Origin of the sequence: Blautia caccae (genome assembly GCF_040095955.1) — a bacterium.
In the GTDB taxonomy this organism is placed as follows: domain Bacteria; phylum Bacillota; class Clostridia; order Lachnospirales; family Lachnospiraceae; genus Blautia; species Blautia celeris.
In genome coordinates, this window is sequence record NZ_JBBMFP010000002.1 from 1 (window position 1) to 57,388 (window position 57,388).

58 protein-coding genes, 1 tRNA gene, 3 pseudogenes and 1 other annotated feature (1 of these 63 cut by a window edge) are annotated in these 57,388 nt (G+C 45.7%); of the genes and pseudogenes, 45 read left to right on the top strand and 17 right to left on the bottom strand.

All coding sequences use genetic code 11. The features are described 5' to 3' along the window. Positions 1-164: 164 nt before the first annotated feature. The 7 genes and pseudogenes from WMO65_RS01875 to WMO65_RS01905 all read left to right on the top strand — a co-directional run. Positions 165-392, top strand: a pseudogene (locus tag WMO65_RS01875) (tyrosine-type recombinase/integrase); the annotation flags it as partial. Between the two features lie 160 nt (positions 393-552). Next, positions 553-1,017 carry a low molecular weight protein-tyrosine-phosphatase gene (locus tag WMO65_RS01880; protein ID WP_148391527.1) on the top strand — a complete coding sequence of 155 codons (465 nt, stop codon included), beginning with the start codon at positions 553-555 and terminating at the stop codon, positions 1,015-1,017. 327 nt (positions 1,018-1,344) lie between these two features. Next, positions 1,345-2,289 (top strand): helix-turn-helix transcriptional regulator, encoded by a 945-nt coding sequence (locus tag WMO65_RS01885; protein WP_187370519.1) that lies wholly within the window; start codon positions 1,345-1,347, stop codon positions 2,287-2,289. A 380-nt stretch (positions 2,290-2,669) separates the two neighbouring features. Continuing rightward, positions 2,670-4,985 (top strand): alpha-L-rhamnosidase-related protein, encoded by a 2,316-nt coding sequence (locus WMO65_RS01890; protein ID WP_148391525.1) that lies wholly within the window; start codon positions 2,670-2,672, stop codon positions 4,983-4,985. A gap of 429 nt (positions 4,986-5,414) precedes the next feature. Continuing rightward, a complete protein-coding gene (locus WMO65_RS01895) occupies positions 5,415-6,629 on the top strand; it encodes a hypothetical protein (RefSeq protein WP_148391524.1) in 1,215 nt (404 codons plus the stop codon). Positions 6,630-6,639: 10 nt separating this feature from the next. Then, on the top strand, positions 6,640-8,169 hold the full coding sequence (locus WMO65_RS01900; protein ID WP_148391523.1) for a carboxylesterase/lipase family protein: 1,530 nt from the start codon (positions 6,640-6,642) through the stop codon (positions 8,167-8,169). 71 nt (positions 8,170-8,240) lie between these two features. Further along, positions 8,241-9,659 (top strand): MFS transporter, encoded by a 1,419-nt coding sequence (locus WMO65_RS01905; protein ID WP_148391522.1) that lies wholly within the window; start codon positions 8,241-8,243, stop codon positions 9,657-9,659. A 104-nt stretch (positions 9,660-9,763) separates the two neighbouring features. Here WMO65_RS01905 and WMO65_RS01910 read toward each other — a convergent pair whose 3' ends face one another. Beyond that, positions 9,764-10,456, bottom strand: coding sequence for a GDSL-type esterase/lipase family protein (locus WMO65_RS01910; protein WP_052099238.1), 693 nt, complete (start codon positions 10,454-10,456; stop codon positions 9,764-9,766). Between the two features lie 86 nt (positions 10,457-10,542). Here WMO65_RS01910 and WMO65_RS01915 point away from each other — a divergent pair, with 86 nt between their 5' ends. After that, on the top strand, positions 10,543-11,214 hold the full coding sequence (locus WMO65_RS01915; protein ID WP_033140434.1) for a Crp/Fnr family transcriptional regulator: 672 nt from the start codon (positions 10,543-10,545) through the stop codon (positions 11,212-11,214). Positions 11,215-11,277: 63 nt separating this feature from the next. Here WMO65_RS01915 and trxA read toward each other — a convergent pair whose 3' ends face one another. Both trxA and WMO65_RS01925 read right to left on the bottom strand, forming a co-directional pair. Beyond that, positions 11,278-11,586: a thioredoxin gene (gene trxA, locus WMO65_RS01920; protein ID WP_033140433.1), complete on the bottom strand. Its 309-nt coding sequence runs from the start codon at positions 11,584-11,586 to the stop codon at positions 11,278-11,280. Between the two features lie 93 nt (positions 11,587-11,679). Further along, a complete protein-coding gene (locus WMO65_RS01925) occupies positions 11,680-12,555 on the bottom strand; it encodes an NAD(P)/FAD-dependent oxidoreductase (RefSeq protein ID WP_148391521.1) in 876 nt (291 codons plus the stop codon). Positions 12,556-12,718: 163 nt separating this feature from the next. Here WMO65_RS01925 and WMO65_RS01930 point away from each other — a divergent pair, with 163 nt between their 5' ends. The 9 genes from WMO65_RS01930 (at position 12,719) to atpC (ending at position 20,060) form a co-directional block, all read left to right on the top strand. Further along, positions 12,719-13,456 carry an SIR2 family NAD-dependent protein deacylase gene (locus WMO65_RS01930; protein WP_033140431.1) on the top strand — a complete coding sequence of 246 codons (738 nt, stop codon included), beginning with the start codon at positions 12,719-12,721 and terminating at the stop codon, positions 13,454-13,456. Positions 13,457-13,846: 390 nt separating this feature from the next. Next, a complete protein-coding gene (locus WMO65_RS01935; protein WP_033140430.1) occupies positions 13,847-14,515 on the top strand; it encodes a F0F1 ATP synthase subunit A in 669 nt (222 codons plus the stop codon). A 36-nt stretch (positions 14,516-14,551) separates the two neighbouring features. Beyond that, entirely contained in the window at positions 14,552-14,767 is a 216-nt protein-coding gene (gene atpE, locus WMO65_RS01940) for an ATP synthase F0 subunit C (protein ID WP_018594308.1), read from the top strand. 19 nt (positions 14,768-14,786) lie between these two features. Beyond that, a complete protein-coding gene (atpF, locus tag WMO65_RS01945; RefSeq protein WP_033140429.1) occupies positions 14,787-15,284 on the top strand; it encodes a F0F1 ATP synthase subunit B in 498 nt (165 codons plus the stop codon). Continuing rightward, on the top strand, positions 15,259-15,768 hold the full coding sequence (atpH, locus tag WMO65_RS01950) for an ATP synthase F1 subunit delta (protein ID WP_181014445.1): 510 nt from the start codon (positions 15,259-15,261) through the stop codon (positions 15,766-15,768). The genes atpF and atpH overlap by 26 nt, the downstream gene beginning before the upstream one ends. 5 nt (positions 15,769-15,773) lie before the next feature. Then, complete coding sequence (gene atpA / locus WMO65_RS01955) at positions 15,774-17,282, top strand: F0F1 ATP synthase subunit alpha (protein ID WP_033140428.1); 1,509 nt, start codon at positions 15,774-15,776, stop codon at positions 17,280-17,282. A 4-nt stretch (positions 17,283-17,286) separates the two neighbouring features. Next, positions 17,287-18,186 carry an ATP synthase F1 subunit gamma gene (gene atpG / locus WMO65_RS01960; protein WP_033140427.1) on the top strand — a complete coding sequence of 300 codons (900 nt, stop codon included), beginning with the start codon at positions 17,287-17,289 and terminating at the stop codon, positions 18,184-18,186. Positions 18,187-18,230: 44 nt separating this feature from the next. Beyond that, a complete protein-coding gene (gene atpD / locus WMO65_RS01965; protein WP_148391520.1) occupies positions 18,231-19,619 on the top strand; it encodes a F0F1 ATP synthase subunit beta in 1,389 nt (462 codons plus the stop codon). Positions 19,620-19,646: 27 nt separating this feature from the next. Beyond that, positions 19,647-20,060 (top strand): ATP synthase F1 subunit epsilon, encoded by a 414-nt coding sequence (gene atpC, locus WMO65_RS01970; protein WP_033140425.1) that lies wholly within the window; start codon positions 19,647-19,649, stop codon positions 20,058-20,060. Positions 20,061-20,124: 64 nt separating this feature from the next. On the opposite strand, the gene WMO65_RS01975 is transcribed toward atpC, so the two are convergent. The 4 genes from WMO65_RS01975 to WMO65_RS01990 are packed head-to-tail and all read right to left on the bottom strand — an operon-like array spanning position 20,125 to position 23,119. Next, positions 20,125-20,895 (bottom strand): ABC transporter permease, encoded by a 771-nt coding sequence (locus WMO65_RS01975; RefSeq protein WP_148391519.1) that lies wholly within the window; start codon positions 20,893-20,895, stop codon positions 20,125-20,127. Then, a complete protein-coding gene (locus WMO65_RS01980) occupies positions 20,892-21,794 on the bottom strand; it encodes an ABC transporter ATP-binding protein (protein ID WP_033140423.1) in 903 nt (300 codons plus the stop codon). Before WMO65_RS01980 ends, WMO65_RS01975 begins: the two co-directional genes overlap by 4 nt. Next, positions 21,795-21,995: a PLDc N-terminal domain-containing protein gene (locus WMO65_RS01985; RefSeq protein ID WP_033140422.1), complete on the bottom strand. Its 201-nt coding sequence runs from the start codon at positions 21,993-21,995 to the stop codon at positions 21,795-21,797. Then, the gene (locus WMO65_RS01990) at positions 21,992-23,119 is read right to left on the bottom strand and encodes a helix-turn-helix domain-containing protein (protein ID WP_033140421.1); all 1,128 of its coding nucleotides are present in this window, start codon (positions 23,117-23,119) and stop codon (positions 21,992-21,994) included. The genes WMO65_RS01985 and WMO65_RS01990 overlap by 4 nt, the downstream gene beginning before the upstream one ends. Before the next feature lie 231 nt (positions 23,120-23,350). Between WMO65_RS01990 and WMO65_RS01995 the strand changes: the two genes are divergently transcribed. The 13 genes from WMO65_RS01995 to ilvC all read left to right on the top strand — a co-directional run bounded on the left by WMO65_RS01995 (position 23,351) and on the right by ilvC (position 38,226). Continuing rightward, positions 23,351-24,082, top strand: a complete 732-nt coding sequence (locus WMO65_RS01995) for a DUF3784 domain-containing protein (RefSeq protein ID WP_148391518.1) — start codon at positions 23,351-23,353, stop codon at positions 24,080-24,082. A gap of 75 nt (positions 24,083-24,157) precedes the next feature. After that, the gene (locus WMO65_RS02000; protein ID WP_033140419.1) at positions 24,158-25,036 is read left to right on the top strand and encodes a LysR family transcriptional regulator; all 879 of its coding nucleotides are present in this window, start codon (positions 24,158-24,160) and stop codon (positions 25,034-25,036) included. 74 nt (positions 25,037-25,110) lie between these two features. After that, positions 25,111-27,102, top strand: coding sequence for an oxidoreductase (locus tag WMO65_RS02005; RefSeq protein ID WP_148391517.1), 1,992 nt, complete (start codon positions 25,111-25,113; stop codon positions 27,100-27,102). Between the two features lie 186 nt (positions 27,103-27,288). Beyond that, a complete protein-coding gene (locus WMO65_RS02010) occupies positions 27,289-28,281 on the top strand; it encodes an ABC transporter permease (RefSeq protein ID WP_103732084.1) in 993 nt (330 codons plus the stop codon). After that, complete coding sequence (locus tag WMO65_RS02015) at positions 28,278-29,096, top strand: ABC transporter permease (protein WP_054351169.1); 819 nt, start codon at positions 28,278-28,280, stop codon at positions 29,094-29,096. The genes WMO65_RS02010 and WMO65_RS02015 overlap by 4 nt, the downstream gene beginning before the upstream one ends. A gap of 70 nt (positions 29,097-29,166) precedes the next feature. Beyond that, positions 29,167-30,750: an ABC transporter substrate-binding protein gene (locus tag WMO65_RS02020; RefSeq protein ID WP_148391516.1), complete on the top strand. Its 1,584-nt coding sequence runs from the start codon at positions 29,167-29,169 to the stop codon at positions 30,748-30,750. 29 nt (positions 30,751-30,779) lie between these two features. Then, positions 30,780-32,390: an ATP-binding cassette domain-containing protein gene (locus WMO65_RS02025; protein WP_148391515.1), complete on the top strand. Its 1,611-nt coding sequence runs from the start codon at positions 30,780-30,782 to the stop codon at positions 32,388-32,390. Between the two features lie 173 nt (positions 32,391-32,563). Further along, entirely contained in the window at positions 32,564-33,343 is a 780-nt protein-coding gene (locus WMO65_RS02030; RefSeq protein WP_146051707.1) for a GDSL-type esterase/lipase family protein, read from the top strand. 1 nt (position 33,344) lies between these two features. Then, positions 33,345-33,815 (top strand): DUF4358 domain-containing protein, encoded by a 471-nt coding sequence (locus WMO65_RS02035; RefSeq protein WP_033140414.1) that lies wholly within the window; start codon positions 33,345-33,347, stop codon positions 33,813-33,815. Between the two features lie 48 nt (positions 33,816-33,863). After that, complete coding sequence (locus WMO65_RS02040) at positions 33,864-35,255, top strand: MBOAT family O-acyltransferase (RefSeq protein ID WP_148391514.1); 1,392 nt, start codon at positions 33,864-33,866, stop codon at positions 35,253-35,255. 39 nt (positions 35,256-35,294) lie between these two features. Beyond that, on the top strand, positions 35,295-36,455 hold the full coding sequence (locus tag WMO65_RS02045) for a DHHW family protein (protein WP_148391513.1): 1,161 nt from the start codon (positions 35,295-35,297) through the stop codon (positions 36,453-36,455). A gap of 173 nt (positions 36,456-36,628) precedes the next feature. Beyond that, complete coding sequence (ilvN, locus tag WMO65_RS02050) at positions 36,629-37,141, top strand: acetolactate synthase small subunit (protein ID WP_033140411.1); 513 nt, start codon at positions 36,629-36,631, stop codon at positions 37,139-37,141. 71 nt (positions 37,142-37,212) lie between these two features. Continuing rightward, positions 37,213-38,226 carry a ketol-acid reductoisomerase gene (ilvC, locus tag WMO65_RS02055; protein WP_033140410.1) on the top strand — a complete coding sequence of 338 codons (1,014 nt, stop codon included), beginning with the start codon at positions 37,213-37,215 and terminating at the stop codon, positions 38,224-38,226. A 97-nt stretch (positions 38,227-38,323) separates the two neighbouring features. Here ilvC and WMO65_RS02060 read toward each other — a convergent pair whose 3' ends face one another. Then, the gene (locus tag WMO65_RS02060) at positions 38,324-39,220 is read right to left on the bottom strand and encodes a LysR family transcriptional regulator (protein WP_033140409.1); all 897 of its coding nucleotides are present in this window, start codon (positions 39,218-39,220) and stop codon (positions 38,324-38,326) included. Between the two features lie 141 nt (positions 39,221-39,361). Between WMO65_RS02060 and leuC the strand changes: the two genes are divergently transcribed. From leuC to WMO65_RS02080, 4 genes are all read left to right on the top strand, one after another. Beyond that, a complete protein-coding gene (gene leuC, locus WMO65_RS02065) occupies positions 39,362-40,630 on the top strand; it encodes a 3-isopropylmalate dehydratase large subunit (RefSeq protein WP_103732976.1) in 1,269 nt (422 codons plus the stop codon). 12 nt (positions 40,631-40,642) lie between these two features. Continuing rightward, complete coding sequence (gene leuD / locus WMO65_RS02070; protein ID WP_033140407.1) at positions 40,643-41,131, top strand: 3-isopropylmalate dehydratase small subunit; 489 nt, start codon at positions 40,643-40,645, stop codon at positions 41,129-41,131. 174 nt (positions 41,132-41,305) lie between these two features. After that, positions 41,306-41,779: an NUDIX domain-containing protein gene (locus WMO65_RS02075; RefSeq protein ID WP_054351172.1), complete on the top strand. Its 474-nt coding sequence runs from the start codon at positions 41,306-41,308 to the stop codon at positions 41,777-41,779. A gap of 16 nt (positions 41,780-41,795) precedes the next feature. Continuing rightward, complete coding sequence (locus WMO65_RS02080) at positions 41,796-42,200, top strand: hypothetical protein (RefSeq protein ID WP_148391511.1); 405 nt, start codon at positions 41,796-41,798, stop codon at positions 42,198-42,200. 38 nt (positions 42,201-42,238) lie between these two features. Here WMO65_RS02080 and WMO65_RS02085 read toward each other — a convergent pair whose 3' ends face one another. From WMO65_RS02085 to WMO65_RS26510, 3 genes are all read right to left on the bottom strand, one after another. Then, a complete protein-coding gene (locus WMO65_RS02085; protein WP_148391510.1) occupies positions 42,239-42,880 on the bottom strand; it encodes a DUF3298 and DUF4163 domain-containing protein in 642 nt (213 codons plus the stop codon). 10 nt (positions 42,881-42,890) lie between these two features. Further along, positions 42,891-43,358, bottom strand: coding sequence for a TspO/MBR family protein (locus WMO65_RS02090; protein ID WP_033140404.1), 468 nt, complete (start codon positions 43,356-43,358; stop codon positions 42,891-42,893). Between the two features lie 78 nt (positions 43,359-43,436). After that, positions 43,437-43,586, bottom strand: a complete 150-nt coding sequence (locus WMO65_RS26510) for a DUF6774 domain-containing protein (RefSeq protein WP_353963992.1) — start codon at positions 43,584-43,586, stop codon at positions 43,437-43,439. A gap of 257 nt (positions 43,587-43,843) precedes the next feature. Between WMO65_RS26510 and WMO65_RS02095 the strand changes: the two genes are divergently transcribed. Further along, positions 43,844-44,104 (top strand): hypothetical protein, encoded by a 261-nt coding sequence (locus WMO65_RS02095; protein ID WP_147396166.1) that lies wholly within the window; start codon positions 43,844-43,846, stop codon positions 44,102-44,104. Positions 44,105-44,279: 175 nt separating this feature from the next. On the opposite strand, the pseudogene WMO65_RS02100 reads toward WMO65_RS02095, so the two are convergent. From WMO65_RS02100 to WMO65_RS02115, 4 genes and pseudogenes are all read right to left on the bottom strand, one after another. After that, positions 44,280-44,505, bottom strand: a pseudogene (locus tag WMO65_RS02100) (transposase); the annotation flags it as partial. Then, entirely contained in the window at positions 44,483-45,586 is a 1,104-nt protein-coding gene (locus tag WMO65_RS02105; protein WP_148391509.1) for a hypothetical protein, read from the bottom strand. The pseudogene WMO65_RS02100 and the gene WMO65_RS02105, both read right to left, overlap by 23 nt. An 81-nt stretch (positions 45,587-45,667) precedes the next feature. Then, entirely contained in the window at positions 45,668-46,141 is a 474-nt protein-coding gene (locus WMO65_RS02110) for a hypothetical protein (RefSeq protein ID WP_148391508.1), read from the bottom strand. Positions 46,142-46,611: 470 nt separating this feature from the next. Then, complete coding sequence (locus WMO65_RS02115; RefSeq protein ID WP_148391507.1) at positions 46,612-47,310, bottom strand: hypothetical protein; 699 nt, start codon at positions 47,308-47,310, stop codon at positions 46,612-46,614. A gap of 86 nt (positions 47,311-47,396) precedes the next feature. Here WMO65_RS02115 and WMO65_RS02120 point away from each other — a divergent pair, with 86 nt between their 5' ends. From WMO65_RS02120 to WMO65_RS02140, 5 genes and pseudogenes are all read left to right on the top strand, one after another. Next, positions 47,397-47,678 (top strand): ORF6C domain-containing protein, encoded by a 282-nt coding sequence (locus tag WMO65_RS02120; protein ID WP_225305330.1) that lies wholly within the window; start codon positions 47,397-47,399, stop codon positions 47,676-47,678. Between the two features lie 367 nt (positions 47,679-48,045). Next, the gene (locus WMO65_RS02125) at positions 48,046-48,588 is read left to right on the top strand and encodes a hypothetical protein (protein WP_052099228.1); all 543 of its coding nucleotides are present in this window, start codon (positions 48,046-48,048) and stop codon (positions 48,586-48,588) included. A gap of 200 nt (positions 48,589-48,788) precedes the next feature. Continuing rightward, complete coding sequence (locus WMO65_RS02130; protein WP_033140398.1) at positions 48,789-49,655, top strand: TraX family protein; 867 nt, start codon at positions 48,789-48,791, stop codon at positions 49,653-49,655. Between the two features lie 577 nt (positions 49,656-50,232). Beyond that, the gene (locus tag WMO65_RS02135) at positions 50,233-50,556 is read left to right on the top strand and encodes a site-specific integrase (RefSeq protein ID WP_243128770.1); all 324 of its coding nucleotides are present in this window, start codon (positions 50,233-50,235) and stop codon (positions 50,554-50,556) included. Positions 50,557-50,577: 21 nt separating this feature from the next. Continuing rightward, a pseudogene (locus WMO65_RS02140) lies at positions 50,578-50,892 on the top strand (site-specific integrase); the annotation flags it as partial. 57 nt (positions 50,893-50,949) lie between these two features. Here the strand turns inward: WMO65_RS02140 and WMO65_RS02145 are convergent. Both WMO65_RS02145 and WMO65_RS02150 read right to left on the bottom strand, forming a co-directional pair. After that, a tRNA-Pro gene (locus WMO65_RS02145) sits at positions 50,950-51,023 on the bottom strand. A gap of 222 nt (positions 51,024-51,245) precedes the next feature. Continuing rightward, positions 51,246-51,638 (bottom strand): pyridoxamine 5'-phosphate oxidase family protein, encoded by a 393-nt coding sequence (locus WMO65_RS02150; protein ID WP_033140396.1) that lies wholly within the window; start codon positions 51,636-51,638, stop codon positions 51,246-51,248. Positions 51,639-51,828: 190 nt separating this feature from the next. Here WMO65_RS02150 and WMO65_RS02155 point away from each other — a divergent pair, with 190 nt between their 5' ends. The 5 genes from WMO65_RS02155 to WMO65_RS02175 all read left to right on the top strand — a co-directional run. Continuing rightward, entirely contained in the window at positions 51,829-52,866 is a 1,038-nt protein-coding gene (locus WMO65_RS02155) for an SGNH/GDSL hydrolase family protein (RefSeq protein WP_148391506.1), read from the top strand. Between the two features lie 61 nt (positions 52,867-52,927). Then, positions 52,928-53,191, top strand: a binding site (T-box leader). 137 nt (positions 53,192-53,328) lie between these two features. Beyond that, positions 53,329-54,984 (top strand): 2-isopropylmalate synthase, encoded by a 1,656-nt coding sequence (locus WMO65_RS02160; protein ID WP_033140394.1) that lies wholly within the window; start codon positions 53,329-53,331, stop codon positions 54,982-54,984. 222 nt (positions 54,985-55,206) lie between these two features. Further along, positions 55,207-55,803, top strand: a complete 597-nt coding sequence (locus WMO65_RS02165; protein WP_148391505.1) for a hypothetical protein — start codon at positions 55,207-55,209, stop codon at positions 55,801-55,803. A gap of 144 nt (positions 55,804-55,947) precedes the next feature. Next, complete coding sequence (locus tag WMO65_RS02170) at positions 55,948-56,844, top strand: DED domain-containing protein (RefSeq protein WP_148391504.1); 897 nt, start codon at positions 55,948-55,950, stop codon at positions 56,842-56,844. 251 nt (positions 56,845-57,095) lie between these two features. Further along, positions 57,096-57,388: the start of a cell wall hydrolase gene (locus WMO65_RS02175; RefSeq protein ID WP_081960216.1), read on the top strand. Its footprint extends 538 nt past the window's final position; only the first 293 of its 831 coding nucleotides appear in the window; the start codon lies at positions 57,096-57,098; its stop codon lies off the right edge, out of view.

Consider the following 57,388-nt stretch of genomic DNA (forward strand, 5'->3'; position numbering starts at 1 on the left):
TAGCCAGGAGGAAATCGAAATTGAATGGAATTGTGATGATGTATTTTTAGGGCAGAGATAAAATGTTCTGGACAAGAGCGATTTTGTGGAAGATAATAAAAGTGTTGGGTACCTGATTGGAATGGTCAGGTACTTTCCGGCAAGAAAAAAGAATTATTTTTTTTGTCCCATACTTGACACGTCCTCATGTTTTCCGACATACGTTCTGTACGAATATGGCGAATGCCGGTATGGATGTGAAAACACTGCAATATCTGATGGGACATTCAGATGTGGGAGTTACACTGAACATTTATACTCATGCAAGCTATGACCGAGCCGCCGAGCAGATGGCGAAAATCGTAGACTTCAAGCAGGTTGACAAGCAGGAACAGAGAAGAAAATCGGGTTGATTGTATACCAGTTTACTACACCAATTACTACACCATTTGCCCGGTAATTTATGCAGATTTATGTAGATATGCGTAGAGAGAGGCAAAAACAGAAAATCAAGAAAACGCCAGAAAGCCAGTAACTACAGGCATTTGAAGGCTTATGAAGGGATATAAAATTATGATTAAGATACTATTTATCTGCCACGGCAACATCTGCCGTTCCCCCATGGCCGAATTTGTCCTAAAAGACATAACCCAAAAAGAAAACCTATCCAACAGTTTCTACATCGCATCCGCTGCCACCAGCACAGAAGAAATCGGCAATCCCGTACACCACGGAACCAGGAACAAACTTCGTGAAGTAGGCATTTCCACAGCGGGCAAATACGCGGTGCAGATGAAAAAATCAGATTACGCAAAATATGATTACCTCATAGGCATGGATGCGTGGAATATCCGTAACATGAACCGCATTGCAGGCCACGATCCGGAACATAAGATCTGCCGCCTGCTGGATTTTTCCGAGCATCCCAGAGACATCGCAGATCCATGGTATACAGGAAATTTCGAGACAACATATTCCGACATTGTAGAAGGCTGCCGGGCCTTTCTGGAGACTTTGCGTCGTCAGAAGAAAATCTGATCCGGCTGCAGGCAGCAGAAAAAGCCATCAGCCAAAAAACAGCAAAGAAGGTTTGAAACAATGCAGAAGAGCCAAACGCCACAATCCCGATACCTGTTAACGCACCTGTCAGAGCTGCAGAGCGTTGGTATATTTTCTTTAAAAGATAACAACGTCATTTCATATCAGAAAAATTCTGCTCACAATCCTTTACACCATTGCGCAGAACTGCAGTGTTACCTGGTAGAAAATGCAGAAAAACAAACAGTTCCATACATCTGTAAAGACGATTACCAGGCCTATTTTGTTTGTATCAAGGCACCAGATGCGTACTATCTGGCTGGCCCAATGTGCACGGTTTTCTTTAATAAAATCGAAAGACACAAGTTCTATCGCGCATATGGTATCCCGGAAGATGCAGAGAAGAACCTTCGCCAGTTTACGGTTACTGAAATACTTCAGACAGTCTGCATACTTGCAAAAATTGTGTGCGATGCAGAATACACGGATCAGCAGCTGTTGGATGCCAATCATCTGGTTCCGGTCACGAAAGAACAAGAAACGGAAGAGCAGATTTTGTTTACCTTAAAGTCTGAGGAAGAAGACTTTTACCGCCATTCCTATCAGGAAGAGAGGAAACTTCTGGATATGGTGCGTGAGGGGAATGTGGAAGAGGCAGTCCGTTTGTCAAAAGATATGGATGCGGAAGTCGGAAAACTGGGAGCCAGTGAGCTGACCCATTGGCGGAATATGCTGGTTGTAGGTGTGACTTTGTGTGCTCGCGCGGCGATTGAGGGCGGATTAATGCCATATGCGGCTTATCGCATGAGCGGGTATTACATTAATAAAGGGTCAGAATGTAAAGATATAATGCAGATTCTTGCCTATCGGAATCATGCCATAGAGGAACTTACAAAACGTGTCTGTGAGCTGAAGACTAAGCGCCATACTTCCAGTTATACAGAGCAGTGTAAGGATTATGTAAAGAAGCATTTCAAAGAAAAAGTATATCTGGATGATATTGCAGGTAAGCTGGGAATCAGCAGCAGTTATTTATCACGAATTTTCAAAAGAGAGACAGGCATATGTATCCAGGACTATGTGAACGATATAAGAATTGAACGTGCTGCAAACCTTTTGATTTATTCAGAGGAATCGATTCCGAGAATAGCAGAGTACGTCAATTTTCCGTCACAAAGTTACTTTGGAAAAATTTTCAAAGCGAAAAAGAACATGACACCAAGACAGTACCGGGAATCCTATAAACCAACGGAATTTCTGGAAGAAAAATAGACAAAACAAAAATGTATAAAATATGAGGAATGACGAAAGAACGTAGGAATAGCAAAAAGTAACAAAAGAAAGACAGCACCAATAAAATAAGAACAAAATAAAATCAAAAAGATCAAAATACAGATATATCCATTTGTAGATTCCTGTTAAGATATCTTCAACAAAATAACTGAAGATTCTCTGTCACTATAAGTGGAATGACAACCACGAGTGGAGCGACGAATCTTCAAAAACGGAACAGCAGTGGTGGGAACGGCAATCCATACATACCTATATTCCCCAATATTACAGACCCATTCCCATCAACAAAACAGGAAAAATCACAGGCAGAACGACATTGATCAAACTGCCAACGATCGCACTATCTAAAGGAGTTTGCCATGGAATATCTGAAAGATTCAAACTGGATCTGGAGCCCGTCTTGGAATCCGGAAGACAAGGAAAAGCCGCGAATCGTGTTTTTCCGCAAATCAATAGACATAGACGGAAAAATAAAGGAAGCAGCTCTGCACATATCCGCAGACACCCGCTATAAACTATATATCAATGGGAAATTCATAGAGGCAGGACCTTCCAGAGGCGATCTGCAGATATGGTTTTATGATACCATTGACATAATGCCATATCTGAAAGATGGTATAAATGTAATCGCAGTCTCTGTTCTCCGCTATCCCCAGGACCCGGAAAAAGGAAATCACGGAATGTTCCGTACACCGGTACCGGGCCTGTACGTGAAGGGGGAAATACGGACTGTCAGCGGAAAACAATATGTGTTGTCCGCCGACGCATCCTGGAAATGCAAAAAAGATGATTCCGTCTTATTTATTCGGGAAGAGGAACGTTTTGCTCCCCTGATCATACATGAAAATGCCATAGGAAATCCGGAACTCTTCGGCTGGAAGACAGATACCTATGATGACAGCCTATGGGATGCGGCAAGACCGTATATCAATAAACAGATTTCAAAAGCCATCAGCCCGGGTAATTTATATCCCCGGACTATCCCTTTTATGTACCGGAAAGAGCGTCAGTTTTCCGGTGTTATGGATGTTAAAAAATCCGGATATACCGGTCAGGATTGGGCAGATTTTATAAATGGGAAAAAAACTTTAAAATTCCCTGCAGAAACCGAAGAAATTATAGAACTTGACGCAGGAGAAGAAATGACAGGATATCTGAAAACAGAATTTTGTCACGGAAAAGGATCCAAAGTACAATTCCTCTATTCGGAAGCTTACGTTCAAAATGGTTTTACAGGGCCGGAAAAAATCCCGGTAAAAAGAGACCGAGCAGATAACATGAACGGCCATCTGCAGGGCTATGAAGACACATATTCTGTGGGGGGATTTGGCAGTCCGGATATGCCGGAAACCTATGAACCTTATTGGTTCCGTACCTTCCGTTTTATACGTCTGCACATCATTACAAGACAGGAACCGCTTACACTCTGCAGCATGCATTACGAAGAAACAGGATACCCTCTGCAGGTGCAGACAGAGGTTACAACCTCCGATAACACTTTAGCAGACATTTGGGATATCAGCGAAAGAACTCTGAGACGGTGTATGCATGAAAGCTACGAGGATTGTCCTTTTTATGAGCAGCTCCAGTATATAATGGATGCAAGGCAGCAGATTCTCTACACATATGCAGTCAGTGCGGATGACAGACTGGCCAGGAAATGTCTGGACGATTTAAAACGTTCCCAGCGGTATGACGGTCTGCTGAACTGCTGCTATCCGAACTGCAATCCCAATGTGATTCCGGGATTTTCCGTTTATTATATATTGATGGTCTATGACCACATGATGTATTTCGGTGACAAAAAGTTGATAGAGGAACACATGCCGGCAATTCATCAGATTTTAAACTTTTTTGATAGAAATCTGACCCCGCAGGGATATGTGGGGAAAATCGGCGGAATGAATATGGAGACTCCCTTCTGGTCTTTTATTGATTGGGCAGAGGAGTGGAACGACACCACAGGAATGCCTCCGGCCGGGGTGAATGGACCAATCACAATGGAAAGTCTATTATATATTTACGGCCTTCAGCACGCTGCAAAACTGGCGTTATTTTTGGACCGAAGGGAAGAGGCGCATAGATTTTCGGAAAAGGCGGAAAAAGTCAGGAATGCTGTCAGAACCTATTGTACAGGGAAAAATAGTATGCTTCAGGACGGCCCCGGAGTCGAGGAATACAGTCAGCACTGCCAGGTGTTTGCGGTTCTGACAGATACTGTAGATACACTTACCGGGACCGGGAATCTGTTGGAAACCATAAAAAATAAGAAGTATACCCAGTGTACCGTTGCCATGTGTTTTTATCTCTTCCGAGCTCTGGAAAAGACAGGACTGTATCAATATACAAACCAGTATTGGGAGATATGGAGAAACATGGTGAAAAATCATTGCACGACCTGTGTGGAAGCAGAGGCATATGCCAGGAGTGAATGCCACGGATGGGGTGCTCTTATTTTATATGAACTGCCCTGCGTTACGCTTGGGGTACGCCCCGCAAAACCCGGATTTCGAAAAGTCCGCATTGCTCCCACAGCGGGATATCTGACACATGCATCAGGGAAAGTAAAAACACCGGTGGGTGATATACAGGTGTCATGGAAATTGGAACATGGGAACTGTAAAGTGGAGTATACGGTACCGGAAGATATAGAGGTGCTGCCTGCGCCTGTGTGAAAATTTCCTCACCTTTATAGGCGGAGGCATAAATCGCCAAAACAAACTCAGCGGCAGTGACGGACAGGGAGAAACCGTATCCTCCACGGACATGAGAGCAAGCCTCGCATCCATATATGACGTAATCATACTCTATGAAATAACCGAATGTAGATTGAAACAAAAAATAACATTATTACATAACCCCTTTTACATACAGGCTGTAACACCAGAGCAGCAGTCTGTATGCAAAAGGGTTTTTATTATTTTACCAGATAATTATATATTTTCCGCCCATCCCCAAACGCTCCCTCCCTCCTTTCCCATCCCCACACAACACCATTATTACAACAAAATAATTACAAAAACAACAAAATAACAGTATATCAATTTCCCGTCCACTGCTATTATAAATACATCAAAACACAAGACAATTAAAGGAGAAAGCACATGATTTCAGAACGTTTTTACGGAATCGGGGAACCGCTGATCCAGCGGGAGCGGGATACCCATGTACCGGCAGCAGAATATCTGGATTTGGTAAAGGCATTGGGATGTATGGCATACCGTTCCTGGATGCATCTGACAGAGATTCTGAAGGACCCTCTTACACCTGATGAGGAGGCTGTTTCCGCTCATACAGAGCTTTTGGACAGGGCAGTGGAGCTGGATCTGGAAGTGACGGGCATGAGCCACGAGTGGTTTCTGCCGGAGGGATGTATTCAGCATACAGGGCATGCAGTTCCAAGGCGGGATTTGACAGAAGGCAGTCTTTACCGTCAGACACTTGAGATGCTGGAGCAGTCCTGGTTTACCATGGTATCCCTGTTTCCACAGGTGTCCCAGTGGGAGGTGGGGAACGAGTGGAACATCAATGCATTTCTGCAGCCTGACGGATTTCTTGACAGCGATATGTCAAAGCCGTTTAGCCCGGAGGAGAAGCTGGATATAGCGGTTGACCTCATGTATTTTGCTGCAAAGGGCATCAGAAGAGCGAACCCCAATGCAAAAGTTGTTTCCTTTTCCCCGGCGCTGAGCACGCCCTGGCTGGGAGGAAATCTGCCGGACTTCCTGCCGCCCATGTATGGAATCGCGTGGACTCTGGACAAGATTTATAGCCGCATCCGGTCAGGAAAATTCTGGTCCACAGACCCGGATGATTACTTTGACCTGGTGGCATGGCACCCCTATCAGATGAGTACCTGTCAGGACAAAAGAGATGCGGATCTGTTCCTGCACATTGAGGAACCGGACCATTTGTGGAAGGATTATAACGACGCAGCATACCGTGTCATGTGCAAATACGGTGATGCAGAGAAACAGGTCATCCTAACAGAAACGGGTTTTACAGACTGCGGAGATCCCAAGCTTGAAAAAATGCAGGCTGAATATACACGTAAATTGCTGCAGCTTGCGGGAGAACTCCCTTATGTCCGGACAATCTATAATTTCCGGCTGCTGACCGAGACAGGAATGCTGGAAAAGCAGGGCATAGAGAAAAACCAGATTGGCGGCCGGGCAGAAGTGTACTTCGGATTTTTCGAGGAACCCCATAAGAACTGCAGACCAAGATTAAAGGCATATGTCTTACAGGAGGCAGCGGACGGTCACGAAGACTTGGCTGCAGCAGGGAAAAAAGTGGCACTTTTAAGGAAGAAATCATGAGGAAACCGCAATGAAAGAATACATGGTAAATACAACATCCGGGAAAGTAAAAGGCTATCTGAGAAACAATCTGGTGGAATATCTGGGCATCCCATTTGCACAGCCTCCCGTTGGCAGCCTGCGCTTTAAAAGAGCACAGCCTGTGGCTCCATGGAAAGGGATTTATGATGCCGGAGACTATGGAAAAGAAGCTGTCCAACTGGACGAAGGACAGTTAAAAGGCAGCGAAGACTGCCTTACCCTGAACATAAGACGCCCCATGGAGGGAAAGGATCTGCCGGTTCTTGTGTGGATACACGGCGGCGGATACAATACGGGATCAGCGTCCGTTCCCCTTTACAGCGGTGTCTCATTTGCGGAAAAAGGTATTGTCTTTGTCTCCGTTCAGTATCGTTTAAATGTACTGGGATTTTATGACTTTACCACATACCCCGGCTGCGAAGATTTTGAGAGTAACTGCGGTGTATCTGACCAGATCCTTGCCATAACCTGGATCCATGAAAATATAAAAGCCTTCGGCGGCGACCCCGGCCGCATCACCATAGCCGGAGAATCAGCCGGCGGAGCCTCTGTGGTCAATATGCTGGCAGCTCCCGCCGTAAAAGGTATGTTCAGCCAGGCAATCGCACAAAGCCCCCTGCCGAACTGTATTGCCACCCACAGGACAGCCGGAGAGAATATAGATCTGTTTCTGGAAGGCATGGGGTGGAACGTGGGGGATCTGCAGAAGCTCAGAACGATAAATCCCTTTGAATTGCAGAAAGGCAATACTTATGTGGCAGAAAAGCACCAGTACAAAAACCCGGGAATCTTTCTTCCCGGCCCCATACAGGACGATCTGCTTCCCGTACGCCCCATTGATGCCATCCGCAGCGGCAGCGCAGAGGGCGTAAAGCTTCTCATCGGTACCAACAAGCATGAGGGATCCCTGTTCGTCCATCCGGAAAAGACGGGGTTTCCAAACAACTGGGCCATGACTGCTGCTATGTTTGAGAAGAACGGACATGCCGCCGCGCTTCCGGAAATGATCCGTTATTACCAGCCTTCCCCGGAAGAACAGAAGCTGAAAGAAGTATCAGACAGACAAAGAGAAGTCCCGGCGGAACAGTTAAAACCATTTATAAATTTCGCCACAGACTACGCTTTTCGTATGCCTTCCCTGAAGGCAGCGCAGGCCCAGAAAGCATACGGGGATGTGTGGCTGTATAGCTTTGAATTTGTTTCAAAATCCGGGAAAAGTACAGGGATGGGAGCCTCCCACGCTTATGAACTTCCCTGTATGTTCGCCGACAAAGAATTTGCTTTCAGCAGATTTATCTTTGACGGGGAAACGGAGGAAACCGCAGACACGCTGATAGAAGCTATGCACAGTTCCTGGGTCCGATTTATAAAAACAGGGGAACCCGATAAAGAGAACTGGCCAAAATACACGGGATATCACACCCCGGTCCGTGTCTTTGACAGAGTGAGCAGGACAGAAATACGGGATTTCAGTAAGCTTATGGAACTCTGGAAGGACATGCGGTTTTATGAAAACTGAGGGTAACGTGGCTGAAGCGTTACAACTGAGGCAGTAAAGACCAAACACTGCCCTGAAAAGGAGAGAAGAAAATGTTTAGTTATGCATCAAAACATAATGACCCCAAAGCAAAATTAGGCTGGAGCGAACGCATCGGCTACGGTATCGGCAACTATGGTATGGCGTGGGTAAACGGCATCATGTCAGCCTTCTTTATGATCTATCTGACCAATGTATCCTTCGTGGATGCAGGTGTGGCAGGCACGATCATTGCCCTGTCAAAAGTATTTGACGGTATCAGCGATCTGATCATGGGCGGAATCGTGGACCACACCAAATCCAAACACGGCAAGGCCAGGATCTGGCTGGTGCGCATGTGTATTCCGCTGGCAGTTTCCACACTGCTACTGTTCTGTATTCCGGCATCCATGACCGGATTTATAAAATACGTCTACATATTTATCATGTATAACCTGGTAAACGCCGTATTCTACACAGCTATGTATGTACCGTATACTTCCATGAATTACCTTATGACCCAGAATGACTTTGACCGTGGTCTGCTGGGCAACATGAACATGATTTTCCAGACACTGGCGAACATCACCATGAACACCTTCTTCCTCACTTGGCTGAACAAATTCGGAGACGGTGATATCTACACACAGAAAGCATGGACAAAAGCCTTTATGATTGTAGGCATAATTGTCATTGCTGCCAGTATCCTCTATTTCTTCGGAACAAAGGAACGCGTAAAAAACATGGAAAAACAGTCAGGAGGAGAAAAAGAAGAAAAATCCGTACCTGCAAGGAAAGCCGTAAAATCCCTGTTCCAAAATAAATACTGGGTTCTGATGACAGTCTGTATGTTCCTGATTTTCTTTGTCATTGTCATGTACGCAGTGGCGGCAGCCTACTATGCGCAGTATGTTCTCGGGGATATAGGCTTCTACACCCCGATCAACAACGCGCTGTCCATCGCACAGTTTGGCATCATGTTCCTCACACCGGCATTCATGAAGAAATTCGGAAAACACAGAACCTATCAGGTCGGTCTTATTGCTATGATGGCGGGATTCGCAGGCACAGGCCTGTGCGGTACAAACCTTCCGTTACTTATTTTCTTTAACGCAGTAAAAGGCGTGGGGTTAGGGGCTGCCGGCGGTATGGCCTTTGGAATGGTGTCAGATACGATTGAATACGGAGAGTGGAAGACCGGTGTTGTGGCTGTGGGAATGGGCAATGCAGGCGTCAGCACAGCCCAGAAGCTGGGACTCGGTCTTGGACAGGCAGTTATGGGTTGGATTCTTGCGGCAGGCGGATTCGATGCGGCAAAAGCCGTGCAGTCAGCAGGTGCACAGAGCGCGATCAGCTTTTGCTACAACTGGATTCCCGTTATCTGTGTGGCCCTGTGCTCTGTACTTATGCTGTTTTACCGCCTGGACAAAGAATTGCCGGTGATCCGCACAGAGATGGCAAAACGTAACAGTTCAGACAGGTCTGCGTATTGACTGCGCTGACCGTATGAAAAAGTAGTGCCGGCAGACCGGTTAAAATATTCTGTACTGGAATAACTTCCTGATATGTGGTATATTGATGAAAAGAGAGGGAAAGCTTAGTACCCCCAATCCTTCAGGGCCTCATAGACAGTCCGGGCAATGGCTTTGGCTCCCAGTTCGTTGGGATGGACACCGTCCTGGAGGAAAAATTCGGGGTGACTGGCAGTCACCTCATGAATATCGATAAAAGGCAGTCCCAGTTCCTTGGCGAGCTCACGGACTGCTTTTGCTGCTTCGCCGGCTACGCCGGCCCGTATCTTATAGGGCTTTGCAGGATTGAAATTCTCCGGGAATACAGAGGCAGGCGTCATGAGAATGACATCCGGTCTGGATGGCAGCTCCTGGTAGGAGAGGATCAACTGTCGGTAATCATCCTGGAATGCCTCTGTGCTGATCCAGTTATAGGGCTTTGTATCGTTGGTCCCCAGCATGATCAGCACCACATCCGGTTTGAAGTCCAGGCTTTTTTTGTACCGCTTGTGGCTCGTATAAGGTCTGTCACAGCTTTCCTGAAGTGTGTATCCGCTGGCACCGAAATTTTTTACGGAATATTTCCGGCCGAGCATAGTTCCAAGCTGTGCGGGATAACTGTCGTGGCTTTTGTCCCGGATCGTGGCGCCGTAGGTTATGCTGTCCCCCACACAGGCGATCCGCGTTTGGGAAGGGCAGGTCAACCGGAGGACGAGGAGTATGACGGCCAGAAGAACGGCAAAGCGCAGCAGGTAATCAGAAAGTTTCTTTTGTCTCATAAAGGAATTTTCTCCTTTTTTCATATTTCACATGCATATCTTATTGTAAGGGCTAAAAAATGGAATTGCAAGGGAAGGATACAAAAATGGAAGATAGAATAAAAGAAGTTCTGGTGCAGACACCTTTCTGGGAACATTTGACAAAAGAGCAGCAGGAGAGGGTGTGCCGGGATTCCAGAGAAGTGCACTATCCGGCGGGAAGCCTGATCTATTCACCCACCAGGGAATGCCTGGGAACCGTATTTATTTTAAAGGGCGTTATCCGTGCGTATCTCCTGTCTGACGAGGGCAAAGAGGTGACCATATACCGGATCAGGGAAGGGGATACCTGTGTGCTCACAGCCTCCTGTGCCCTGTCGGCCATCACCTTTGATGTGGAGATAGAGGCAGAGGCGGACTGTGATGTTCTGCTGATACCGGCACCTGTATTTTCAGCTCTTGCGGTGGACAATATCTATGTGGAGAATTATGCCTACAAGATCGCAACGGAGCGTTTTTCAAGCGTTGTGGAGGCTCTGCAGCAGATGCTGTTTTTAAGTCTGACTCAGAGGATCGCCGCTTTTCTCATCGACGAATCCGCACAGAGGAAGGATGACAGCATCCGTATGACCCATGAGGAAATCGCAAAAGCCATCGGCAGTGCCAGGGAAGCGGTGAGCAGAACCCTGAAACAGATGGTAAAAAAGGGGGATATATCCCTGTTCCGCGGCGGAATCAAGATTGAAAATAAAAGCAGCCTTTATGAGCTGCTGCCGTAAGGCAGGCATGACGAAAAAGGGTGCGGCAGGAAGCCGCACCCTTTTATCCATCCATCTCTGTTTTTATTTCAGAAGATTCAAAAGCTGCCCTTTTGGAACAACTCCCACAGATTTTTCCACAACCTTTCCATTCTTGAACACCAGAACCGTGGGAATGTTCATAACGCCGTAGGAGGAAGCCAGACCCGGATTCTCATCCACATTTACTTTGCCTACTTTATACGCGCCTTTGGATTCCTCGGCAATCTCCTCAATAACCGGCCCCAGCATGCGGCAGGGCATACACCAGGTTGCCCAGAAATCTACCATTACAGGAACAACAGAATCCAATACCTCACTTTTAAAGTTTTTCTCATCAAATACCATTGCCATAATTATACACTCCTTATTTTTATCATAAATTTTTGGTTTCTCATCTTTATGAGCCTATTCTATCAGATGCAGGCTCAGTTTTCTGTGACCGTGTCACACTGCTTCCGGAAGCTTTTTTAAATACTTCACAGCTTTTGTTCCCGCAAGGGCTCCTTCATAGACGGCTTTTGATACCTGAAGAAGGCCGCCTGTGCAGTCTCCTGCTGCAAAAAGTCCGGGAAGGGCAGTGCTGGTGTCTGTCTCTATCATGATATGATTGTTTTCTATCATCAAGCCCAGTTTTCTTGCAATATCTGTGCTTCCTGCGGTTCCGAGCGCCACGAAAAGTCCGTCCAGCGGAAATTTTTCGTTATCCTCCAGTTCCAGCCATTTTAAGGTGGGCTCTCCTCCGGCGGAAATGATCTTCCTTGTCTCAACCTGGATGGTTCCCAGCGCTTCTTTTTCAAAAGTGGGCTCCATGCCGTTGGTGAGGATCGTGACTTTGGCGGCCATGGGTTCCAGCACCTTTGCCTCATGCAGGGCGTATTCTCCGTTGCCGATTACTGCCACATCCTTCTGGCGGTAGAAAAAACCGTCGCAGATGGCACAGTAACTGATACCGCTGCCTTCATATCTGCGGGCTTCCTTAAGGGCAAGCGTGTTCCTTTTGGTTCCCGTTGCCAGTATCAATGCCTTGGTCTGATAGGTGGACGTGATGGTGTGAATCGTGTAATCACCGTCGTATTCCACAGACAGCATTTCATCCTCCACGACAGGGACTCCCAGGGCTTTGATCTGCTTCAGACCGTTCTCATACAGCTCCTGTCCGGAAACTGGGTCAGGCAGTCCGTAATAATTTTCAATCTTCGCTGCCTTTTCCAGAGCACCGATACCTTTGTGTATGATAAGCGGCGTGATGCCGGAGCGGACTGCGTACAGAGCAGCGGAGATTCCGGCAGGTCCTGCGCCGGCGATAATCAGTTTTTCCATATATTCAGGCACTTCCTTTCTTTCTACTCTTATCTTATCATAAATTTTACCAAAAGACACAGGTTTTGTTGGTGACCTGGTTACATAAGAAAAAAGCCTTTATAAAAACAGAGAAAAATGGTAAAATATAAACATAAGAAATGGCCGGGAGGAGGAAAGATTTATGGAAGAGGAAAAAAAGATTGAAAGGCTGAGGGCAATCCTTGATGCCAGCGCCTATACAGTCATTTTAAGCGGTTCCGGCATGATGGCAGAGTGCGGATACATGGGAATGAAGACACCGGAGAAAGCGTATGAGATCGAGAAGACATACGGTGTGTCACCGGAGGATATATTTACCAGTGTGTACTACAACAACAGGCCGGCGGAGTTTTTCAAATTTTACCGCGACGAAGTTCTCCAGGGGGATGTGGACACCAGCGACACGTTCCGTGTGGCAGCCAGGATGGAGCAGAAGGGAAAGCTGAAGTGTATCATTACCGGGAATATTTACGGATATCCCCAGAAGGCAGGCTGCCGCAATGTGATCAACCTGCACGGAAGCATCCATGAGAATATCTGCCCTCACTGCGGAAGGAAATATCCGCTGGAATATATAAGAGCGTCCAAAAAAGTACCGCTGTGTGAGGACTGCAGCCGTGTCATCCGCCCGCAGGTGGCTCTCTTTGGCGAAATGATGGACAGCCAGCTCATGACAAGGGCAACCTGGGAGATTGAGAACGCGGATACCCTGATCCTTCTTGGAACGACACTGGATTCCGAGGTGTTTTCCAAGTATATCAAATACTTTGAGGGAACGAATCTGGTCATCATTCATAAAGAGCATCATCACTCAGACAGCAGAGCAGACCTTGTCATCTGGGATGAGCCGAGAAATGTTTTTACGAAACTAGGTTATTAATGTGAAAACCTAACAAAAAAGCGCCCCGTTTTTCGTGAATGAGGCGCTTTTTATATGAGGGATTTAGAAAAACACTAACATATTTCACAAAAATTAATCAAAAAAACAACTTGTATTTATGAAAAAAATCAGTTGTATTTTTCCATATACCAATTGGTACACGAAAACCCTCCAAAAACAGGGAGAAAACCATAAAAGAAATTGAAAAAATGTCTGAAAAATTGTCCGTAAAATCACAGGAAAGCCACATCGAAAAAAATATAAAGAAAGATTGACAAATGAAAAAATTAGCTGTAATGTTTTCTGGAATCATAAATAAATAAGAAAGGAGAAGTTAAAAAATCATAAAATAGAAAGGGAGGATGTCCTACGGGAACTATAGCGGATAGGATTACGGAAGAGCTGAACTGCGAGACCGTATTTACCATCCCAATTTTTGGCGGGATACCAGTCACGGAGTCCGTGGTGGTCACCTGGATCATTATGGCAGCATTGACGATATTATCCATCGTTCTTGTCAGAAATCTGAAGGTGGAAAATCCCGGTAAGAAACAGTTGGCTCTGGAATCATCTATTGGATTTCTGCATGACTTTTTCGCGGATATTCTGGGCGAGAGAGGAAAGCAGTATATTCCTTACTTGATTACCGCTGCCATCTATATTGGCGTGGCTAACTTAATTGGTCTTCTGGGCTTTAAGCCGCCCACAAAGGACTTAAACGTGACAGCAGGGCTGGCAATCATAAGCATCTTCCTGATTGAATATTCAGGATGGAAGCAGAAAGGGTTTAAGCGGTTCATGCACAGTTTTGCAGAACCCATGGCCATTGTTACGCCGATTAACATTATGGAGATATTTATCCGCCCGGTATCGCTTTGTATGCGGTTGTTCGGCAATGTTATCGGATCATTTGTTGTAATGGAACTGATCAAAATGATCTTACCGGTTGTTTTACCCATTCCATTCAGCTTTTATTTTGACATTTTTGATGGTCTGATTCAGGCCTATGTATTTGTTTTTTTAACTTCGCTCTTTATCAAGGAGCAGATAGAAGAGTAATCATTAAAAATAAATTTGGAAAAGGAGAACAGAGATATGTTAACAGCAATTGGTGCAGGTATGGCAGTTTTAACAGGTTTAGGAGCAGGTTTAGGTATCGGTCTTGCAACATCTAAAGCAACAGAAGCGATCGCAAGACAGCCGGAGGCAGAGGGAAAGATCAGTAAAGCGCTGTTACTCGGATGTGCACTTGCAGAGGCAACTGCTATTTACGGTTTCGTTATCGCTTTATTACTGTTATTCGTAAAATAAGGAAGGCAGGTGAAGACAGGTGCTGAGTTTAGGCTGGGGCCTTATCTGGACCATAATTAACCTGATAGTTCTTTATCTCTTACTGAAAAAATTCCTGATCGGACCGATACTGGGAATCATGGAAAAAAGAAAGACACTCATCGCACAGCAGCTTGAAAATGCCAGGACAACAGAAGGAAAGGCGAATGAGCTGAAAGGCCAGTATGAAATGGCAATAAGCGGTGCAAAAGCCGAGTCCTTACAGATTATCGAGGAAGCGAAAGCGGATGCGAGGACCCTGACAGAGCGTACCGTTCGGGAAGCGAATGAGCAGGCTGCCAGAATCCTGGAAAGTGCCAGAAAAACGGCAGAACAGGAAAAGGAAAATGCCCTGGCAGGAGCAAAATCCGAAATCGCGGGCCTTGCCGTGGAAGCAGCCAGAAAAATGCTTGCAGGCGGAAGCCAGGCGGGAAACAGCATGCTCTACGACACATTTTTAGCAGAAGCGGGTGATGCAGATGACAGAGAGTCTGAATAATTACGGGAAAGTGCTGTATGAGCTGAACATTTCACCGGAATCTGCAGCCGGCGCAAGAGAACTTTTAGAGAAAGTTCCCCAGGTGTCGGAAGTGCTTTCAAGCCCTGTTGTATCCCTGGCGGCGAAGCAGAGAGTTGTAGACCGGATTTTTCCGAAAGAGATACATAATTTTATGAAAATACTGTGCAGATACCACAAAGCAGGCGAGGCACAGGAAATTTTTAAGGCATATCAGGAGTATTACAACGAGCAAAACAATATTTTAAATGCCACTCTGTCTTATGTGGTACTTCCTACAGAGGAGCAGCTTGAAGGAATCAGAAGATTTCTCTGCAGGCAATACCACGTAAAGGATGTAGCATTTCAGTTACAGGAAGAAAAAGACCTGGTCGGCGGATTTACCCTCCGCGTAGGAGACCGGGAGATTGATTACAGCCTGAAGGGCAGAATCAATGCACTACAACAAAAATTGACCTGGAGGTGAACGCTTTGAGTTCAATCAATTCAGAGGAGATTATCTCCATTCTGAAAGAAGAAATAGAAAATTTCGATATGACAACGGGTGTCCGTGAAGTGGGAAACGTAATCTGGGTCGGTGACGGAATTGCGACTGTTTATGGAATAGACCATGCGATGTACGGAGAGATCGTGACCTTTGAGAACGGTGTCAAGGGTATGGTGCAGGATATCAAGAGAAATGAGATCGGTGTCATCATATTCGGCAAGGACATGGGAATCAAAGAGGGCACAAAAGTTGTCCGCACAAAGAAAAGAGCAGGTATCCCGGTTGGTGAAGGCTATATCGGAAGAATCGTGGATGCCCTCGGCGCACCCATTGACGGAAAAGGAGAGATCAAGGCAGAGGATTACCGTCCCATCGAGCAGGAAGCACCTGGTATCATTGACCGTAAATCCGTATCTGTTCCCATGGAAACAGGTATTCTGGCCATTGACTCCATGTTCCCCATCGGCCGCGGACAGCGTGAGCTGATCATCGGCGACCGTCAGACAGGTAAGACCTCCATTGCCATTGACGCTATCCTGAACCAGAAAGGCAAGGACGTCATGTGTATCTACGTGGCAATCGGACAGAAGGCCTCCACAGTTGCAAAACTGACCGGAACTCTGGAAAAATACGGCGCCATGGATTACACCACAGTCTTTGCGGCGACAGCAAGCGACTGTGCGCCCCTTCAGTATATTGTTCCCTATTCGGGAACCGCTCTGGCAGAGTACTTTATGTACCAGGGCAAGGATGTGCTGATCGTCTATGATGACCTGTCAAAGCATGCGGTGGCTTACCGTGCCCTTTCCCTGCTTCTGGAGCGTTCTCCGGGACGTGAGGCTTACCCGGGCGACGTATTCTACCTGCATTCCAGACTGCTGGAGCGTTCCAGCCGTTTGAGCGACGCAGCGGGCGGCGGTTCCATCACGGCACTGCCTATCATTGAGACACAGGCAGGCGACGTTTCCGCTTATATTCCGACCAATGTTATTTCTATCACAGACGGACAGATTTTCCTGGAAAGTGACCTGTTTTTCGCCGGCAACCGTCCGGCTGTCAATGTGGGTCTTTCCGTATCCCGTGTGGGCGGCGCGGCCCAGACAAAGGCCATGAAAAAGGCATCAGGCAGCATGAGGATTGACCTGGCACAGTACAGGGAGATGGAAGTGTTTACACAGTTCGCGTCTGACCTGGATGATGCCACAAAAGAACAGCTTTCCTACGGAAAGACGCTGATGGAGCTTTTGAAACAGCCTCTGTGCCATCCCTTGTCCAACCATGAGCAGGTTATCACCCTCTGGACAGCAACACATAAGGTATTTTCCGGTGTGGAGATTAAGGATGTGAAGCCGTTCCAGACAGATATGCTGGCTTACTTTGAGAAAAACTATCCGGAGATCGGACAGGAGATTGAGACGAAAAAAGTCATCTCCGACGAACTGGGCGAGAAGATTTTAAAGGTGGCAGAGGAATTTAAGAATAAGAGCAGGTGATGAGATGGCAAGTGCAAAAGAGATACAAAGCCGTATAAACAGTATCCAGGATACGATGAAGATCACCAACGCCATGTACATGATTTCCTCCTCCAAGTTAAAGAGAGCAAGGAAAGTGCTGGCGGATACGGAGCCGTATTTTTATTCCCTGCAGTCTGCGATCGGCCGTGTTCTCCGTCATATGCCTCCGGATACGGAAGGAAACCGTTTCTTTGACGAGCGGGCTGATGTTCCGGAAGACAAACGCAGAACGGGCTACATCGTCGTTTCCGCAGACAAGGGTCTTGCCGGTGCTTACAATCACAATGTGTTTAAGATAGCAGAAGAATGTATGGAAAATGACGCGCATCCCCAGCTCTTTGTGCTGGGAGAGGTGGGAAGACAGTATTTCTACAAGAAGAACGTGGATATTGACACGAACTTCCGGTTCACAGTACAGAAGCCGACCATGCACCGGGCCAGGGTGATCTCAGAGAAGATGATCGCCAATTACCTGACCGGGGAGCTGGATGAAGTGTATATCATTTACACGAGAATGGCCAATGCCGCCAATATGGTGGCAGAGATGGAACAGCTTCTTCCCCTTAAAAAAGCAAGTTTCCGTACACCGGCACAGGTGATGGTAGATATTCATCAGGAGGAGATCGAGATGGTTCCCTCCGCAGAAGAAGTCCTGAACAGCATTGTTCCCAATTACCTGCACGGTATCATTTACGGCTGTCTTGTGGAATCCTATGCCAGTGAGCATAATTCCCGTATGATGGCCATGGATGCAGCTACCAGCAGTGCAAAAGACATGCTGAAAGATTTATCAATAAAATATAACCGTGTGCGTCAGGCTGCGATCACCCAGGAAATCACTGAGGTCATCAGCGGAGCCAAGGCACAGAAGAATAAAAACTAGCGAGCAGGAAGGAGGTTTCCTCACGACTGTGAGATGCAATCGTTATGGAAAAAGGAAAAATCGTACAGGCCATGGGACCTGTTGTAGACGTAGAATTTGAAGACCAGAACCTTCCGTATATCAAAGATGCCCTTACCGTGGAGAACAATGGAAAGAAGCTTGTGATGGAAGTGGCACAGCACATCGGAAACAATACGGTGCGCTGTATCATGCTGGCTTCCAGCGACGGCCTCTGTAAAGATATGGAGGTCACGGCAACAGGAGCAGGTATTTCCGTACCGGTGGGAAAAGAGACACTGGGACGTCTGTTCAACGTGCTGGGCGAAACCATTGACAACGGAGAACAGCTTGAAAATGCGGAGCACTGGGTCATCCACAGAGATCCACCAAGCTTCGAGGAGCAGAGCCCAGTAGTCGAGATTCTGGAGACTGGTATAAAGGTAATCGACCTGTTGGCGCCTTACGCAAAAGGCGGTAAGATCGGTCTGTTCGGCGGTGCCGGGGTTGGTAAGACCGTTCTGATCCAGGAGTTGATCAGCAATATTGCCACAGAGCACGGCGGATACTCCATTTTCACCGGTGTTGGTGAGCGTTCCCGTGAGGGAAATGACCTTTGGACAGAGATGAAGGAATCCGGCGTACTGGAGAAGACAGCCCTGGTATTCGGGCAGATGAATGAGCCGTCGGGAGCGCGTATGCGTGTGGCGGAGACCGGACTTACCATGGCAGAGTATTTCCGTGACCAGGAGCACCAGAACGTGCTGCTGTTCATTGACAATATCTTCCGTTTTACCCAGGCAGGTTCTGAGGTTTCAGCGCTTCTGGGACGTATGCCGTCAGCCGTTGGCTACCAGCCCACCCTGGCTACTGAGATGGGTGAGCTGCAGGAGAGGATCGCCTCCACAAAGAACGGTTCCGTTACAAGTGTGCAGGCTGTCTATGTGCCTGCCGATGACTTGACGGACCCGGCTCCGGCCACCACATTTGCCCATCTGGATGCCACTACGGTTCTGTCCAGAAAGATCGTGGAGCAGGGTATCTACCCGGCGGTTGACCCGCTGGAATCCACCTCCCGTATTCTGGAGGCTGATGTGGTCGGGGAAGAGCACTATGATGTGGCCAGAAGGGTGCAGGAGTATCTGCAGAAGTACAAAGAGCTGCAGGACATCATTGCTATCCTTGGTATGGAAGAGCTTTCCGAGGAAGACAAAAAAGTAGTTGCCCGTGCCAGAAAGATCCAAAAATTCCTGTCCCAGCCCTTCCATGTGGCTGAGGTGTTCACCGGAATTGCCGGTAAATATGTACCTCTCAAAGAGACAATCCGCGGCTTTAAGATGATCGTGGACGGCGAGATGGACGAATATCCGGAGAATGCATTCTTTAATGTGGGAACCATTGACGAGGTGGTGGAGAAAGCAAAAGCTGAGCAGTAATGCAGGGCGGAAAAGGAGTGCATGTATATGAATACATTCGGACTGAATATCGTTGCCAGTGATAAAGATTTTTATCACGGCAGAGGAACCAGTATCATGCTTCCTGCAAAGGACGGCCAGATTTCCATTCTGGCCCACCATGCGGATATGATGGTTGCCATTGTACCCGGTGAGATGCGTTTTAAGCCTGCTGACAGTGAAGAGTGGAAGACAGCGATTGTGGGAAACGGGTTTGCGCAGATCATCAATAACCGTGTGACTGTTCTGGTAGACAGCTGTGAGTACCCCGAGAATATTGACCTGAAGCGTGCAAAAGATGCCCTGGAGCGCGCGGAAGAACAGCTCAGGCAGCAGCAGAGTCTGCAGGAATATTATATATCCAAGGCATCCCTTGCAAGAGCCATGGCCCGTATGAAAGCAGCAAAGAAGCATGACGTATAAGACGTTTATACAGGAGATGAGGAGAACATTCCTCGTCTCTTTTTTTATGGATGATCCGGTGGTCTTATAAAAGCTTTTTATTAAAAATCAGTGCGGAAAGAAGCAGATTCACCACCGATAAAACGCCGGTGATCACCACAGCACACATGAAATCAGACACATCTGCTGCCTGGGGAAGCAGGCTGTAAGAGGACATCAGTTGTGTGGGAATATACTTTTTCATATCAGGTATCCATGCCAGCAGGTAGAATACGAAAAACACACCTCCGGTTCCGGCCAGTACCATATAATTGGTGCTGCACAGGGAGGACATAAGCATAATAAGAGTGATCAGCCACAGCCCTGTCATATAGAGGCAGAAGGCTCCGAAAAATATATGGGATGCCATGCTGTTATCCCAGAAATACATATTATAGGCATAGGTGATCCCGAAAGAGATCCAGTAACACACAGTCCAGAGAAGAAGTGCGGAAAAGGCTTTGGACAGGATCAGTTTCCACCGGTTCATGCCTTTTGTCAGGATAATGATCAGGGTGCCTTTCTGATATTCCGTGGTCAGAATACCGCTTGCAATGACAATAAAAACAATCAGATATATGGGGGTATTCTTATAAAACTGCGTCCAGGATGTAAATACGTCCACCTTGATCTCTGTCAGGACCATACCGCTTTCCTCCAGGGAACCGGCAAAGTTCTCCATCATCCAGGGCGTCAGCTTGGCAACAAGGGGATTCATGATCCCGAATAAAACAGAGAGAATCACAAGCAGGGGCATTCTGCCGGTGCGCAGAGATTCCCGCAGTTCTTTTTTAGTAAAAGCTGTGAGTTGTCTCATATCCCAATCACCTCCATAAACAGGTTTTCCAGTGTGGCCTCTCGCATCTCTACCTTCTGGACACAGAGCGCATTGTCTGCCAGAATCTTCATGGCATGTGTCATGTCTTTTTCATCTTTTCCCGGGAAGAACAGGCGGACTGCGCTTATTCTCTCGCTGCCGGACATGGATGCTGCGAAGGCGTCGGCGTCCTGCGGCGTGTAAAATTCTATGTCAAATCCGTTGCCTTTTCGTCTGCTCTTTATTTCCTCCAGAGTCCCCTTAAGCGCGGTGCGGCCGTTGTGGAGAAGAGCGATCTCATCACAGATGCGTTCCACATCCGAGAGGATATGTGTGGAGAAGACAACCGTGGTATGGTCTTTGACGGACAGAAGAATATCCAGGATCTCTTTTCTGCCAAGGGGGTCCAGGGCAGAAGTGGGTTCGTCGCAGATCAGCAGTTTTGGTTCGTTTAGAAGAGCCTGGGCGATTCCTAAGCGCTGCTTCATTCCTCTGGAAAACCCGTGAATGCGTTTATTTTCCTTATCCAGTCCCACCAGGTGCAGCAGTTCGTCTGATTTTTTGCGGATTCCGGCGGATGACATTCCTGTGATCTCTCCGCACAGTCTGAGATATTCCGAGGGTGTCATGTATCCGTAAAATTCCGGGACATCCGGCAGGTAGCCCATATAGCGGTTGGTACGATTCTGCCCGTAGCGGACCGTTTCCCCGTTTACTTTGATCGTGCCGCTGTCTGTCTGCAGAAGTCCCAGGATCATTTTCATGGTGGTGGTCTTACCTGCTCCGTTCTGTCCGATAAATCCGTAGACACAGTGTTCCGGTACGGTAAAGCTCAGGTCGTCAATGATTTTTTTACTCCCGAAAGATTTTGATACATGGGAAAGGGTCAGCATATCCATTTAATTGTCCTCCTTTCCGAGCAGAAGGTACAGGACCGGCCCGATAAATTCCAGCCCCACGATCGTGACAACCAGCCACAGGGCACGTGAACCCCTCTTATAATTCTTATGGGTGAGAATATGGCGCAGGGTGATGAAAAGCAGAAGCAGTTCCGCAATGGCTAAAGGAATGAGAAATGGTAAAAGTTCTGAAACTGTCATAGGGATTCTCCTCTCACTAAAAATATTTGTTTGATCTTCCGGTAATCTTCACTGCTCTCAAGCGGCTGAAACACAGGGTTTTCCAGTGCCTGCACCACGCTGTCCGCAATGACTTTTTTAGCACGGACCAGGTTCCCTCCCAGATCCGACTGTTCAAAATAAGGATCAATGGCATCGAAATACTGATCTCCGTGCAGGAAAACCTTGTCACATTCCAGCAGGGAATCGGTTATGGATGCAAACTTTTTCAAGCGGTCCAGAGCCTCTTCAAGTCTTCCGTGTATGCAGCAGATGACAGCAGTCTGATAATGGAACTGGGCGGCTGTGTTGTGGTGCAGATTCTCCAGACTGTAGAGTTTCATGAGACAGTCAATGCGGTGAATGGTTTCCTCACAGGAATCCATATCCTCCGCGTGGAGGGAAAGATACTGCACAGCTCCCGACACAAGGGAAAGGAGATGGGTATACATGCCGAACTGGCTGTACCGGTTGGCCTTTTCCTTCTGACCGGCAATAGCATAGGCCTGAACCAGGATCGTTTCCCCCTGAAAGGAGTAGTGATACGGATTCAGTATCTCTTCCAGTGTGTCGATCACCTCCTGGGTCCTGCCGCAGAGCAGATCAATACTGGCTTTTAACAGGAGGGCGTCGTTGCACAGCGGGATTTCCCTGCAGTCATTGATAATGTGGGAACACAGTCTGGCTGCTTCCTCCAGAATCTCTGTCTGCATTTGCGGGTTTGGGGCAAGGGTGGCATGGTTCATCCAAAGAACACAGACCTGGAAAAGGAAGGGGGAACAGGAGTAGTATTTTTTGACCAATTGCCGGCTCTTCTCCATCACCTCCTCAAAGGGCTGTTCTGCGAATTCTTTCGTGAAATCAAAATATATTTTCTGAATCTGTTCCCTGCTGAGATTAGGCTCATATCCCAGAAGTTCGTCTACTGTGACATCAAAATAGGCGGCCAGGCGGGGGAGCAGCATAATATCCGGCAGGCTCTGCTTTGTCTCCCATTTTGAGACAGAGGCTTTGGTGACACCCACGAAATCAGCCAGCTCTTCCTGGGTGATTCCTTTTTTGTGGCGCAATTTAATGATGTTTTCGGAAAAATTAAGTATATTCATCCTTTCATCCTCCTTATATGGTTGATTATAAGCAGGTAACTGAAAATTATCAATGGATTGCAGCGATACTTTGAGATACAAAATCAACTGTTGGGAAACCGACACAGCATACTGTCCTTCAGACCTGAAAAGATGTATCCTGTGCAAATGAATATCAATCTTTTTTGAACCTGCTATAATGTGTGTAAGAAAACTTATGAAAAACTGGAATCATTGTAAGGAGGAATTTATATGAAATGGATATTATGGGGATTAACAGCACTGACGGGAATCATAGCAGTGATTCTGCTGATGGGAAAAGGGAGCTTTCTCATTGCCGGGTACAATACGTCCCGGAATAAAGAAAAATACAATGAGAAAAGGCTGTGCCGGGTCGTAGGCGGAGGATTGGGTGTGATCACCCTTGTTATGGCTGCCTGGAGTATAATGGGAGACCAGTTCCCTGTGGCAGCCTTTGTGATCAGCATTGCTGCTGTGGTGGCTGCCATACAGATTCTGAGCAATACGGTGTGCGTAGTAAAAGGGGAAGCCGTTCAGGAAAAAGACAGGGCCAGGGATAAGATTTACAGAAACGCGTCCTTTCTTTTCACCGCAGTCATTTTGGCAGTGGTTTCCTTTGTGCTTTTTACAGGAAATGTAACCCCGGTTATGCATGAGGCATCCCTGGAGATACAGGTATCCTTCTGGCCGGATCATGAGGTGCCGTATGCTTCTGTTAAATCTGTTTCTTACACGGATGATCTGCAGCGCGGCAGCCGGAAAAATGGGATTGGAGGTCCCACACTGCAGGCAGGATATTTTAAGAACGCAGAGTTCGGTGATTATAAACTGTATTCCTATACATCCTGTGACAGCTTTGTGGTCCTGGACACAGAGCAGGGAACCGTGGTGCTGAACGGTAAAGACGAGGCAGCTACCAGGAAGCTTTACGAGGAAATAAAGGAAAAGGTACAGCAGAACTGACACAGACTGCAGTTGACAGAGTGTTTTCTCTCCCTATACAATAGGGGTATCACGAGAGAAAAGGCAGGCAAACACATGAACACAAAAGATTTGAAATGTTTTGAGGCCGTCTATCAGGAAAAAAGCATCAGCAGGGCTGCCAGACGCCTTTATATCACACCTCAGGGACTGGGAAAAAATATAAGGACCCTGGAGGCAGAACTGGAAACCGTTCTTTTTGAGCGCACCAAACAGGGTATGCGCCCAACACAGAGCGCGGATTTTCTCTACGGAAGGACGAAGAAGATCATACAGGAGCTGGAGGAGCTGGAAAACGGCGTAAGACAGCTTGAGAACAGAAAGATAGTCCTTCGCATCGGATGCGCCTGCGGTGTCTTTAATGTCCTTCCTTTTGAGCTGATCCTGAATTTTATGAGGGAGAATCCCCATATCCGGGTGGAGTGGAATGAGTATTCCAACGAGGAAGTGAAGTCCATGCTGGAGGACTCCAGACTGGAATACGGTTTCATTGTGGGAAAACACGAAGGGGACGACATGATACAGCGGAAACTGGACGGAAGGGAGATCCTGCTGCTTGTCTTTGAAGGGCATCCCCTGTATGAAAAGGAGAGTGTGAACGTGGAGATGCTGAGGGAGGAGAACATGATCCTCATGAATGAACATTTCCACATGTACCACGATTTTGCCTCCATCTGCTGTGCGAAGGGATTTACTCCCAACATCATAGCAAAGACATCGGACGGTGCTGTCCTGTACAAACTCTGCCGCCAGAAGATCGGTCTTGCGGTCATACCGGAATTTATGCTGGAGGATTTCCGTATGGAACATATGCGCGCCATACCCTTTGAGGAACATATGACCTGGGAGGTGTTCGGCGTTTACAAGGAAGATACGAAAAATTATGAGACCATACAGCAGTTTGACTGCTTTCTAAAACAAAAAGTTTCCACCTGACAAGCAAAGGTTGCTGGCGGAAAGGCGTTGTTCTTTTGTATTATATTGTTAAAAGAAATACGAAGGAGGACGCAATGAAATATAAAAATTTATTTACCCCTGTGCAGATCGGCAGGGTTACCCTAAAGAACCGTTTTGCACTGGCCCCCATGGGCCCTCTGGGACTGGCGGACGCCCAGGGCGGGTTCAACCAGAGAGGTATTGATTATTACACAGAGCGGGCAAAGGGCGGCACCGGCCTGATCATCACCGGTGTCACGTTCTCAGACTGCCGGGTGGAGACTCAGAGTATGCCCAACTGTCCCAATTCCACTTACAATCCGGTACATTTTATCCGGACCAGCAGGGAGATGACAGAGCGTGTCCACGCGTACGGCAGCAAGATTTTTCTCATGATGTCAGGGGGCTTCGGCCGTGTCACCATACCCACCAACCTGGGAGAGTTCCCGCCGGTTGCGCCATCCGCCATTCCTCACAGATGGCTGGATAAGACATGCCGTCCTCTGACGAAAGAGGAAATACGCAGCATTGTAAAGTCTTTCGGCGACGGCGCATACAATGCCAAGCGCGGCGGTTTTGACGGTATTGAAGTCCATGCGGTCCATGAGGGATACCTGCTGGACCAGTTTGCCATTTCCATGTTCAACCAGAGAACAGACGAATACGGCGGTTCCCTGGAAAACAGGCTCCGCTTCGCAAGGGAAGTGGTGGAGGAGATCAAGTCCCGCTGCGGGGAGGATTTCCCGGTTGTCCTGCGTTTCAGCGTAAAAAGCATGATCAAGGACTGGAGAGAGGGTGCCCTTCCGGGCGAAGAGTTTGAGGAAAAGGGCCGCGATATCCCGGAGGGCCTGGAAGCTGCAAAACTGCTTGTCAGCTATGGATACGATGCGCTGGATACAGATGTAGGTACCTATGATGCCTGGTGGTGGAATCATCCCCCCATGTATCAGGAAAAAGGACTGTTCCGCCCGTACTGTAAAATGGTGAAGGAAGTGGTGGATGTACCTGTGCTCTGCGCCGGACGTATGGATGATCCGGCTATGGCTTCTGAGGCTGTGGAGGATGGAACCTGTGATATTGTAAGTCTTGGCCGTCCTCTTCTGGCTGACCCGGACTATGTGAACAAACTGCGGGCAGGGCGCACAGAGGATATCCGTCCCTGCATCTCCTGCCAGGAGGGCTGTATGGGGCGTGTACAGGAATATTCCATGATCAACTGTGCCGTGAATCCCCAGGCGGCCCGGGAACGGGTGACCGCCTATGAACCTGTACGGAAGAGCAAAAAAGTAATGGTGGTGGGCGGCGGTGTGGCCGGCTGTGAGGCAGCCAGAGTGCTGGCAATCCGCGGACACAGGCCGGAAGTGTTTGAGAAGACCGGGTGTCTGGGAGGCAATCTGATCCCGGGCGGTGCTCCTGACTTTAAGGAAGATGATCTGGAACTGGCAAAGTGGTATGAGACCACTCTGAAAAAACTGGATGTTCCGGTACACCTTCATACTGAAGTCAGAAAAGAAGATGTGGAAAAAGCAGGATATGACGCTGTGATCATCGCCACAGGCTCCGTCCCGAAGGTGTTCCCTCTGGGTGACGATGCCCATGTATACACTGCGGCACAGGTCCTCACAAAGGAAAAAGACTGCGGCGGCAGTACCGTTGTGGTAGGCGGCGGTCTGGTGGGCTGTGAGACAGCGCTGTGGCTTGCGCAGCAGGGTAAGAAAGTGACGATTGTGGAAGCCCTCGATAAGCTGATGGCAGTCAACGGCCCTCTCTGCCATGCCAACAAAGATATGCTGGAGCGCCTGATCCCCTACAACGGCATTGAGGTGGTGACCGGCGCCAAAGTGACCGGATTCCGGGATGGAATGTTATCCTGTGTTGTTCAGGAGGAGAAGAAGGAGATTTCCTGTGACAGCGTTATTTTATCTGTTGGATACAGGGAGGAGAATTCCCTCTACAATGACCTGCAGTTTGATGTGCCGGAAATCTATCTGCTGGGTGACGCGAAGAAAGTTTCCAATATTATGTACGCAATCTGGGATGCATTTGAAGTGGCAAACCATATGTGATAGGTGTATCAACAAGCGTGCTGCCAAAGCGTACGGCAGCCATAACAAAAAATATAGATTTATATCCCCCCACGTGGCTTGTGGGGGGATTTTTTGTCTGCTATACTATGGATAGTCAAAAAAATAACAGATGCGGCGTTACTTTTTTGCTGACAATTTACCGGAATGAATGAAGAGGAAAATACGTTGAATACACCACAGAAGTTTGAATTTTTGCTGAAGAAACTGGTACAGATCCTGCTGTCCATGCTGGTGCTGTCCATACTGGTATTTTTTATTGCCCGCCTTTCTCCCGGGGACCCTTTAAAATCCTATTACGGGGAGAGCGTGGAGCGGATGAATGAGAGCCAGAAGGAGAAGGCCAGGGAGCGTCTGGGCCTCAATGAGCCTATGACCGTGCAGTACGTGCGCTGGGTGGAAAATGCCCTGCACGGGGATTTCGGGATTTCATATAAATATAAGCAGGATGTGGGAGCAGTCATAGAGAAGGTATATGCCAATACCTTGATACTGGGAGGCTTATCCTATGTGCTCACCTTCCTTTTCGCTGTTTTGCTGGGTATTTTCTGTGCGATGCGTGAGAATACCCTGATCGACAGGTGCATCTGTAAGATCGGGACTGTGACCAACTGTATCCCCTCCTTTTTCGTTGCGCTTGTGCTGATCCTTATCTTCGGCGTGAATCTGGCTGTACTGCCCACAAGCGGCGCCTATGCCCTGGGAGGGGAACATTCCCTGGGTGACAGGCTGATACATCTGATCCTGCCGGTCACGGTTATGGTGTTATCCCATCTGTGGTATTACACATATATGGTAAGAAACAAGCTTCTGGAGGAAATCCGCGAGGACTATGTACTTCTGTGCAAGGTAAAGGGCATGGGGAAATGCCGCATCATGTTCACCCACTGCCTGAGGAAAATCCTGCCTTCCCTGATCAGTATCATGGCTATTTCCGTGCCCCATATCATCGGCGGAACCTACATCGCGGAGAGTGTCTTTTCCTATCCCGGTCTGGGGACGCTCAGTATGGAGAGCGCCCAGTACCATGACTATAATATGCTGATGGTATTAAGCCTTATCACAGGCTTTGCGGTCATTGTGGCAAATGTGGCAGGCCAGATCATCAGCGAATGGATTGACCCCAGAATGAAACAGGAAAGAGGGGAAAAAGCAGCATGAAAAAGAAAAATTTTCCCGTTTTCTCCCTGTTGGTACTGGGAGTTATTATCCTAGGATGCCTGTTTGGAAAAGTTTTAGCGACAGGAGATCCTTTTTACATGAACCTGACAGAAGTCAGTCTGCCGCCCGGCAGTGCCCATTATTTCGGCACGGACACCATGGGGAGGGATATATACTCCATGATATGGGAGGGCGGAAGAGTATCCCTGTATATCGGGATACTGGCGACTGCTATATCCTCTGTGACTGCCATTGTATACGGCTGTGTCAGCGGCCTTGTGCCGGACTGGCTGGACGATCTGCTGATGCGCTTCACAGAGATCATTTTGAGTATTCCCTCCATCCTGCTTGTGATCTTTCTGCAGGCACTTCTGGGGGAAGCTACAGCTACCAGTATTGCTGTGGTGATTGGACTTACAAGCTGGATGAACATTTCCAAAGTAGTCAGAAGTGAAGTGCGCCAGATACGGAACAGTGATTTTGTTCTGGCGTCCAGACTGGCCGGCGGAAAGTTTTTCTACATACTGCGGAAACATCTGTTTCCCAATTTTATATCCTCCACCATGTTCATGATCGTCACAAATGTAAGCGCGGCGATCGGCACGGAGGCCACCTTAAGTTTTCTGGGAATCGGCCTTCCCATGGAGATCATTTCCTGGGGCAGCATGATGTCCCTTTCACAGAAAGCCCTGTTGTCCAACTCCTGGTGGATCATTCTGATCCCCGGGCTGTTCCTGGTAACCACTCTGGTGTGTATCACCAATGTGGGAGAGTACATCCGCCTGAGAAACAACAGAGAACACAGCAACCTATAAAACGGCAACCGATTACAGCCGCTGCCGGGCATTCCGGCAAACCGGCAATAAACGCAAAAGGAGAACAGACATGAAGAAGAAAATACTGACATTACTGCTGGCAGCATCCATGGCAGCCTCACTGCTTGCAGGCTGCGGGAGCAAAGACGATAAGGCAAAAGGAGATACAGACACAAAAACAGAGGCCGCGGATAAGAGCGGGGAAGAAAAAACGCTGGTTTACGGAAGCGGTGATTACACCAATATTAACCCTGCGCTCTATGAGCATGGGGAGATCAATTCCCTTATATTTGCAGGTATGACAGCCCATGATGCAGAGGACAAAGTGGTACCTGCTCTTGCAGAGAGCTGGGAGTGGGATGAGGCGTCCAAAACCTATACCTTTCATTTGAGAAAAGACGTGAAATTCCATGACGGCGAGACCTTTACCTCCGCGGATGTGAAGTTTACGCTGGATACTATAATGAACCCGGACAATGCCTCTGAGATTGCTTCCAACTATGAGGATATCACAGGGATTGAGACTCCGGATGACAGCACGGTGAAGATTACTCTGAAAGCACCAAATGTTGCCATGCTGGATTACCTGACTATCGGAATCCTGCCCAAGCACCTGCTGGAGGGAAAAGACATCGTGACCGATGATTTCAACAGAAATCCTGTGGGCTGCGGCCCATACAAGCTGGTTTCCTGGGACGAGGGACAGAGCATCACCCTTGAAAAGTTTGATGACTTCTATCTGGGAGCACCTAAGATTGACAAGGTAGTCTTTAAGATTGTGGAGGATACCCAGGCAAGGGCCCTTCAGTTAAAATCAGGGGAACTGGATCTGGCGCAGGTGACACCGAAAGATGCCAAGCAGTTTGAGGGGGAAGACGGATTTGTTGTGGATGTTATGAAAACAGCAGATTACAGAGGAATCCTTTATAACTTCGGAAGTGAGTTCTTTGGCAGACACAGGGAACTGCCAAATATCTTAAGCTATGCCATTGACCGCCAGTCTATTGTGGACAGCGTGCTGTTAGGCCACGGGGAGGCAGCGTACTCTCCTCTGCAGATGGGAGCTTATAACAACCCGGACATTGAAAAATATGAGTTTGATCCGGAGAAAGCGAAACAGCTTCTGGAAGAAAACGGCTGGAAAATGGGCGATGACGGGTATTATGAAAAAGACGGAGAACAGCTTGCCTTCACCATTTCCAACGGTCAGGCAGACCAGGTGCGTATTGATATGTCAAATATCTGCGCGCAGAACCTGCAGGATATCGGCGTGAACTGTAAAGTGGAAGTGACAGCAGAGACAGACTGGGCAAACCAGGATGCATACCTGATCGGGTGGGGAAGTCCTTTTGACCCGGATGACCATACCTACAAAGTATTCGGCACAGACAAAGGAGCCAACTACAGCAGCTACTCCAATGCAAAAGTAGACGAACTTCTTCAGCAGGCAAGAGAACTGGAGACACAGGAGGAGAGACTTCCGCTGTATAAGGAATTCCAGGCGGAGCTGTCAAAAGACCTTCCTTATACCTTTATCGCATATATTGACGCCATGTATGTATCAAAAGACAACATCACCGGACTGACGAAGGACACGGTTCTCGGACATCACGGTGTGGGTATCTTCTGGAATATTTACGACTGGGATATGTAACACTTCATTATAGAAAAGAGAGAACACTTATGGAGACATTATTGGAGATTCGCGATCTGTCCGTGACCTTTCAGGATGAGGAGCAGACCCGCGCCGCAAGACACGTAAGTCTGGAGCTTAAAAGAGGGGAGCTGGCTGCCCTTGTGGGGGAATCCGGCTCCGGGAAAACCGTGCTGTGCAAAACCATTTTACAACTTCTCGGAAATAAGACCCGGGTGGAAAGCGGCGAGATTCTATATCAGGGCAGCAACATATTGGAATATACGGAAAAGCAGATGCAGAAATTCCGCGGCAGGGAGATTTCCATGGTGTTTCAGGACCCTTATCTGTCATTGAACCCAACGATTTCCATCGGGAAGCAGATCATGGAGACCATCCTTCTCCATGAGAAAATATCAAAAAAAGAGGCAAAGGCCAGAACACTGGAACTATTGGAACTCACCGGATTTGACCAATGTGAAAAGCGTTTTTTCCAGTATCCTCACCAGTTTTCCGGGGGCATGCGGCAGAGGGCGGCAATCGCCATAGCCCTTGCCTGCAGCCCGGGCCTTTTGCTGGCAGATGAGCCTACTACTGCGCTGGATGTGGACACCCAGCAGCAGATCATGGAGCTTTTGGCAAAGATAAGAAAAGAGACCGGGGTTGCCATTCTCTTCATCACCCATGACCTGGGTCTGGTGGAAGATGTGGCGGACAGCGTATATGTCATGTACCGGGGAGAGATTGTGGAGAGCGGCAGTGTCCATGATATTTTTGATCACGCGCAGAATCCCTATACCATAAAACTGCTGGGATACCGGAATTACGGAAAAGGCATTGGGCATACACACGGTAAGATACATTTCCACAACGGCATGCCCCATACCCACGGCGGCACGCACAACCATATGCACCCCCATGTGGAGGGGGATGTCTCTCATCCGGCTGTACAGGTAGAGGAAAAGATAACACCCGGTGATCAGGTGGTTCTTCTTAAAGAGCCGGAACCGGAAAAGCTCATCGAGATTCGGCATCTGTCTAAAAATTTCCGTCTGGACAGGCATACGGTTTCCCGTGTCCTGGAGGATTTTTCTCTGGATGTCTACAGAGGGGAAATCCTGGGAGTGGCCGGTCCCTCCGGCTGCGGGAAATCCACCCTTGCCAGGTGTATCGTAGGGCTTTACGAACCGGATGGCGGAAAGATTCTCTATCACGGGGACACTGCCCGCATTTACAGAAGACAGATGATCTTCCAGGACAGCTCCTCAGCATTTAATCCTCACATGTCCCTGGAGGAGATCATAGGGGAACCGCTCAGGATCCAGAAGCTGTGCAGAGGCAGGCAGGAACTGCGGGAGCGGGTGCGCTCCTTAATGGAGCAGGTGGAACTTGATCCGGCCCTTGCCCTCCGCCATCCCTATGACGTGTCAGGAGGACAGCGGCAGAGGGCAGCCATTGCCAGGGCGCTGTCCGTGGAACCGGAGTTTATTGTGGCGGATGAGCCCATTTCCTCGTTGGATATCTCCATTCAGGCACAGATCATGCATCTGTTTAAAAAGCTGCAGGAGGAGCATCATCTGACTATTATGCTCATTGCCCATGACCTGCCCATGGTCATGCACGTCAGTGACAGAATCATCATGATGGGGCAGGAAAAATAAATCATTGTGAAGCTGTTACAAAAATCAGGCGATTTTGTAACAGCTTTTTTAAATATATAAAAGTTGGAATATTCACCTTGAACTTTCAGTTTTTAACGTCTATAATTTATTAAACGACAGGAATCGGGGAATCTGTCGAATAGGGGAAAAGGACATAGGAATTGAAGGGAAAAATGGAAAAAATCAAAGCGTACATATCTAAAACCCGTTTTTGGGTTCTTGTGGCAGTGGTGCTGATGGTCATCATTGCTGTTGTTGTTATCTTTAAAAAGGCGGAAAACGCCGAAGAAACTCCTTATGAAAAAAACAGAAAGACCGTAGCCGCCCTGGAAAAGGCGGATATTTCCCATACGGAAAATGCTCTGAAAGACCTGGAAAGCCGGGACGGTTCCGAAGGCAGTCAAGGGGAAGAGCGGGATACGGTGGAATTAAAAAGGGCATTCCAGAATGCTGTGATACTGGGGGATTCTTTTTCAGAATCCATCGTGGAGTACGGCTTTTTGGACACGGATGTGGTGCTCTATAAAAGAGGGCTCAGCGTAAGCCAGGCAGATGACCTGGTGGACAATGCCATCTCACTGCGTCCCTCGGCAGTGTTTTTTGTTTTCGGAACAAACGACATGGAAATCTGTGAAGGGGACAGCAAAAAGTTTATTGAGGCATACAGGCGCCAGATCGGGCGGCTGAAAGAAGGGCTTCCGGATGCTGCAGTTTATATCAACAGCATTCTGCCTGCAACCAAAGAGGCTGTGAAGGAGACGCCGAGTTATGCGTACTGTGAAGCGTTTAACGAGGCACTTCAGGCCATGTGTGAAGAAGATGGATATACCTTTGTGGACTGTACTTTTTTAATAGAAGGAAAAGATGGAATTTATGAGCCGGACGGCATCCATGTGATCAAGAGTTATTATCCGGCATGGCTGTCCTATCTGGCGGATACGGCGGGATTATAAGATGAAAATAAAATGGGTAAAAGCGGGAACCCTTATGTTTTTGGCAGCCTACCTTGTTTTTTTATGCACAAGAGGCTGGGCAAAGGATGTTCCCATAGAGGAAATAGCTTCCAAAATGGAGCAGGATAAGACAATAACTTCCCTGGAAAAATGCGGTGCAAGACAGCTTCGCAGGTTCTACGGGCTGGAAGCAGGGAATCTTGAAGGATATGTTTTTTATAAAGCAGAGTCCCCCATGTCTGTGGATGAGTTTCTGGTCGTAAAGGCGGAAAGTCCGAAGGAGGCAGAGGATGTGCTGGACAGTGCGGAAAAGCATCTGGAGGAGCAGAAGAAAAGTTTTGAGGGATACGGCGTGTCCCAGACGGCGCTTCTTACAGAGGCAGCGGTGGAATCGAGGGGAAGTTATGTGCTGTACGCATCCGGAAGTCATGCGCAGCAGTGGAGGAAAGAATTTCTGGAATTGATCAAATAGCAGGGAGGATGATTTCCGGACTGCGTCCGGATTCAGGGGAGAATATATATGTTGCTGAACAGTTTGTTTTTTATCTTTGCATTTTTACCGGCAGTGCTGCTGATATACTACCTGCTGCCTGCCGCGGGGAGGAATTGGTTCCTTCTGGCAGCCAGCCTTGTGTTTTATGCCTGGGGAGACCCGGTCTATCTTATTCTGCTGATATTTTCTGCGGTATTTCATTATATTATGGGTCTGCAGATCGGAGGAGAGGAGAATGACGGAAGACGGAAGAAACAGGATCTGATCTTTGCCGTGGGAGTGGATGTATTTCTGCTCTGTTTCTTTAAATATTTCGGGGCGGCAGCGAATCTGATCGGCAGCTTTTTTCATACACAGATTGCAGTCAGGGAGCTGGCGCTTCCCATAGGACTGTCCTTTTATACTTTTAAGAATCTGTCCTATCTCTTTGATATTTACTATGGCAGAACAGAGGCGGAGAAGAAATTTACGGATTTTGCCGCCTACGCGGTATTTTTTCCTGCCATGACCGCAGGGCCTATTGTGCGGTACAAGGACATGAAGGAGCAGATGAAGAAGCGCAGGGTGAATGCACTGCAGCTTGGCTACGGAGCCAGAAGGTTTATTCTGGGTCTTGCAAAAAAGGTGCTGCTGGCCGACACACTGGCCTCCCTTTATGGGGAGATCAGCGCAGGGGCAGGAAATATATCTGTGCTCACTGCCTGGATCGGTATGTTTGCCTTTACCATGGAAATCTATTTTGATTTTTCAGGATATTCCGATATGGCCATTGGAATCAGCAGAATGCTGGGATTTACGGTAAAAGAAAACTTTGACTATCCGTATATGTCAAAAAGCGTCACTGAGTTCTGGCGGAGATGGCACATCTCTCTCGGAAGCTGGTTCAGGGATTATATCTACATACCTCTGGGCGGCAACCGCGTGGGAACAGGAAAGCATATCCGCAATATCCTGATCGTGTGGTGCCTTACCGGAATGTGGCATGGGGCAGCGCTGAATTTTCCTGTGTGGGGGTTATATTACGGAGTACTTCTGATAGCAGAAAAATATATTCTTGGCAGCAGGCTGAAAAAACTGCCGGGCTGGGTATCAGGGACTTATACGATGCTGCTGGTAATGATAGGCTGGATGCTGTTTTCCCACAATTCCCTGGGGGAGGCAGCCGGTTATCTGGGGCATTTGGTGGGAATCGGGGCCGTGGGACTTGCGGATACGGAAGCGCTGTATTATCTGAAGACAAACCTCGTGGTCTTCCTGCTGTGCATACTTGCCTGCAGGCAGGGATTTTACCGATGGGTGGAGAGCCGGTTCCACGATTCTATAGTTGGCTCCGCAGTGCTGTACGGCGTGCTGTTTCTTCTGGGGACAGCCTGCCTGGTCTACAGCTCTTACCATCCTTTTTTATACCTGCGTTTTTAATAAAACAGGCGGGGATTCCCCACCGGAACGGAGAGGTTCATGAATGAAAAAAATAAAAACCTGCACAGGAGGGCAGCGATCATTACAGGCTGGGTATTTATCGCAGTCACAGCCTTTTTCTTTCTTGGCAGCCTGATCGCCAGAGACAGGACTTTTTCTGACAAGGAGAACAGAATGCTGGAACAGGCACCCGGTATCAATGGGGGACAGATCATATCCGGCAGATATGAGGAGAAGTTCGAGACGTATTTCACTGATCAGTTCCTGCTGCGGGATATGTGGATTGAGATGAAGGCCGGATTCGACCGGCTGATCGGCAGAGTGGAGTCAAACGGCGTCTATCTGGGAAAAGACGGATACCTGATAGAGAAGTTCACAGAACCCGACGGGAAAAACCTGAAGGAGACCTGCAGCGCCATGGGAGACTTCGCTAAGAGATATGGGGAAGTGAAGCAGTACGCCATGATAGTGCCTAATGCAGTGGAAATCCTCTCTGACAAGCTGCCTGCCTTCGCACCGGCAGCAGATCAGGGGAGGTATCTTGACACCCTCGGAAAAGAGCTGGAGGAGCAGGGGATCACGGTTCTGGATATGCGCGGCGTCCTGAAAAAGAACCGGGACAAGAAACTGTATTATAAGACAGACCATCACTGGACCACAGAGGCGGCGTATCTGGCGTTTCTGGAGGCAGGGAAGACCATGGGATACAATGGATCAGAGATCACATTTGACGCGCTGCCTGTCACAGGCGGATTCCAGGGTACACTGTCTGCAAAGAGCGGTTTTCGTTCAGGGGAGAAGGAGGAGCTGGAAGTATATCTGCCAAAGGACGGTTCCCCTTCTTCGGTGGTCAATTATGTGGATGAGCAGAAAAAGACAGCCAGTTTTTACGATACGGGAAAACTGGATACCAGAGACGGATACGCCTGTTTTTTGGGCGGCAACCACCCGCTTATCCGTATCGAGACACCAGTGCAGTCAGATAAGACACTTTTGGTGCTGAAGGATTCCTATGCCAACTGTTACCTGCCGTTTCTGGCGACCCAGTACCGGAAGATCGTGGCAGTAGACCCCAGGTATTATTACGGGGATTTGGAAGAGCTGATGCAGGTGGAGGAGATACAGGAGGTTTTATATCTGTATAATGCCAATACTTTCTTTTCAGACACATCCCTGCAGATGGTTCTGAGGGAAAGCTGAGAGGGAGAGGGGCAAAAATACAGGGCTTTCGCCGGTATAGCTTTCAGTTATGATTTACATACTAATTAGTTATAACGCTTTAAATGCATTGACAAAATTTTGAATAGTTGATAGAATTACAAGAAAAGTTAAGCTGTTCCGTGAAAACGGGAGAGCATGGGAGAAGGTGCTGTATGAACAAAAGAATTTTATCTATTCTGGTTGAAAATACGGCCGGTGTTCTGAGCCGGGTCTCCGGTTTGTTCAGCCGACGCGGTTATAATATCGACAGTCTTTCCGTGGGTATCACAACGGATCCGAATTATTCCCGTATGACAGTTGTCTGCAGAGGGGATGAACTGATTCTGGAACAGATCACCAAGCAGGTGGAAAAGCTTGAAGACGTACTTACCGTGAAGGTGCTGAAGGACGGGCAGAGTGTCAACAGAGAATTGATTCTGGTGAAGGTCCGTGTGGAGCCCGAGCAGCGACCGAGTATCTCTTCAATCGTGGATATTTTCCGTGCCAATATTATTGATGTGGGCAAGGAATCCATGATCATAGAGCTTACCGGTACCAAGTCAAAGCTGGAAGCGTTTATTGACCTGCTGGAAGGCTATGAGATTCTGGAACTGGCAAGAACGGGTATCACCGGACTTTCCAGAGGTGTTGATGATGTCTTCTATTTAGAAGAAGACGAGGAGTAATTTTACATACGTTAGCTAGAGAATGATTTTTTATTCCCTAAGATAAAACAATATGCTAGGAGGAAATTAAAATGGCAGTAAAAATTTATTATCAGGAAGATTGCAACATGGCACTTTTAGAGGGCAAGAAAGTTGCGATCATCGGTTACGGCAGCCAGGGACATGCACATGCTCTGAACTTAAAAGAATCAGGTGTGGATGTTGTTGTCGGACTTTATGAAGGCAGCAAATCCTGGGCAAAAGCAGAGGCACAGGGATTAAAAGTTTATACAGCAGCAGAAGCTGCAAAACAGGCTGATGTCATCATGATTCTGATCAACGATGAGAAACAGGCAGCTATGTACAAAAAAGATGTTGAGCCGAACCTGGAAGAAGGTAATATGCTCATGTTCGCACACGGCTTTGCTATCCATTTCGGACAGATCAAACCGCCGGCTAACATTGACGTTACCATGATTGCTCCTAAGGGACCGGGTCATACAGTAAGAAGCGAGTATCAGGTAGGAAAAGGTGTTCCGTGTCTGGTAGCTGTACAGCAGGATTACACAGGAAAAGCAAAAGACAGAGCACTGGCTTACGCTGCAGCACTGGGCGGAGCAAGAGCAGGTGTTCTGGAGACTACTTTCAAAGTTGAGACTGAGACGGACCTGTTCGGCGAGCAGGCAGTTCTCTGCGGCGGTGTATGCGCACTGATGAAAGCCGGCTTCGAGACATTGGTTGAAGCAGGATATGCACCGGAGAACGCTTACTTTGAGTGTATCCATGAGATGAAACTGATCGTTGACCTGATCTACGAAAGCGGATTCCAGGGCATGCGTTATTCTATCTCCAATACTGCTGAGTATGGTGATTACATCACAGGACCTAAGATCATCACAGATGATACCAAGAAAGCTATGAAGAAGATCCTGTCCGATATCCAGGACGGTACTTTTGCAAAAGACTGGATTTCCGAGAACCAGACAGGCTGCATGCACTTCGGCGCTATGAGAAGAAGAGAAGCAGAGCATCAGTTAGAGGAAGTCGGAGCAGAGCTGCGTAAATTATACAGCTGGAACGACACAGGCAAACTGATCGAGAACTAAATGTTAATGTATAAATAAAAACAGCCGCCGGGTGAAGGAAGTATCCTTTTCCCGGCGGCTTTGCCGTGGGGCCGCTGCCCCGCAGTTATTCCTGTAATTATGGCCGTTTACTGTTATAAAAATCAATGAAATCCTTTACCGCTGTGGTCTGCTGCAGGTTATCCAGGAAAGCGAAGCCGATATTCCGCTTGTGGATCGGGAAGGGGAGGGGAATCTCCACCAGGGTCTTATCCCTCAGTTCTTTTTCTACGAACTGGCGGATGACACAGGCCACGCCCAGGCCGATCTTGGCAAATTCAATGAGCAGGTCCATGGTGGACACTTCCAGCAGGTTGTTTGTCTCAATGTGGTGCATGGAGAGGTAGTCATCTATATACTGGCGGGTCATATTTTCCTTGTCCAGCAGCATTAAAGTGGCTGTGTGGAAGATATCGTCCTTGTGGTTGGTGCGCAGGGACAGATTGTCCAGGTAGGAACTGGTGCTGACGAAAATGTCCTCAATTTCCCCGAGAGAATCAAAATGTATGTGGTGAAGCCGTTCCGGTTCCCCGATAAGCCCCAGATCAATTTTGTTTTCCTTCAGAAGCTGCAGGGTATGGTTGGTGGACTGGCATTCAATAGTGATCTTCACATGTGGGTGCAGCTTGATGAATTCCTGCAGATAAGGAAGCAGCATGTATTTGCAGAGGGTAGTGCTGACCCCGATATGTAAATGCCCGATTCCCAGGTCATTGATCTTCTTAATACGGGATTCTCCCATTTGCAGGGAATAGAAGGCTTTCTGCACATAGTCGTAAAGGATCTCCCCCTCCTCGGTGAGCTGGACGCCTCTGGAATTTCTGGAGAACAAAGTCACATCCAGACTCTGCTCCAGTTTGCGGATGGATTTGCTGATCGCCGGCTGGCTGATATAGAGCTGCTCTGCGGCTTTGGAAATATTGCCCGCGTTGGCTACAGTGTAGAAGACGCGGTACAGGGATAAATTCTGCTCCATTTATAAAACCTCACTTCTGTATTTTATTTTACACCATATAAATAGGAGTTATGGCAGATATATTTAATATGTATTTCTATTATAACAAAAGATATGCTATGATAGCAATAGATGAAATCGATAGAACAAGGAGGAATACCCATGGGAATGACAATGACACAGAAAATTCTGGCTGCAGCAGCCGGTCTTGACAAAGTGGAAGCCGGACAGTTGATCGAGGCAGACCTGGATTTGGTACTGGGTAATGATATTACATCTCCTGTAGCAATTCACGAGATGGATAAAATGACCGTTAAGAATGTATTTGATAAAGACAAAATCGCGTTGGTTATGGACCACTTTATTCCGAACAAGGATATCAAATCAGCGGAACACTGCAAATGCGTGCGTGAATTCGCATGTAAGAATGAAATTACCAATTACTTCGATGTGGGAGAGATGGGCATTGAGCATGCGCTGCTTCCGGAAAAAGGCCTTACCGTGGCAGGTGACGTGGTGATCGGAGCGGACTCTCATACCTGTACCTACGGCGCGCTGGGCGCTTTCTCCACAGGCGTGGGAAGTACCGATATGGCAGCAGGCATGGCTACGGGAAAAGCCTGGTTCAAAGTACCGTCTGCCATCAGATTCAATATTGTAGGCAAACCGGCCAAATGGGTAAGCGGAAAAGACGTGATCTTACATATCATCGGCATGATCGGCGTGGACGGTGCTCTTTACAAATCCATGGAATTTGTAGGTGAAGGCATCAAAAACCTGAGCATGGATGACCGCTTCACCATTGCCAACATGGCAATTGAGGCAGGCGGAAAGAATGGAATCTTCCCGGTTGACGAGCAGACGGAAGCATATATGAAAGAACATTCCAAACGCCCGTATAAAGTTTACGAGGCAGATGCGGATGCGGTTTACGACGAAGAATATACCATTGATCTGAGCCAGCTGAAACCGACCATCGCATTCCCGCATTTGCCGGAAAATACAAAGACAATGGATGAGATCACAGAGGATGTGGTGATTGACCAGTCCGTGATCGGTTCCTGTACCAACGGCAGAATTGAAGACCTTCGCTGTGCAGCAGAGATATTAAAAGGCCGTAAAGTGAAAAAGGGCGTGCGCTGTATTATCATTCCTGCAACACAGAACATCTATCTGCAGGCAATGGATGAAGGACTTTTGAAGATCTTTATAGAAGCCGGCGCAGTTGTCAGCACTCCGACCTGCGGACCGTGCCTGGGCGGATATATGGGTATCCTGGCAGAGGGCGAGCGCTGCATTTCCACCACAAACAGAAACTTTGTGGGACGTATGGGACACGTGGACTCTGAAGTATATCTGGCAAGCCCGGCTGTGGCTGCGGCAAGCGCAGTAACCGGCAAAATTTCCGTTCCGGAAGAACTTGGATTATAGGAGGGTGAAGACATGAAAGCAAACGGAACAGTTTTTAAATATGGCGACAATGTGGATACGGATGTCATCATCCCGGCAAGATATCTGAATTCTTCTGATCCGGCAGAGCTGGCACAGCACTGTATGGAGGACATTGACAAGGAATTCGTGAAGAAGGTACAGAAGGGTGATATCATTGTGGCAAATAAGAACTTCGGCTGCGGTTCTTCCCGTGAGCATGCACCCATTGCCATCAAGGCAGCAGGGGTAAGCTGCGTCATTGCCGAGACCTTTGCCCGTATTTTCTACCGCAATTCTATCAATATCGGCCTGCCTATCATTGAGTGTCCGGAAGCGGCACAGAACATCGAAGCGGGAGATGAGGTGGAAGTGGATTTCGACAGCGGGATCATCACCAACAAGACAAAAGGAACCAGCTTCAAAGGCCAGGCATTCCCTGAGTTCATGCAGAAAATCATTAAGGCTGAAGGCCTGATCAATTACATTAACAGTCAGCAGTAAAACAGCAGGATATAAAACGGTCCATTTCGCCGGGAAAAGCGGGATGGGCCGTTTTTTATGTGCGTGGGGGGAGGTGATGGCTGCGATTCATTGGCTTTGGGATGGGCGGAATCAGGTTGTAAGAGGAATGAAAATATGATATTATTTTTGTACAGAGTTAGCAGAGGAAAGTGTATGATAAAAAACATGAAAAAGCAGACAAAATTCTATAACACACCGGATGCTCCAAAACCCAACCGTCCGATTCACATGGGTGCAGTTGGCATTATAAGAAATAACGGAAGGGTATTACTGGAACGCAGGACAGACGCAGATCGCTGGGCATTTATCGGCGGTGGCCTGAAAATGGAAGAATCGCTGGAGGAATGTGTGCAGAGGGAGGTAAGGGAAGAGACAGGACTTTGGGCAGACAGTCTAAAATTACTTAATGTATTTTCCTATCCTTACAGGATAGCTGCTTACCCGGATGGAAATATCGTGCGCATTATAACTGCGGTCTATGAGGTCTTTATAAAAGATTTTCAGGGACTTTGCTGCAGTGAGGAATCCAGAGAACTGCGTTTTTTTGAGACAGATGAATTATCGGGACTTACAATTGCAGAGACGCATAAGGATATTCTTGAATATTATATGTTACATTTTGCATAAGAAAAGGAGGGAGAATGTGATAAAACGGAAAATGGCGGCCGCTTCTGTGCTGTCTGTATTATGCATTTCTATGGTGGTTGGGGTAGGAGTACATGTAAATAACAGCATAAAACCGGATTTGATCATACCAAAACGGGAAGAGATTATAAAAGAAGGGTATCCAAAGAACGAAGAAGGGCAAACCTATGGTATTGGAGGCGTTATATATGGAGATTCTGAACTGCTGCTGGCTATAGGGGAAGATGATGTACAGGGATATGTGAAAAGCACAGACCTGGTTGGAGACCTGCCGGAAAGTCCTGAGGAGGCTTTGGAATTAAATAAAATAAAATCTTTCCGTATACCTATGTATCTGCAGGACGGTAAAACAGTGATTGGGGAATTTGTTGTTGGGTCACCGGCAGATGAGGAGGAAAATTGACAGGAGGGCTGCATCAGCCCTCCTGTCAGTGTTTGGCCTCAAATATTAATTGGAAAATAAAATTCCGGCAGTCCGGTAGAATATGGCGCTATGTCATACTGCTGAAAATAAATAACCAGTTTTCCCGGCTCTAAATAAAAATTGTTGATACGAAATGTGTTATGCAAAAGCGTTTTATAGTCATCAAAATAAGTACCGGGATTCTCTTTTAATCTTCTGGCAATCTGGCTTTCCATGGATACCTGCAGTTGATGCAGGGAAGAAGGCGTAAGAGGATAAAAATCTGTGAGCCGCAGCCTTTCTCCGCTGCTGAAATCCCATGTATCAGAAGTGCGTATTGTTTGCCCGTGGGCTCCGCCTGTATAAGTATATGTATCCGTATATAGGCTGGTGATGCATCCGGAATTATAGGTAATCTGGAAAACAACGTCCAGAGTATAAGCATTAAACGGGCGCGTGCCCTGTATGTATTCAAGGTCCTGTGCTGCCTGCGCAAATATCACATTCCTGCAGTAGTCCCGGGTGTTCTGGGCAAGTCGGAGATAGTAAGCATTTATGGCCTCGGCGGCTTTCACATTGCATGTGGTAGTAAAGGAAGGGTAGTTGATTTTATATGTTACGATCGGTATGTTTTTATATGATATGGTATCTGTTAAGGTATTTGTCGTGACTGTCTGCATATATACCACCTCACCGATTCATAATATAGATCATAAAATTAAGATACGCCGCGAATATACACCAGATGAGATAAGGAATTTGTAAATAAGCGGCAGCGGGGCTGATCTTATAAAACTGACAGATCATGACGATAATAACAAGAATCAACGCCAGCAGCCATATAAATGCAAGAAAATACTGGGAGAAACCAAAGAAAATAATGCTCCAGAAGAAATTGAAAAGCAATTGAACAGCGTATGTCCTAAGCGCCCTGCGCCTGCCCGGATTATTGGATTCATAGATGAGGTAGGAAGAAATTCCCATTAAAATGTAAAGTATTGTCCACACAACCGGAAATATAAAAGCCGGCGGACTGAGGGCTGGCTTGTTTATCATGTCATACATAGAACGGTTTCCGCTGATCAGGGTAGACAGAGAACCAATGGCCAGCGGAAGCAGGATGGAGATAACAAAAGAGCTTCTGTTTTCTTTACTCATATCTGTAATGTACTCCCTGTACGGGTATTTACCAAAACATATGCGTTTTTTTGATTACTTATGAGAAGTATTTGAAAGCTAATCCGTTTTCTTTATTTTATCACCGCCGCAGATTTCTTTGTGTACAAGGATGGTGTTCAAGGTGTCGCCAAGCTGGGAAAAACCGCAGCCAAGATCGCTAATTCGTCCTCTGTGCAGTTTTGAGAAAGAGCACAGGCCGCTGTAGATATAAAAGTAACAAGTTCACAGGAATTCATTATTATCATCTCTGCTTTATTATTATGCAGAAACAGCGGTAAAGTGATATATTCGGGAAAATTCCGCTTTATTCAAACCGGCAGGCTGGTAAAATATAATGTATAGAGAAAGAATTCGTGGTGGAGCGGCATAGGAAAACAATTGTTATGAGTAAAAAATTGGATAACAGTTATAAAGTGCAGAAGTAACGGAAACCGATAAAAAGCAGATTTATCAAAGGAATGTATATGGAATTTTATTTTAAATTGAAAGGCGGGAAAATGCACCTATACAGGGAAAACGGCATTTTTGATGATGATTTAGGGGAACTGGAAGAAACGTTTACCGGGAAGTTGAGAACGCATAATATATTTGGTGAAAACTTTGAACTGGAAGATATATCCGGTTTCTTTTCAAAAGGAAAACGTTTTTCAATCAAGAGTACCAAAGGGTTAAAGGGGGTTATCGAGAAGAAGGGATTTGGCGATAAATATGTTCTGAAAGAATAGATATATGGAATTTTAGTGGATGCTGCAAAATATGCTGTGCAATATTCAGTGTGTAATTTGCAGTATAAAGAGGAGGTCTGATATGGGTAAAAAAGGTTATAGTGAAAAGGGATTCTTTGAAAGTTGGAAGCACTATGATGACTGAATATTGAAAAAATAAAGAGATCATGTTCGATTACTCTGGAAGCCGTCCTTCGTACATGATACTTAATTCTCCATACACCTGAGCCCAGTTCCGGATGGTTGTGGTCCATTTCTTTGTGGCCTCAAATTGGGGATATGGCATCCCAGTTATCCTTCCAGAGCTTCATGGGATTCGGATATTTGGGCGTCCATTTTTCTGTTACCCGGTCAAGTGCTGCCAGCGCCTTTTTTTCATCAGCTGCCTGGTAGATGAGTCTTTGCAATCAGTTCATCAAGAGCTTGTGCGCCAGTAGGATTCACTTCAGGAGTAATCTGTACCCGCATCCCTTTGAGTTCATCGACGCGCCATGACAATTTTTCAGCAGACATTGTACTAATGTCAGCGTCGAAATCAAAGTTAGGGTTGATCTCCTTATTTTCTTGTAGATGTTTAAGAAGTTCAATTCCTTCTTTAGCTGAATTAGATAAATTGTCTAATCCATTTGTATCCACTTCAGGAGCAATGTCAATCAGGCCGAGGTCAGACAGGACATTATTGAATTGTTCTGCTTGGTCAGCACTGACACCAAGTACATCCATGGTGTTTTCCAATGCTTGTTCCATTTCTTTACCTTGCGCATACTGCCCATCGGATAAATCTATGGATTTTAATTGTTCAGATGTGTATCCTGATAATGAAGTGGTTGCTGATTTTAATGCAACATCTTGACCTTCATATGCAGACTGTACTTTTTCAGATATTTCGGCATATTGAGCTGCAGCCTCTTTGTTTCCGTTAAAATCTCTGTTTGTAGGAGTTTCTAGTGCCTTTCGATATGAATCTGCAACCTTATCGACAGCATCGTCTTTAACAGACAGGTCAGCTTTGAGTTCAATATTATATTCACCTGCAGTTTCTTTGATTTGTTCTGCAAGTTTGTCGGCAACAAGAGTAGTATTCTTGCCATAGGTATTCTCTTTGAGGATTTGTTTACGTTCAATTGCAAGAGTATTTACTGTACTTCTTGCACCTTCTATTTCGTTATTATAGGTGTCAGCTTCTCTTTCGGCCAATAACTGCATAACATCCGCAGTTTCTTGTATATCTTGTTTGAGTCCGGCAATCTTATCTTTTTGTGCGTCAATAGCGGTCTGATTCCCAAAAGTCATTCCTTCAGAAGTCTCGTATTGACCAGCTTTGGTCGGTTCCGCATAATGTGCTTCAGCCTCGGCTAACTCTCCAGCCAAATCTTTGATATGCTCTTTTACTTGGTCAACCGTAGCAACAAAGTTATTGGAAAAACCATAATCCTCCAAACGACCAAACATAGCCATAAATGGTTCAAAACCAATACCCATCCGTTGCGCAGCATCTTCAAGGTCGGCTATATTGTACTGCCATTTTTCAAATGATTGACCGCTTGCATCAACTGCAGGAACTTATTCAGAAAATCCTTTCGTTCGGAGATCTTCCAAGAAGTTTTTACATCCAGATGCATCATCTGTTAAATAGCGAACTGCTTTTTCATAATTTTCTATGAAGTTGACAGGATTGTCTGCTCCAGAAGAAGAAAGCCATTTTGCTATGGATTTGAAATCATCAGTGCCGACAAGTCCTTTGGCGTAAAGTTCCTGAGCTGTTTTTATTTGAGAAACCATTTTCTCATAATTGCTACCTGCATTCGGTGTTTCAGCGGCTTTTGTTGCTTCGTCTAACAGAGGAGTAGCATTTAAATCAACAGCAGCTTGTTTGGCTTCATAGAGAGCCATTTTCAATTCCTGCGTCTTCACCAAATTTGGCAACAAAATTGGCATAATTGGTTCCCAATTCATCAAGAACATCATTGAAGTCCATACCTTCTTTGATTTGTTTTGGCTGATACCTTTTATTTTGGAACCGATTGTCTTTGTCAAAGAATTTACTTGTGTAGCATATTCGCAGAAGGACATTTGCGATTTTTGGTGTCAAGTTCAAAGAGCTGACCGATAGCATCCTGTACATCAGAGTTTTTTAAACCTTTGACAACATTCTTCGTCCAATTTTTGATTTTTTCTTCTGAATCGAGATATTTACTTATAGTCTCAGTGCTAAAAGAGCCGATGGTGGATTACATTAATGTATCTATATTAGCAGCCTTCTTATCAGTGGTATTGATGATCATTTTATAATAATCATCATTAGCATTTAGAAAATCAGCAGTACCTGACTGACAGTATTCGCCATTTCTGTTTATTTGGCTTCTGATTCGTCTGTTTTAGCAATAATTAAATTAATATTCTTGACAACAGATTTTGAGTCGTATTTTTTCAGACCTGCCTGTTTTAAAGTGTACTTCCAGTTCAGATTTGTTAACCCTTCATCAATTGCAACAGTATCCAAGTAATCATGGATATTTTTTTTCTTTATCCCCATTCTTTTCGTAAGCATCACGTATGCCTTTGATTTGATTTTGTTGCTTTGTTCCAGATTCTTGCCAAAGGTATTTTCTAGATTGGTCAGTCTGAGCTTTGAAAACTCGCAGTAAAATACCTGTCTTTTTGATGTTCCTTTGATATTCCTGTAATTCGGCAGATCGAAATGCGTCATTTAAAGAAGCGGTATTTGACGCAACTGTCAGAATAGGCTGACCAAGATCATTATATCCTTTTACAAGAGACGGAAGAGTAGAAGCTAAACTGGGTGCAAGTGATTGGTATTCGGCAAATTCCTGAGCAGACAAGGAAAGATTGTGTCCCGTAGAATCTACGCCTTCTTGTAATTGGAGAAATCGTTTTTCATTATCAGCTTTCCATTGTTTACCGGAATATATGTTAGAATGACTTTGTTGTATTTCGGAGGAAGCTTCTTTAGCTTTATTAATTGCGTCTTCTTGTGCATTGGCAAGTTTTTGATAAAGAGCAATTACTCCGTTTATAGCAGCCGATATACCGATTCCAATAGCCATATTCCCAGCGGTTGCGAGTATGTTTTTACCAAATGATGCTAAGCCGGATTTAACAGGGTGGAGAGTTTGATTTAAGCCTTGTAATGTAGCCTTACCATGCTCTACTGTAGTAAAATAGCGCTTGGAAGCAGAATCCATGTCTTTATTAGTTCGTGCCCATGTATGTCCACCTTCATTAAGCAGCAGTATCCTTTCAGGTATATACCTTAACGTCAGATATAGTATTGCGCACTATATGGAGCAGATATTTCTATCCGGCGATTTACGGTATGTTAAAAAAACACTTTAAAGTATCAAGTTCCAAAAATATTCCCACAAAATCTTTAGAAGAAGCAAAAAGATTAGTCTATAACTGGAGACCTTCTGATTGTTTTATTCTGGCAAAAACAAATGAAATGATTGAAGAATATGACAAAGGTATTCTGTGTGAGAAGAAATCCAGGGTGTTTACAGAATGGCTTGACATGTCTGACGATGGACGAAATAACATTTTTGCGGGTAGATAGTATTATAAATTCAAATAAATAAAGGGACTAATGAATCCGATGTGGTTGAAAGAATAGCTACATCGGCTTTTACTTGCAAAATATGTACAATATTTACAAAAATAACTTGTAAAAATATGGGATTAATGGTAATATATACATATAAAAATAATAATAGTATTAAAAAATAATAATATTAAAAGAGAATAGTGTTAAAAGAGATTAATGTGTTTTGAGATGTACTATAAAATTGAAAGCAGGTGATTCCAATGGAGAGGTAAGTAATAAAAAATATTGCGAATAGATAAAAAGAGAAAAGAGTGGATTTATATTATTTACATGAATCTTGTAACTTGAAAATACGTTTTCTAAAAAGGAGAATGAATATATGAAGTTAAAAATGAAAATAATAAGCACCTTAGCCATATTCTCAATGCTTTGCACACCCATGTCTGTCGCTGCAGATGCATCCTCACCAGAAAATAATGAGGATATTAATATTCGTATAATAAGCGAAGAAAAAATGTCTGATGAAGAGATTCAGGAATACAATGCGAAAGAACACGTAAATATTGGATTAACAGAACAAAACTCAACGGGTATTGTTCCTTATGGGATAGGCATACCAACTACGAAGTATAACATATCCACTACAACTGCCTACAATTTTGCTGGTAGCTCAACAAGCGGCAACTTATATACAAACTACTATTTTTCTGGATATGAGAAGTATTATGTTCAAATTAAAAACTATTCAGACACAACATTAACAGCAAAAGTAAAAACATTTTTTAGCACAAAGAAGACATTGACTGTAAAACCAGGAAATACAATTTATGCAGAAGTGAGTGGATTTTCTACAAGTAGCAATGTATATATTTTATTTGAAGCTCCTTCAGATTTCTCAGGGTGGATTAAAGCATTAGATTAAAGGCTTATTGCTCATATATCACTCTATGCGGCCCGTTACAATGAAAATCTAATCCCCAGCATGTCTGGGGATTAGTACCGTTAGAAATATATATTTTTTGGAAAGGCCATTAATCAGATCATTTTCACTCTATACTCTTAAGCAATATTAGGAAGGTGTTATATGGGAAAAAAGAATCTTTCAAGGCGTGGAGGTATTTTATGTCAGCGACTCTTTTGAAATTCTTCGCATTATTTTTTATGACATTAGACCATATATATGATTATTTTCCTGGCTCTCCTCTTTTTTTTAAGTGGATAGGAAGGATATCAGCACCTATTTTTTTGTTTTTATCATGTGAAAGTTATCGCCACACTAGTAAAAAAATAAAATACATGATTAGGCTTTACATATCAAGTTTATTAATGGGGATTATTAACTTTTGGAGCCTTTCTAAATATAAAGATATACCTAATAATATTTTTAGAACATTATTAATAGCTGTTTTATCATATTATATCTATGATAAGATAAAAGAAAAAAAGTACAAATATTTTTATGTCTATACCATTTGGCAGCTATTTGCATACATATTTATGGTTTGCATATTACAAATTTCCAAGTTTAACGAAGAATTTATCGTACGTGTTGTAGCACCATTACTGGGAAGTGTATTTTATGTCGAAGGTGGATTGTTATTTATAATTCTGTCTTTATTATTTTATATTTTTCATAATCGCAAACTACTATTATCTTTATCATTCACTGGATTTGCAGTAACATATACAGCATTGTTTCAATTTAACATATTAGAAAGAACAAGAAATTATTTGGACCGCATATCAGGGCATATTCTTGGTGAAATATTTTTTTTTATATCTGTTACCATATTAAATATTGCACCAATGAATATTTATGAACATTCTCTATTATATGATAATTATGTCTGGATGATGTTATTGTCTATTCCATTCATTCTTTCATATAATGGAAAAAGGGGTATTGGGATGAGGTATTTTTTTTATCTCTATTATCCACTTCATTTAATTATATTAAGTATTATTTCATTTGAGTTTTCTGTATCATAATGAAAAAGTTTTGTACATAAAAAAGCAAATACTTATAGTTTGGGTAAAATTGAAGTCTTATAATGTATTCATACGTCTTTGACGTAAATACATTTAAAGGAGGTCATCTTTTATGACTAATTATCGAGTTATCGAGAGATTATCAGGCTTGCCAGCCTGAATCTCAGCCAAACCAATATCGCACTCAGTTGCGGTGTCTCCAAGAAAACGGACAATAAGGTTCTGAAGGCGGCACGGGAGCAAAATATCTCATGGCCGCTTGATGCAAACCAGATTGATTCGGTAATCGAGCAGCTGTTGTTCCCCAAACAGAATGGTAAGCAGGCTCATACCAACAAACGGATGCCGGATTCCGGATTACGCTCACATCCGCAAGGAACTGCTACGAAACGGCGTGAACAAAAAGCTCCTATGGACAGAATACCTTGAGGAATGTGCTTCTATCCAGTGATTGGATTTCATATCCGGAAAAGCCTCTGCGCATCCGTACAAACTGCATGGAAGAACGGCAGCAAATATATATGCCGGTATATCCCTGCCACTGACGGCATCATAAACCTTGAGGAGAAGTGAGAGAATGAGAGCATCAGCAGAAATGATATTTTATGCTGATGAAATAGAAGAACTTTTTGAAGTATTAGAAAAGGGATATCAATCAAATGGTAATATCGTTAATTTGGGATTAATATGCAACTTTGATTTGGGATTAAGGGGAGGTGAGCTATGTGCCTTAAAATGGCTAGATATTAATTGGATAAATGAGACGCTTTTTGTTCAAAGGCAAGAATGTACTACTGGTGAAGTGGTTGATTATGTGAAATCTGATAGCTCGGCTGGCTATAGAGAGCTGTATTTGACGGATGGCGTTATGCAGATCTTTAAAAGGATAAAAAATGAATAAAAAGTTTTATCTGAGTTTTTATTTTCAAATCCAGATGGTAGTAGAGCGGTTAAAGATCAATTTGAACATAGGTTAACAAAAGCTGAACTGGCATTAGGATGGAAAACAGGAAAGTTAAAATATTCTCATTGTATACGGCGTACTGTGGCATCGCGAATGAATGTAGATGGATGGTCACTAGAAGAGATCAGAAGATGGCTAGGACATACAAGTAAAGAAACAACATTAAAATATATTTTTAATCCCTATCGACAAGACGAGATGAAGGAGAAGCGAAAAAAAACATCCATATTACAAAATAATAAAAACTGTCTTCAAAATAATGATTCATTTTAAAAATAAAAAATACTGGAGAACCGCATAAACAGCAGCCTCCAGTATCTTAATTATTAATCGGGGCAACAGGATTTGAACCTGCGACCTCACGGCCCCCAGCCGTGCGCGCTACCAAGCTACGCCATACCCCGTAACGATTATTTATTATAACAGAATTTTTGGAAAATGCAAGAAAAAATCGAAAAAAAGTTTAATTTTTTTTATTAAAATATTTTTAAGGAAAAAAACGCGCATTTTGACCGGACTGCCGCATGATAAAAGTACAGATATAATGGCTGTTTTCTGTACGGAGGACCGCAGTTGTTTCCATCGGCAGTCCCCCATTTGAATGATCAAAAACGCTGGGATTCCTATTAGAAATGAATCACCCTTGGTTCATCCGTAAATGATGCAAAGGTAGCCGTGGCATCTTTCAGGTAAAATACTTGTGTATTGCCATCGCCGGGCTGATACATGGCCTGCAGGTTCGGGTAGCCGTCCAGCATGTGCTTTTGTGCCTCTACCCTGTCATCCAGCACGGCAGTGGCCTCGATCCGCAGCCAGTGACCGCCGTCGAATGCGCAGATCTCTATTTGGGGATTAGCCAGAATCTGTCGGGAAACATTTTTTACTTTACCGGTCTGGATATAGAGTTTGTCTTCAAAGATGTCCACGGTTCCAAAGGGACGGACTCTTGGTTGACTGCCCTCTGTGGTTGCCAGATAATAAGTCCCGCATTTCTTTAGAAAATCATAGATTTCCTGCATAAAACAGACCTCCTTTGTAAATTTGACATTTTTACGCGCCTATACTAATATTATAGCAAATACATGAGAAAAAGAAAGCGCTATTTAAAAGAATAAGCGAAAATAAGCGAGGATACCCCACGATATGACCGCACTCTTCAAAAATGTCTGTCGTGGGATGAAATAACAGACAGAGCAGGAGGATGAAGCTTTGAAGATAGAAGACCTGGACAGTAATTTTAAACAGGAAGCGAACAGTACACGCTTAAATTACAGGAAGGTAAAGGAAACAGAGGCAGAGATTGAGGGATTATGCCCCCATACCTGGCAGCGCCTTCCCGATGGTGTTCTGGAAGAAATATACAGACCGGAGCTTACTGCGCTTGCCCGGCATACCAGCGGAGGTGTGCTGCGATTTCAGACAGATACTTGTATTCTGGGTTTGTGTATGGAACTGCTGGAGCCGGATGTTATGATGTCCCATATGCCCCTGACCGGAAGCGCGGGCATGGATGTGTTTGTAAACGGCAGCTATGCCGCTACATTCAGGGCAGAACTGGGAGAAGATGCGGTAAAGGGAGAAATACTTCTTTCAGGGGAAAAATCGGAAATAACCGTATATCTGCCCCTCTACAACGGTGTGAAGGAATTATACCTGGGTATCTCAGAGAAGGCATGTATATGGAAGCCGCTTGAACATAAAGTAAGGAGGCCTATAATCTTTTATGGCTCCTCCATCACACAGGGCGGATGTGCCTCCAGAACCTCCAATGCCTATCCGGCGCTGGTGACAAGATGGCTGGATGCAGGCATGTATTGTCTTGGGTTCTCAGGCAATGCCAGAGGGGATCTGCCGATTGCCCGTTATATTGCCGGACTGCCTGCAGAATATCTGGTCTATGATTACGACTACAATGCTCCCGATGCCGCGTTTTTGAGGGAAACACATGAACCGTTTCTGGAATATATTCTTTCACATAACCCGGCGCTTCCTGTGCTTGTCATGTCACGGCCAAACCCGGAATTTAAGACAGAAGAGCTGCAGAGCAGGGAGCGCAGACAGATTATATGGGAGACGGTTTTCAAATGCAGGGAAAGAGGATATCAGGTGGATTTTCTGGACGGTGCGGAGCTGTTTGGGGAGGAAGCAAGAGAGTGCTGCACTGTGGATGGCATTCATCCCAATGATTTGGGATTTTACCGGATCGCGCAGAGGGTTTTTGGAAAAATACATGCGTTTCTCTCTTGACATTTTCGGCAGGGAATGGTATCTTAACTTTAACACAACAGCAACGAGCTGTTGCAATATGACAAATGCGAAGATAAGGATTAGTACAGATTCATATCGGATTTCAGAGAGCCGCTGGCTGGTGCGAAGCGGCAGACGCAGAATCTGGAACTGCCCTTGGAGCAGCTGCCCGAACTTTCTTTGAGAAACAGTAGGCGCAGACGGAACCCTGCCGTTATCAGAAGGGAAAGATATAAGGTGTACATATCTGTATCTTATTAAGCGTATGAAGTATATTCATAAAGTAGAGTGGTACCGCGCAGGACAGTAGTCTTTCGTCTCTATTACAAGCATATTGTAATAAAGATGGAGGGCTTTTTTTTATACCATTTGGGAAGCCAGAGAAATCCCTGGAAGTCCGGGCAGGCCGCCTGTTATTAAAGCTTAGATATAGGTATCCAAAAAAGTCAGGAGGAAAAGAGAATGAAAAATTGCAGTAAGTACAAGAGACAGTATTTCATGCCGCCGGTAAAATGTATGAAGTGGGCGGAAAAAGAGTATGTGGACAAAGCTCCCGTTTGGTGCAGTGTTGACCTGCGTGACGGCAACCAGGCACTTGTCATCCCCATGAATCTGGAACAGAAAGTGGAGTTTTTCAAACTTCTGGTGGAGATTGGATTTAAAGAGATAGAAGTGGGATTCCCGGCTGCTTCTGAAACAGAATATACATTCCTCAGAAAGCTGATCGAGGAAAACCTGATTCCGGATGATGTGACCATTCAGGTTCTGACTCAGGCCAGGGAACATATTATCAAGAAGACATTTGAGGCAGTAAAAGGAGCCAAAAATGTAATTGTTCATGTATACAATTCCACATCCCTTGCACAGCGTGAACAGGTGTTCAGAAAATCAAAGGAAGAAGTTCTGAAGATTGCAGTAGAAGGCGCTAAACTTTTAAAACAGCTCACAGAGGAAGCAGGAGAGAATTACCGCTTCGAGTACAGTCCGGAGAGCTTTACAGGAACTGAACCGGAATATGCGCTTGAGGTATGCAACGCAGTGCTTGACATCTGGCAGCCCACAGCCGACAGAAAGCCAATCATCAACCTGCCTGTAACAGTGGAGCATTCCATGCCCCATGTATACGCAAGTCAGATAGAATATATGTGTGAGAACCTGAAATACAGAGAAAACGTGATCGTATCCCTTCATCCGCACAACGACAGAGGATGTGGTGTGGCTGATTCTGAGATGGGACTTTTAGCAGGAGCTGACCGTATTGAGGGAACACTTTTCGGAAACGGTGAGAGAACCGGTAATGTGGACATCATTACCCTGGCCTTGAATATGTATTCCCAGGGTGTTGAACCGAATCTTGACTTTACCAATATGAGTGCAATCTGTGAAAAATACGAAGAGTTCACAGGAATGAAAATAAGCGAGAGAAGCCCATACTGCGGCGCGCTGGTTTTCGCAGCTTTTTCCGGTTCCCATCAGGATGCCATTGCAAAAGGCATGCACTGGCTGGATGAAAAGAAACCGGAACACTGGACTGTTCCCTATCTGCCCATTGATCCGAAAGATGTGGGAAGAAACTATGACGCAGACGTTATCCGTATTAACAGCCAGTCCGGCAAAGGCGGTGTAGGTTATATTCTGGAAACAAAATACGGCCTGAACCTGCCGGCTAAGATGCGGGAGGCCATGGGATATACAGCCAAGGCTGTCTCAGATCATACACAGAAGGAACTGCTGCCTGAGCAGATTTTCGAGCTGTTCAAAAAGACATTTGAGAACGTTACCTCTCCTCTGAAAATCCACAGTGTTCATTTCCAGCAGAAGGACGGCGGCATCACCACACAGGTGACATCCAGTTTTAACGGACGTGAGGTGACGATAGAGGCAGCCGGAAACGGACGTCTCAACGCAGTCAGCAACGCATTGAAAAAGGAATACGGGTTCCAGTATGATCTGATAACATATCAGGAACATGCATTGGAGCAGAGTTCCAGTTCCAAGGCCATTGCCTATGTGGGAATCCGCAAACCGGACGGCAGTCTTGCCTGGGGCGCAGGAGTGGATCCTGATATCATCAGGGCATCCATCGACGCACTGGTGACAGCTATTAATAACAGATAAAGATCAACAGGGCTGAATGAATATCGAAGGGTATTTGTTCAGTCCTGTTTCTTTATAAATACAGTGAAATCAGGCGGGTACAGAGGGGGAATAAATATAATAAAAGGATTATTGCTGCTGATACTATGCTCCATATGCCTTACAGCATGCAGCGGGGAAAGAAAATTAGAGATAAACACAGAAGAGATAACAAAGGACACCATTGTATCCTGTGAGGATGGAATGTTTTACGAATATATGCATTCTTATCCAGACATTCCGTCACTGGCCAGAGAAAGTGATGTGGTCGTTTATGCTGAGACAGCAGGTATAAGCTATTATATTGCCGGGGATGGTGTGTGCCGCACAAAAGCGGATATTAAAATTCTGCAGTCTTTTAAGGGAAATTATAAAAAAGGAACAAAAATTAAAATGATAAAAGATCAGGGGTATGCATCCGTAAAGGATTATATTGATTCTCTCGGAACAAAGGATGAGAGGAGAAGCTGCCGTCAAAAATATGAACAGTACAGTAATGAAGCACTAAAACACATTTATGTGCTGCAGATAGAGCAAGATGATATAATGCTGGAAACAGGTCAGAAAAGTATTTATTTTCTTCAGAAGTCTGCATATTACAATACGGATGGGACGTATGCCAGAATAAACGGGCCGGAAGGAGAGTATATGGAAACAGAGGAGGGGTATTTTGCAGAAGTAAAAACATTCTGTGATTACCGCAAAAGTATAGAGACAAGGGGAGATACCGGCTCAGAGGAAGAGGAATACCAAGTTTTTACTTTGGATGAAATGGCATCTCAGATAAATGAATCAAAATAAGCATTTTCAAAATTGAGAGATCAATTTTTATGCCATCATTTTTAACATCATTTTCGCACATATGCAACAAAACAGGACTCAGCGGACACTTATAAAAAGAAGGGTAACGATTGCTGTGTATTTCAGAAAATGAGGTGAAATGATATGAAAAAAATAAAGGAAAAGAAGAGAGGCGGTATTTTTCTTTACACATTGGCATTATGTCTGGTACTGCTTACAGGGTGTTCCTCCATACAGAGACAAAGTGGCGGTGATAAAATGACCGAACCGAGGGGAAATGTGTCTTCAGAGGTGGGAAATACATCCCGGGAGGACAACGAACCGGCTGCCCGGGAGTTTGAGATTACCGGGAAAGTGATAACAGCAGATGAGAACACCATACTGTTTTTACAGGATGGGGAAGAAAATGGTGGACTGGCCGACTTTGGCACAAGTGATGTCCTGTTTTATGACCAAGAAGGAACGGAATTAGAAGCAAAGGCACTCCGGCCGGGAATGCGCATCGCGCTTTCCGCAGCCGCTGACAGCACTTCTGTGGAGCGTTATCCGCTGGGAATCACAGGCGTTCACAAAGTCCGCGTTCTGGAACAGCAAAATGATGTGGTCGGCCTGTATCTTGACATCCTGAAGGCAGTCTACGGCGCAGACACGGCACTGAATGATAAGATCACCATAGCGGCTCTTGATCTGACAAAGGAAGAGAACCTTTCCAAACAGGAGAAGGAGGCCCTTCGATATCTTTTTTGGTCCTATTTGACAAATGCACAGGAAAGCCTGCCTGACGGCGGAAGTGGACATATAGATGTAATGCTGTCCACTTGGGAGGAACTGACGGAAGAAGGTTTGATCGATAAAGAAAACCTGGATTTTCCGGAAGGAATTCTGATAACCATAAAAGCAGGACAGATAAAAAATGACAGTTTCCGGTTTGATGTGGAAAAATGGCGTTCCGGTCTTGGTGCTATCGGGTATGACTCCTGCGAAGGGACATTTGAGGACGGCGCCGGAACTTACCGTCTGGGTGCGGCCTGGATATCATAAGCAGATAGAATAAAAGAAGATACAGATATTTCCACATTTTAGTGAAATAGAGGAAAAAAGCACGAAAAAGTGTATAAAATAACTATCAATAAATAAGATAATATTGTGAAGATTAGCTAAAAGACGCCCCGGCTTATTGACTTCCATTGCCCAATTATTTTATAATCCATATAATTCATGACATCAGAAACGGAACTGAGAGGTATCACTGGTGTCTATTCGAGATAAGAAAACAGGCAAAGGAAAAAGGTATGGACATTATTCGTACGATTGCGGCCGGATTTTTATTTTTGATCCGGAAGATATCTAAAAAGAGCCGGAGAACCTGTGCGCTGGTTATGACAGGGGCAGTGGTGATCGCTGCCGTGGCATTCACCTTCCATGGGCTTCATGCAGGCGGAAAAAATAATGTATATGCATCTGTGAGTGACGACAAAGATCCGCCTAACGATAAGGATGAGCCAGAGGAAGAACAGCTGTACGGTCTGGACGCAATTATTTCAGGCGTACTGATAAGTCAGGATACCCAGAGCGAAGTACATCG

Bases quoted from the DNA above. Each gene is read 5' to 3' on its own strand.
- WMO65_RS01880 (WP_148391527.1), top strand. From the start codon at position 553: ATGATTAAGATACTATTTATCTGCCACGGCAACATCTGCCGTTCCCCC.
- WMO65_RS01885 (WP_187370519.1), top strand. From the start codon at position 1,345: ATGTGCACGGTTTTCTTTAATAAAATCGAAAGACACAAGTTCTATCGC.
- WMO65_RS01890 (WP_148391525.1), top strand. From the start codon at position 2,670: ATGGAATATCTGAAAGATTCAAACTGGATCTGGAGCCCGTCTTGGAAT.
- WMO65_RS01895 (WP_148391524.1), top strand. From the start codon at position 5,415: ATGATTTCAGAACGTTTTTACGGAATCGGGGAACCGCTGATCCAGCGG.
- WMO65_RS01900 (WP_148391523.1), top strand. From the start codon at position 6,640: ATGAAAGAATACATGGTAAATACAACATCCGGGAAAGTAAAAGGCTAT.
- WMO65_RS01905 (WP_148391522.1), top strand. From the start codon at position 8,241: ATGTTTAGTTATGCATCAAAACATAATGACCCCAAAGCAAAATTAGGC.
- WMO65_RS01910 (WP_052099238.1), bottom strand. From the start codon at position 10,456: ATGAGACAAAAGAAACTTTCTGATTACCTGCTGCGCTTTGCCGTTCTT.
- WMO65_RS01915 (WP_033140434.1), top strand. From the start codon at position 10,543: ATGGAAGATAGAATAAAAGAAGTTCTGGTGCAGACACCTTTCTGGGAA.
- trxA (WP_033140433.1), bottom strand. From the start codon at position 11,586: ATGGCAATGGTATTTGATGAGAAAAACTTTAAAAGTGAGGTATTGGAT.
- WMO65_RS01925 (WP_148391521.1), bottom strand. From the start codon at position 12,555: ATGGAAAAACTGATTATCGCCGGCGCAGGACCTGCCGGAATCTCCGCT.
- WMO65_RS01930 (WP_033140431.1), top strand. From the start codon at position 12,719: ATGGAAGAGGAAAAAAAGATTGAAAGGCTGAGGGCAATCCTTGATGCC.
- atpE (WP_018594308.1), top strand. From the start codon at position 14,552: ATGTTAACAGCAATTGGTGCAGGTATGGCAGTTTTAACAGGTTTAGGA.
- atpH (WP_181014445.1), top strand. From the start codon at position 15,259: ATGCAGATGACAGAGAGTCTGAATAATTACGGGAAAGTGCTGTATGAG.
- atpG (WP_033140427.1), top strand. From the start codon at position 17,287: ATGGCAAGTGCAAAAGAGATACAAAGCCGTATAAACAGTATCCAGGAT.
- atpD (WP_148391520.1), top strand. From the start codon at position 18,231: ATGGAAAAAGGAAAAATCGTACAGGCCATGGGACCTGTTGTAGACGTA.
- atpC (WP_033140425.1), top strand. From the start codon at position 19,647: ATGAATACATTCGGACTGAATATCGTTGCCAGTGATAAAGATTTTTAT.
- WMO65_RS01975 (WP_148391519.1), bottom strand. From the start codon at position 20,895: ATGAGACAACTCACAGCTTTTACTAAAAAAGAACTGCGGGAATCTCTG.
- WMO65_RS01980 (WP_033140423.1), bottom strand. From the start codon at position 21,794: ATGGATATGCTGACCCTTTCCCATGTATCAAAATCTTTCGGGAGTAAA.
- WMO65_RS01985 (WP_033140422.1), bottom strand. From the start codon at position 21,995: ATGACAGTTTCAGAACTTTTACCATTTCTCATTCCTTTAGCCATTGCG.
- WMO65_RS01990 (WP_033140421.1), bottom strand. From the start codon at position 23,119: ATGAATATACTTAATTTTTCCGAAAACATCATTAAATTGCGCCACAAA.
- WMO65_RS01995 (WP_148391518.1), top strand. From the start codon at position 23,351: ATGAAATGGATATTATGGGGATTAACAGCACTGACGGGAATCATAGCA.
- WMO65_RS02000 (WP_033140419.1), top strand. From the start codon at position 24,158: ATGAACACAAAAGATTTGAAATGTTTTGAGGCCGTCTATCAGGAAAAA.
- WMO65_RS02005 (WP_148391517.1), top strand. From the start codon at position 25,111: ATGAAATATAAAAATTTATTTACCCCTGTGCAGATCGGCAGGGTTACC.
- WMO65_RS02015 (WP_054351169.1), top strand. From the start codon at position 28,278: ATGAAAAAGAAAAATTTTCCCGTTTTCTCCCTGTTGGTACTGGGAGTT.
- WMO65_RS02020 (WP_148391516.1), top strand. From the start codon at position 29,167: ATGAAGAAGAAAATACTGACATTACTGCTGGCAGCATCCATGGCAGCC.
- WMO65_RS02025 (WP_148391515.1), top strand. From the start codon at position 30,780: ATGGAGACATTATTGGAGATTCGCGATCTGTCCGTGACCTTTCAGGAT.
- WMO65_RS02030 (WP_146051707.1), top strand. From the start codon at position 32,564: ATGGAAAAAATCAAAGCGTACATATCTAAAACCCGTTTTTGGGTTCTT.
- WMO65_RS02035 (WP_033140414.1), top strand. From the start codon at position 33,345: ATGAAAATAAAATGGGTAAAAGCGGGAACCCTTATGTTTTTGGCAGCC.
- WMO65_RS02040 (WP_148391514.1), top strand. From the start codon at position 33,864: ATGTTGCTGAACAGTTTGTTTTTTATCTTTGCATTTTTACCGGCAGTG.
- WMO65_RS02045 (WP_148391513.1), top strand. From the start codon at position 35,295: ATGAATGAAAAAAATAAAAACCTGCACAGGAGGGCAGCGATCATTACA.
- ilvN (WP_033140411.1), top strand. From the start codon at position 36,629: ATGAACAAAAGAATTTTATCTATTCTGGTTGAAAATACGGCCGGTGTT.
- ilvC (WP_033140410.1), top strand. From the start codon at position 37,213: ATGGCAGTAAAAATTTATTATCAGGAAGATTGCAACATGGCACTTTTA.
- WMO65_RS02060 (WP_033140409.1), bottom strand. From the start codon at position 39,220: ATGGAGCAGAATTTATCCCTGTACCGCGTCTTCTACACTGTAGCCAAC.
- leuC (WP_103732976.1), top strand. From the start codon at position 39,362: ATGGGAATGACAATGACACAGAAAATTCTGGCTGCAGCAGCCGGTCTT.
- leuD (WP_033140407.1), top strand. From the start codon at position 40,643: ATGAAAGCAAACGGAACAGTTTTTAAATATGGCGACAATGTGGATACG.
- WMO65_RS02075 (WP_054351172.1), top strand. From the start codon at position 41,306: ATGATAAAAAACATGAAAAAGCAGACAAAATTCTATAACACACCGGAT.
- WMO65_RS02085 (WP_148391510.1), bottom strand. From the start codon at position 42,880: ATGCAGACAGTCACGACAAATACCTTAACAGATACCATATCATATAAA.
- WMO65_RS02090 (WP_033140404.1), bottom strand. From the start codon at position 43,358: ATGAGTAAAGAAAACAGAAGCTCTTTTGTTATCTCCATCCTGCTTCCG.
- WMO65_RS02095 (WP_147396166.1), top strand. From the start codon at position 43,844: ATGGAATTTTATTTTAAATTGAAAGGCGGGAAAATGCACCTATACAGG.
- WMO65_RS02105 (WP_148391509.1), bottom strand. From the start codon at position 45,586: ATGGGTATTGGTTTTGAACCATTTATGGCTATGTTTGGTCGTTTGGAG.
- WMO65_RS02115 (WP_148391507.1), bottom strand. From the start codon at position 47,310: ATGGATTCTGCTTCCAAGCGCTATTTTACTACAGTAGAGCATGGTAAG.
- WMO65_RS02125 (WP_052099228.1), top strand. From the start codon at position 48,046: ATGAAGTTAAAAATGAAAATAATAAGCACCTTAGCCATATTCTCAATG.
- WMO65_RS02130 (WP_033140398.1), top strand. From the start codon at position 48,789: ATGTCAGCGACTCTTTTGAAATTCTTCGCATTATTTTTTATGACATTA.
- WMO65_RS02135 (WP_243128770.1), top strand. From the start codon at position 50,233: ATGAGAGCATCAGCAGAAATGATATTTTATGCTGATGAAATAGAAGAA.
- WMO65_RS02150 (WP_033140396.1), bottom strand. From the start codon at position 51,638: ATGCAGGAAATCTATGATTTTCTAAAGAAATGCGGGACTTATTATCTG.
- WMO65_RS02160 (WP_033140394.1), top strand. From the start codon at position 53,329: ATGAAAAATTGCAGTAAGTACAAGAGACAGTATTTCATGCCGCCGGTA.
- WMO65_RS02165 (WP_148391505.1), top strand. From the start codon at position 55,207: ATGTTTTACGAATATATGCATTCTTATCCAGACATTCCGTCACTGGCC.
- WMO65_RS02170 (WP_148391504.1), top strand. From the start codon at position 55,948: ATGAAAAAAATAAAGGAAAAGAAGAGAGGCGGTATTTTTCTTTACACA.